Raw genomic sequence first — 57,237 nt, forward strand, 5'->3', positions numbered from 1 at the left:
TCCACGGGGTCGTAGCCGCGCAGACGGCGACCCCGCGCGGACGGCGGCACGGCGACGACCTCCCAGGCGCCCTCGTGGAGCCCGGCCGCCTCCGCCACGCGCGCCACGGCGGCTCCGAGCGCGGGAGCGAGCGGCCGCGCCAGCCGGAGCCGCCCCTCCTGCTTGAACGCGAGGACGACGTCGCGCACGGCGCCCTCGTAGACGAGGCCGGCGGCCAACCCGGTGCCGTCGGGCAGGGCGGTCAGGGTCGGGGCGGGCGCGAGGCGCTCACGGCAGAGCCCGCAGAGCTCGCGGTCGGGTGCACCGCAGCCGGCGCAGTCGACCGGCGAGACGAGGGCGAGGGCACCGCGGAGGGCGCTCAGGACGACGGCCCTGCTGCGAGGGCTCGGGGGCGGGGGTTCCATGCGACGAGACTGCCGCCCCGGGCATCCTGCGACCGGCCCCGACGGCCACCTGGGGAAAGGTGCCCTGTCTCCACAGGACGACGGGGCCTCGTGGTGGCCGCGTCGGTCAGCGCTGCGTCGCGAGGAGGTCGGCCGAGACCCCGGTGTCCTCCCAGCCGTTGCCCCGGGGTTGGAGCAGGGCTCCCGCGGCGGTCATCACGCTGACGCGGTCGACGCCGTTGCCTCCGACGATGGAGACGCCGGTGTTGCTCGGCCGCCCGAGGTCGCTGGTCTCGCCGCCGACCACGTGCTCGGACACGAGCGAGTCGCCCGCCTCGTTCGAGGACAGCGTCGCGACCGTGATCTCGTCGACCCAGGTGAGCCCGACCGGCGTCCCCGTCGGCGGCGTCAGCTCGAGCGGGTCGCCGAGACCCGTCGGGACGTGGTTCCCGTCGCGGATGACCGCCGCGACGAGCAGCCGCGGGGTCCCGTCGGCGTCGAAGAGCAGGGCGATCCGGGCGCCGTCGCGCGAGAGGCGGAAGGCGACCAGCTGCTCGTCGGCGGGCAGCGACGTCGTGAGGCGGTGCGGTGTCCCGTCGAGCGAGTAGGCGGTGAGGGAGCGCGGTGCGGTGGCCTGGGCGGACCAGACGAAGCCGGCGTCGTCGTAGGCGGGGTCGACCAGGTCGCTCCTGGCGTCGACGCGCCGGGCCGCGGCTCCCTCGCGGACCGCGAAGACGCCCTGCGGGGTGCCCACGGCCGCGGCGTTCTGCCGGGTCGAGAGCTCGACCGAGGTCGGCTTCAGCGCCGTGACGGTCTTCGTCAGGCCGGCGATCGGCGTCACGGTGGAGGGCGTGGCGAAACCGAAGGTGCCCTTGGAGATCACGAGGGGCCTCGCGTCGACGGTGGGGTTACGGATGGCCACGCTGCCCGTCGACTCGGGGATCGACAGCGCCGTGCCCTCGACGGAGATGTCCACGCTGCTCACGGTGGCGACCGTCGAGAAGCTCGCGACGAGCTGCGCCCGCATCCGGGACCGCTGCGCCGAGTCGGCCGAGAGGGCGTCGCCCGTCAGGTCGACGTGCGCCGTTCCCGACGACGTCGTCACGGAGTTCAGCGACAGGCCCGTGCCCTCGGGGAAGGCCGAGACCACGGCCCCGCGGAGCCAGGTCGACGGACCCGCGAGGACGGCCTCCGCGATGCGGGTCGTCGTCGAGGTGCGGGCGAGGAACCACCGCTCGTCCGGGACGAGGTAGGTGTAGGTCGGGTCGAAGAAGTAGACGGCGTGGGGCCGGAAGACGAGGTCGAAGTTGGCCGTCGAGAGCACGATGCCCGCGGGCGCGTAGCTGAGCCGCCACTGCCCTCCGACACGGGCGAACTTGAACGTGAGCGAGGTCGACGTCGACGGCTGCGACTCCGTGTAGTGCCCGCTGGAGTCGACGGTCGCCGCGCTCTGGACCGTGTACGTCGACTGCGCGCCCGACACCGGCGCGACGATGCCGGAGCCCTGGCGGACGATCACGCTGGCGCGGGGATCCCACTTGGCGGCGAACGTCGAGGTGAGGTACTCGCGCGCCACGGCGTAGTTGTCCTGCGAGCCCGTCCCGGCGTCGATGAAGTCGCGGATGATCCGCTCCTGATCGCTCCCGGCGACGGGGCCGGCGGGAAGGAACTCGATGTCGCTCTGCACGGTGTTCGAGAGCGGATCGGTCGACTGGACCGCGCCCGTGGAGGGGATGGTCGCGCATCCTGCGAGCGCCGCGACCAGCGCGACGGCCAGCGCCACCGCGAGGGAAGGCGCACGACGGGCCGCGCGGGAGCGGGCGATCACGGGACCCTCCTCGGCTCGTTCAGCCGCATCGACGCGGCGACGTCCGTCACGGGCTCGTCGTCGGGCTCGGGGGGCTCGACGGTCAGCGGCGATCCCATGATCGCACCGTTCCGGACGCGCGGGAGCGTGACGACGAAGCGGGTCCCCCTGGCCACCTCGGACCACACCTCGAGGCGTCCGCCGTGGAGGACGGCGTCCTCGCGCGAGATGGAGAGCCCCAGCCCGGTGCCGCCGATCGTCCGCTTCCGCGACGGGTCGGCCCGCCAGAACCGGTCGAAGACGCGCTCGACGTGCTCGGGCCGCATGCCCGACCCGTGGTCCTCGACGGCGATGGCGACGGCCTCGGCGTTGCTGTCGACCGTCACCTCGATGGGCTCGCCCTCGCCATGCTCGATGGCGTTGCCGAGGAGATTCCGCAGGATGCGACGCACCCGTCGCGGGTCGATCTCGGCTTCGAAGTACCCGCCGCGGGCGTCCACGGTGAGGACGCTGCCCGCGCCCTCCGCCAGCGGGCCGAACTCCTCGACGCTCTCCTCGACGAGACGGACGACGGCCGTGGGTTCGGTCTCGAGCTCGACCGCGCCCGCGTCGAAGCGGGAGATCTCGAGGAGGTCGCCGAGCAGGAGCTCGAAGCGGTCGACCTGGGTGTGGAGGAGCTCCGCGGTGCGGGCGGCCGGGGCGTCGAACGTGGCGCGGTTGTCGTAGAGCATGTCTCCGGCGAGCCGGATCGTCGTCAGGGGTGTGCGGAGCTCGTGCGAGACGTCGCTGACGAAGCGCTGCTGCATGCGCGAGAGGTCGGCCAGCTGCTCGATCTGCCGCTGCATGGCGTCGGCCATGCCGTTGAACGATCGGCCGAGCGTCGCTATGACGTCCTGACCGGCCTCGGGGATCCGCTCCTCGAGGTGCCCCGCGGCGATCTTCTGACTCGTCTCGGCGGCGACCCGGATGGGTCCGACCACCAGGCGCACCACCACGTAGGTGATGACGGCGATGAGCAGGACGAGCGCCATCGAGCCGATCGCGAGGGTCTGCTGCGTGAAGTCGAGGGTTTTCTGCGCGTCGCTCAGGTCGTAGACGAGGTAGAGCTCGTACTGCCCGGCCGTCGGCACCTGGAGGGTGGAGCCGACGGCGAGACCCGGCTCCTGCCCCTGCCCGGTCGCGAGGGAGACGGGTTGATAGTGGAGGCGGTCGGCGCCGTCCGCGACGGCCTTGCGGAGCGCCGGCGAGACGGCCGCGTTGGGGAAGTCGGGGCTGGCGATGTTCTGGATGGTCTGCGCCGTGGTCTGGCCGGGCGTCCGCAGGATGGCGATGCTCGTCCCGCCGGGGCTCGACGTGGAGCTGAGGATCGCGCTCTGCGCCTGGTTCTGGAGCGAGTCGAGCTCCACCTGGTTGTTGTCCTCCGTCGCCGTCGCGGAGTCGAAGATACTCTGGGCGAGGACGGTCGCGCGCTGCGACTCGACCTCGATCTGCTGGCGGCGCTGCTGGTAGATGTTCGTGCCGATCGAGACCGAGATCGATGCGCCGATGACCGTGACGGCGATGCCGCAGAGGAGCACGGTGATCGCGATCGTGCGGAATTCCAGGGAGGTCCGCCAGAGTCCCAGCACCCGCCTCGACAGGGTGCGCCAGCGCGACCCGAACACGGGTGGCGTCTCAGGCTCCGGAGCCGGCGCGGTAGCCGACGCCGCGCACCGTGCTCACGATGCGCGGGTTGTCGGGGTCGTGCTCGACCTTGGCGCGGAGGCGCTGCACGTGCACGTTGACGAGCCGCGTGTCGGCCTTGTAGTGGTAACCCCAGACCTGCTCCAGCAGCATCTCGCGGGTGAAGACCTGCTGGGGTTTCGAGGCCAGGGCGAGCAGGAGCTCGAACTCGAGCGGCGTGAGGTTGATGACGGTCGCCCCCCGCCGCACCTCGTGGGCGGCCACGTCGACGGTGAGGTCGCCGACGGCGAGCACGTCGCTCGGCGCCTCGGCGCTGGGACGCAGCCTGGTCCGGATGCGGGCGACGAGCTCCTTGGGGTTGAACGGCTTCACGACGTAGTCGTCGGCGCCGCTCTCGAGGCCGCGCACGACGTCGGTGGTGTCGCTCTTCGCCGTCAGCATGATGATCGGCACGCCGCTCTCGGCGCGGATGAGACGGCACACCTCGATGCCGTCGAGACCCGGGAGCATGAGGTCGAGCAGCACGAGGTCGGGCTGCGCCTGGGCGAAGGCGGAGAGGGCGGCGGCGCCGTCGCCGCAGAAGGACGGCTCGAACCCGTCGGCGCGCAGCACGATGCCGATCATCTCGGCCAGGGCGGGGTCGTCGTCAACCACCAGGATGCGCGGGGTCATGGTCTCCACAGGGACGGGCCTGCACCGGCATGTGCAGTTCGGACCACACTAGCGAAACCCGCTCGGAACTCCACCGTGACTGGCCTGCCGCCGGTCGTCTGTGGAATCATGAAACCGCCCGTGAGGGTAACCGTGCACGACGAGAGAGAGACCCCGGGGGAACCGTGAGCGACACCGAGCCGTGGGCGAGCCCGTCCCAGGGGCCTTCGCCCGCCGAGCAGCCGTCGCAGGCGCCGCCGCCCTCCGCCGGCGCACCGTACGCCGGCGCACCGTACGCCGGCGCACCGTACGCCGGCGCACCGTACGGCGGCGTTCCGTACGGCGGTGCTCCGGGCTGGACGCCGCCGCCCAAGCCGGGGCTCGTCGCCCTGCGGCCGCTGACCCTCGGCGACATCCTCTCCGGGGCGTTCGGCGTCTTCCGTCGCAATCCGCGCACCACGTTCGGGACGTCCGTCCTGTTCCAGATCCTCTCGCTGCTCCTGCTGCTCGGGGTCGCCGGCGGCGCGACCCTCTTCGCGGTCGATCGCTACGAGAGCGCCCTTCCGTCGCAGCGTGACTCGCTCCTCGCCGGATCCATCCTCGGAGTGATCGCGGCGGCCCTGATTCCTTACCTCGCGACGATCGCGGTCACGGCGATCCTCCAGGGGCTCTTCGTGGTCGAGACGTCGCACCAGGTCGTGGGTGAGCGGATGCGCCTCCGGGGGCTCCTCGGGCAGGCTCGCGGTCGCATCGGGGCCCTCGTCGGCTGGTCGCTGCTCCTCGTCGCCGCCTGGGTCGTGGGCCTCGGCCTCCTCGCGGGCGCCGTCACCCTCCTCGCCATCGCCGGCGGCACGGTCAGCACCGTCGCGGCCGTCCTCCTCGGGGTCTTCGGCGCCCTCGGCGCGGCCGTCGTCGCGGTGTGGCTCGGGACGAAGACGGTGTTCGTCCCGAGCATCCTGATGCTCGAGCGAACCAGCATCCGCGCCGCCGTGGCGCGCTCGTGGCGGCTCACCCGGCAGAGCTTCTGGCGCACGTTCGGGATCATCGCGCTGGTCACCGTCATCATCGCGGTGGCGAACAGCGTGGTCGGCGTCCCCGTGTCGATCGTCGCCCAGATCGGCGGAGGGATCGTGCGTCCGAACGGCGAGCTCAACTCCGACGGGCTCACGAGCTACATCGTCGTCAACGTCGTGGGGCAGTTCGTGTCGCTCGTCATCGCGTCGATCGGGGCGGTCATCCAGTCCGCCACGATCGCCCTGCTCTACATCGACCAGCGGATGCGACGCGAGGCGCTCGACCTCGATCTGGCCCGCTACGCCGAGCTGCGCGCGCAGGGCGTCCGCCCCCTGCCCGACCCCTACCGCACCCCGGACCGCCCGGCGGCGGGAAGCGGTCGGGCGGCCTGGGCGGGACCGACCGCCCCGTGAGCGCACCGCTCACCCCGTCGGCGGACGAGGCCCGGCGGCTCCTCGTGACCGAGCTCGCCAAGCCCGAGTACGCCTCGGCGCAGCCGTCGCTCCTCGACCGCATCGCCGCGGCGATCATGAACTGGATCGGCTCGCTGCGGTTCGGCTCCGTGCAGGGGGCGCCGGCCTTCCTCCTCGTCGCCCTCCTGGTCCTCGTCGCCGTGGCCGTCGTGGTGCTCGTCCTCGTCTACGGCGTCCCCCGACGACGGCGCCGCTCGGCCGTCGAGTCCGCCCTCTTCGGCGACGACGACTCCCGCTCCGCCGACGCGCTCCGCGGCGCAGCCGCGGCCGCCGCGCGCTCGGGCGATTTCGCCCAGGCGACGGTCGAGACGTTCCGCGCCATCGCGCGCGACCTCGCCGAGCGCGGAGCTCTGACGACGGCTCCCGGCACGACCGCTCAGACCTTCGCGACGCGCACGGCCGCGCTGTTCCCGGAGCACTCCGACGCCGTCCTCGCCGCGGGCCGGTCGTTCGACGAGGTCCGCTACCTGGACCGCCCCGGCAGCGAAGCCGACTTCGAGAGGGTCCGCGATCTCGACCGTGCCCTCCAGCGCGCCACGATCGCGGCGGTCCCCGCGTGACGGCGCTCGACACGCGGCCGCGCCGGCCCGTCCGGGAGCCCTCCGGGGTCGCCGCGGTCCTCCTCCGCGGCCGCTTCTGGATCGCCGTCGTCGTGGCGGCGCTCCTCGCCGCCGTCGCCGCTCTCGTCATCACGGGCACCGGAGCCGCGGCGGGCGCCCTCGACCCGGCCAGCACCCAGCCGGGCGGGGCGAGGGCCGTGGTCAGCGTGCTGCGCCAGCAGGGCATCGACGTGGTGACCACCTCGACGCTGTCGGAGACGCGGCGGGCGATCGCCGCGGATCCTGCGAACACGACCGTCGTCGCGTACGACCCCGGGCCCTACCTCGACGCCTCGCAGTGGACGACCCTCGCGCGCGCGTCCGGGCGCCTCGTCGTGGTCGAACCCGAGCAGGCAGCCCTCGACCGCATCGCCCCGGGCGTCTCGCGCTCGGAGGCGCCGCTCGCCGGCGACCTCGCGCCGCGCTGCGACCTGCCGGCCCTCGCCGCGTCGCGCTCGATCCTGGCGACCGGGGTCCGGTACACCGCCTCCGCGGCCGCCGACGCCGTGACCTGCCTCCCCGCGTCGTCGGGCGGCGGCTACGGCCTCGTCCAGGTCGAGCGGTCCGGGGGCACGACGACGGTCGTCGGCGCCTCCGCGGCCCTGACCAACCAGTACGTGGCCGACCGCGACGACGCGGCGTTCGCGCTCCGCCTGCTCGGGGCCACGCCGCGCGTCGTCTGGTACCTCCCGAGCGTGGCCGACCTCCCGGAGACCTCCGGGACCCTCGCGTCTCTGACGCCGGGCTGGGTGACCCCGTCCATTCTGCTGCTCGGCGCAGCCGCCGTCGCCGGCGCCGTCTGGCGGGGCAGGAGGCTCGGACCCCTGGTCGTCGAGAACCTCCCGGTGGTCGTCCGCTCGACCGAGACGATGGAGGGGCGCGCCCGCCTGTACGAGCGCAGCTCGGCGCGTTCGCACGCCCTCGACCAGGTGCGGATCGGCACGATCGCCCGCCTCGCCTCGCTCGTCGGTCTCTCCGGCGGCTCGGGCGTCGACGAGGTCGTCGGCCGCGTCGCCGAGGTGCTCGCGGTCGACCCCGCGGAGGTCCGCGGCGTACTCGTCGACACCGTGCCGGTCGACGACTCCCACCTCGTCGCGCTCAGCGACAGCCTGCGCGATCTCGAGAACGCCACCGCCCGAGCCGTGCGCCTGGGATGAGCCACGCCCGGAATTCAGCCCTCCCCCGCCCCGCCCACAACGGAGAATGCCCTTCATGACATCCGAGCTCCAGCAGTCCTTCGCCCGCGTCCGAGACGAGGTCGGCAAGGCGGTCGTCGGCCAGGACGCCGCCGTCTCCGGCCTGATCGTGACCCTGCTCGCCGGCGGCCACGCCCTCCTGGAGGGCGTCCCGGGGGTGGCCAAGACCCTGCTCGTCCGGGCCCTCAGCCACAGCCTGAGCCTCGACACGACGCGCGTGCAGTTCACCCCGGACCTCATGCCCGGCGACATCACCGGTTCGCTCGTGTACGACTCGAAGGCGGGCGAGTTCGAGTTCCGACGCGGGCCCGTCTTCACGAACATCCTGCTCGCCGACGAGATCAACCGGACGCCGCCGAAGACGCAGTCCGCGCTGCTCGAGGCGATGGAGGAGCGCCAGGTCTCCGTCGACGGCGTCTCCCGGCCGCTGCCCGAGCCGTTCCTCGTCGCCGCGACGATGAACCCGGTCGAGTACGAGGGCACCTACACGCTGCCGGAGGCGCAGCTCGACCGCTTCCTGATGAAGCTCACCCTGGGTCTCCCCGAACGCGACGCCGAGGTCGAGGTGCTCCGGCGGCACGCGTCGGGCTTCTCGCCGCGCGACCTGACCGCCGCCGGGGTCACCCCCGTCCTCGGCGCCGAGGAGATCGCGGCCGCGAGGCGGGCGGTCGGCGACGTCGGGGTCCGACCCGACGTGCTCGCGTACATGGTCGACCTCGCCCGCGCGACCCGCCAGAGCCCCTCCGTCAAGATCGGGGTCAGCCCGCGTGGATCGACCGCGCTCCTCGCGGCCTCGAAGGCCTGGGCCTGGCTCACCGGGCTCGACCACATCACCCCCGACCACGTGCAGGCGATGGCCCTGCCCGTCCTCCGACACCGCCTGCAGCTGCGACCCGAGGCGGAGCTCGAGGGCGTCGGCGCCGACGGCATCCTGACCTCGGTCCTGCAGCAGGTCCGCGTCCCGGTCTGACATGGTCGTCACCGGTTGGTTCGTGCTCCTCACGCTGCTCGGCATCGTGCCGATCGTCGCGACGTCGAGCCCGTGGGCGCTCGTGGGCTGGCTCGGCCTCTGCCTGCTGCTGCTCGTCGTCGACGTGGCCCTGGCGGCGTCTCCGCGGGCCGTCCGCCTGTCGCGCGACCTGCCTCCGGCGATCCGCCTCGGCGAGAGCGCCCCGTCGGGGCTCACGATCTTCAACGAGGGTCGACGGGTGCTCCGCGGCGTCGCACGAGACGCCTGGCAGCCGTCGGCGGGAGCCGGTCCGACGCGTTTCGCGCTCGCGATCGCCCCGGGGAGGCAGCGGGTGGTGACGACGACGCTGACGCCCTTCCGCCGGGGTGAACGCCGCGCCGAAGCCGTCACCGTCCGCTCGATCGGGCCGCTCCGCCTCGCCGGACGCCAGGCGACCCTGCCGCTGCCCGGGGCTGTCAGGGTGCTCCCCCGGTTCTCCTCGCGGAAGCACCTCCCCTCGCGGCTCGCCCGCCTCCGCGAACTCGACGGCCGGACCAGCGTCATGATCCGCGGTCAGGGCACGGAGTTCGACAGCCTCCGCGACTACGTCCGCGGCGACGACGTCCGCTCGATCGACTGGCGGGCGACCGCGCGCCGCCAGGACCTCATGGTGCGCACCTGGCGCCCCGAGCGCGACCGCCGCGTCGTCGTCGTGGTGGACAGCGGTCGCACCTCCGCCGCTCGGATCGACGACGAGCCGCGCCTCGACACGGCGTTCGAGTCGGCGCTCCTCCTCGGCGCGCTCGCGTCCCGGGCGGGCGACCGCGTCGACCTCGCCGTCGTCGACCGCCGCGTCCGCGGCCGCGTGCAGGGCGCGACCGGAGCCGACCTGCTCTCGGCCATGGTCACGACGATGGCGCCCCTCGATCCCGAGCTCGTCGAGACGGACTGGACGAGCGTGCCGGGTCTCGTCCGCTCGATCACGTCCCAGCGCTCGCTGGTCGTCCTCGCCACCTCCATCGACGCACCCGGCGCCGCGCGGGGGCTCCTGGCCGCCCTGCCGCAGCTCACGGCGAAGCACCTCGTCGTCGTGGCGAGCGTCGTCGACCCGGTGCTGAACGAGGCCGCTCGGAACCGGTCGTCGCGCGAGGACATCTACCGGGCCGCCTCCGCCGAGCGCGCACTGCTCGACGTCTCCCGCGTCTCCGCGGCCATCCGACAGCTGGGCGCCGATGTCGTCACCGGCTCGCCGGCCGACCTGCCGCCCGCCCTCGCCGACCGCTACCTGGCGCTGAAGGCGGCCGGACGGCTCTGAGGTCGCGCCGCAGGAGCCACGCCCCGCCTCAGCCGGCGACGAGTCGGCGCGCGCCGGCCTCGAACTCGTCGAGGTCGCCCGTCTGCCCCGCGCGATGGGCGCGACCGCCGACGATCCACTGGTAGGCGAGGAACAGCGCCAGCGCCACCGTGCCGATCCCGATCTTGATCGGCCACGGCCACGGCTGGCGCGTCACGAAGCCCTCGATGACGCCGGAGACGAGGAGCGACAGGATCAGCCCGACCGCGATGGTGATGAGGGCCCGGCCGTCCTCCGCGAGAGCCTGACCGCGTGTCCGCGCGCCCGGGGCGATCCACGACCAGAAGATGAGGAGCCCCGCGGCCATGCTGACGAACAGGCTGTAGAGCTCCAGCTGACCGTGCGGCGCGATGTACAGGAAGAAGTACTTCAGCCGACCCTCGTCGGCGAGGACGCCGGCGCTGAGCCCGACGTTCTGCGCGTTGGTCAGCAGCAGGTAGGCCGGGTAGATGCCCGTGATCCCGAAGGCGACGGCCTGGGCCGCGATGAAGGCGTTGTTGGTCCAGACCTGGCCGGTGAACGACGACGGGGGGTTGTTCGAGTAGTAGTCGACGAAGTCGCGGGTGGCGAACTGGCGGCGGAACTCGGGGGTGCCGAACGTGGCGAGGACGGCCGGGTTGGTCGCCGCCCAGACGCCGAAGAGGACGGCGACGACCGCCGTGACCCCCGCGACGACCAGCGACAGCCACCGGACCCGGTAGAGGGCGGCCGGGAGCTGCAGGAGGAAGAACCCGGGCACCTGGGAGGCGAGGTTGCGGCCGGCCCCGGTGAAACGCAGCCGCGACCGGGAGAGGGTCAACGACAGGCGCTCGCTCGTGGGGGTCGTGCCCGACGACGACTTGAGGCTCGAGAGCTGCGTGGCCCCGGACTGGTAGAGCTCGACCAGGCGGTCGGCCTCGGCTCCCGTGAACCGCCTCCGGCGGGAGAGCGCGTCGAGCTCGTCCCAGTCGCTGGAGTGGGCTCCGGTGTAGGCGTCGAGATCCATTCTGATTAGATACTAGGCATGAGAGGCCGACGAGCGCTCCGAGCAGCCCCACCGGCCTTCGATGTGTTCGAGGCCGACGAGGACGAGCTGGTGACCGGCGAGGCCGTCGGGCTCGACCTCCGGCCGGCCGGCTTCGTGCTCCGGCTCGCCGGGGTCGCGATCGACTACGTCGTCTACGCGATCGTGCTGATCGGGCTCCTCCTCCTGCTGAGCATGGCGGCCGACGCGGCGCTCGTCGACGAATCGACCGGGAGCGCTCTCGCCATCGCGTCCGTCGTCCTGGCCCTCGTCGTCGCCCCGACGGCGATCGAGACCGCCACGAAGGGCAGGTCGATCGGCAAGTACGCGGTCGGCGCCCGGGTGGTGCGGCTCGACGGCGGCGCCATCGGGTTCCGTCACGCCTTCACCCGCGCGCTCGTCGGGATCCTGGAGATCGTCATGACGGCGGGCGGCCTCGCCGTGATCGTCGCTCTGCTCAACCGGCGCTCGAGACGGCTCGGAGACCTCCTCGCGGGCACCTACGCCCTCGGTGAGCGGCCTCCCCGCGCGGGGCGCATCGTCCACCGGGTGCCACCCGAGCTCGAGGCGTGGTCGCGGACGGCCGACGTGGCCCGGCTCCCCGACTCGCTCGCTCGGCGGCTGTCGGCGTTCCTGCAGCAGGCGCCGCGGCTCCTGCCCGAGAGCAGGATCCGCGTGGCCGGCGCGCTCGCCGCCGAAGCGTCCGCGTACGTGTCGCCTCTCCCCGCCGTCGACGCGGAGACCTTCGTGATCGCGGTGTCGGCGGTCCGCCGCGACCGCGAGGCGCGCGCCCTCGCCGCCGAGGCCGGACACCTCGACCGGCTGGCGCCCGCCCTCGAGAAGCTGCCGCAGGGGTTCCCCCGCCGCTGAGGCGGACGAGCCCCTCACCGCCGCGCGAGCCCGTCGGGCGGGCAGCGCGCCGTCAGCGCCGGAGCCGCAGGCTGTTCCCCACGACGACGAGCGACGACAGCGCCATGGCGAGCCCGGACACCACGGGGTTGAGAAGACCCAGCATGGCGATCGGCAGGGCAGCCACGTTGTAGGCGAAGGCCCAGAACAGATTGCTCCTGATGATCCGGAGGGTCCGCCTCGACAGCCGGATCGACTCCGCCACCAGCGTCGGGTCGTCGCGCACGAGGGTGATGTCGCTCGCCTCGATCGCGGCGTCCGTCCCGCCCCCGAGGGCGATGCCGAGGTTCGCCCCGGCCAGGGCCGCGGCGTCGTTCACGCCGTCGCCGACCATCGCGACGATGCGTCCCTCCGCCTGCAACCGGCGGATCTCGGCGAGCTTCCCGTCGGGGAGGACTCCGGCGACCACCCGGTCGATGCCGACGCGTCCGGCGACCGCGCGGGCCGCCCGCTCGTTGTCGCCGGTGAGGAGGATCGGCTCGAGCCCGAGGGCGCGGAGCTCGTCGACGGCCTCGCGGCTCGTCGCCCGGACCTCGTCGCCCACCGCGACGACCCCGAGGGCGCGCCCGTCCCGGGCGACGGCGACGGCCGTCAGACCGTCGGCCTCGGCGTCCGCCACGGCGGCGGCGAGTCGGTCGTCGAGGACGACCGCCCACGCGGAGGCGAGCCAGGCCGGGCGGCCCACCGCGACGACGGACCCGTCGACCGTACCGCTCACGCCGAGCCCGCGGGTCGAGACGAAGTCGCGGGTGTCGGGACGGTCGGACGCCGGAGCGGCCTGCGCGATGGCGCGACCGACCGGGTGCTCGGAGAGCGACTCGAGCGCGGCGGCCGACCGGAGGAGGGCATCCTGCGATTCGCCGTCCGCGACCGTGACGCGAGCCACCGTCATGACGCCGGTCGTCAGGGTGCCCGTCTTGTCGAGGACGACCGTGTCGACCGTGCCCGCCTGCTCGAGCATCTGCGGACCGCGGATCAGCACGCCCCGGCGCGCGCCGCGCCCCGTCCCGACGAGGAGAGCCGTCGGGGTCGCGAGCCCCAGAGCGCACGGGCAGGCGATGATGATCGTCGCGACGGCGGCGGTCACGGCGAGTTCGACGGAGTGCCCCGTGACGAGCCAGCCGACGAACGTCAGGGCGGCCAGCAGGATCACGACGGGCACGAAGATCCCGGACACCCGGTCGGCGAGACGCTGGACCCGTGCCTTGCCGGTCTGCGCCTCCTCGACCAGGTGTGCGATGTGCGCGAGCTGCGTGTCGCGCCCGACTCTGCTCGCGCGGACGGTGAGATGCCCGCCGGCGTTCAGGGTGCCGCCGGCGACGGCATCGCCCTCGGCCACCTCGACGGGGACGGACTCCCCCGTCAGGAGACTCGCGTCGACAGCCGACGAGCCGGCGACGACGACGCCGTCGGTCGCGACCTTCTCGCCCGGGCGGACGACGAAGACGTCGCCGACGGCGAGAGAGGACGCGTCGACCCGCTCCTCGCGACCGTCGACGAGCCTCGTGGCCTCCGTGGCCCCGAGGTCGAGGAGCGCGTGGAGGTCTCGGCCGCTGCGCTCCCGCGCTCGGGCCTCGAGGTACCGGCCGGCCAGGAGGAACGTGGTGACGGCGGCTGCGACCTCGAGGTAGACGTCCTGCGAGGAGGCGTCGGCCCGCCCGACGAGCTGCAGCGTCATGTGCATGCCCGGCGCCCCCGCCCCGCCCCAGAACAGCGCGGAGACCGACCAGCCGAAGGAGGCGATGACGCCGAGACTGATCAGGGTGTCCATGCCGACGGCCAGGTGACGGGCCTGCCGCCAGGCGGTCCGGTGGAAGGGCAGAGCCCCCCAGACGGCGACCGGAGCGGCCAGCGCGAACGCGAGCCACTGCCAGTTCGCGAACTGCAGGGCCGGGATCATCGACATCAGGAAGACCGGGACCGTGAGGACGGCCGAGACGACCAGGCGCTGGCGCAGGGCGCCGGCCGAGCCGTGGTCGTGCTCCTGTCCGGCCGCGTGGTCGTGGTCGTGGCCCGAGGTGTCGGAGGGGGCGTCGGGAGCGGGGCGCGTGGGCCGCGGCTCCTGCCGGATGCTCGCGCCGTATCCCGCGGCGGACACGGCCGCCACGGCGTCATCGTCGGAGACCCCGGCCGGGAGCTCGACGCGGGCGCGCTCGGTGGCCAGGTTGACGGCGGCGGTGGCGCCCGGGATCCGGTTCAGTTTCCGCTCGACCCGCTGCGCGCACGACGCGCAGGTCATGCCCGAGATGTCGAGGTCGAGGGTGCGCGCCGTTCCGTCGATCTCCGTCACGAGCGGTCGGCCACGCCGTACCCGGCCTCGTCGACGGCCTCGCGGACGAGAGCGTCGTCGAGCGGGGCGGCGCTCGTGACGAGGACCGCGCTCGAGGCGCCCGGGCGCAGCTCGACGTCGACACCGGTCACCCCGTCGACGGCGGAGAGCTCGGTCGTGACGGCGCGGACGCAGTGCACGCAGGTCATTCCGTCGACGAGGTAGGTGGTGGTGGTCATGGTGTCGCCTTTCGCGTCGGGGTCGGGGTGCGGGGCAGGAGCCTCGGGGCGAGGCCTCACGAGCGCACCAGTCGCGCGATCGCGGCCGACGCCTCCCGCACCTTCTGATCGGCCACGTCGCCGCCCTCCCGGGCCGCCTGGGCGACGCAGTGGGCGAGGTGGTCCTCGAGGAGCTGGAGCGCGACGGTCTCGAGCGCCCTGGTGGCGGCGGAGACCTGCGTGAGGATGTCGATGCAGTAGGTGTCGTCCTCGACCATCCGCTGGATGCCCCGGACCTGCCCCTCTGCTCGCTTGAGCCTCTTGATGATCACGGCCTTGTCTCGGGCGTACCCGACGCTCGTGTGCTCGTGTTCCATGCCTGCCTCTCATACCCCCTGGGGGTACAACCCTACGCCCGTCCTCGTCCTGGCGATACCCCAAGGGGGTATTCGGAGCCAGGACCGCGAAAAGGCCCGCCCCGGTGACGGGACGGGCCTTCCTCGAGCGGGACTACTGGCGGATGAGCGCGAGCACGGCGTCGCGCACGCGCGCCATGCCGCTCGGCGTCGCCGCCTCGGCGTTGAGGCGCAGCAGCGGCTCCGTGTTCGACGGCCGCACGTTGAACCACCAGAACTCGCCGTCGTCGTACGAGCCCGAGACCGTGAGACCGTCGAGCTCGTCGAAGTCGCCCTTGCCGGTGTAGGCGTCCACGATGCGTGCGTAGGCGGCGGGGACGTCCACGACGGTCGAGTTGATCTCACCGCTGGCGGAGTAGGGCGTGTAGCGGTCGGTGAGCACGGACAGCGGGTCGGGCCCGGCGCCGAACTCGGCGAGCACGTGGAGCGCGGCCAGCATGCCGTTGTCGGCACCCCAGAAGTCGCGGAAGTAGTAGTGCGCGGAGTGCTCGCCGCCGAAGATGGCGCCGGTGGCCTTCATCTCGTCCTTGATCAGCGAGTGGCCGACGCGCGTGCGGACCGGGGTCGCTCCGGCCTGCTCGATCGCCTCGGGGACGGCGCGCGACGTGATGAGGTTGTGGATGACCGAGATCGACTCGTCGGGCGCGGCGGCGCGGACTCGGGCGATCTCGCGGACGGCCACGATGGCGGCCACCGCCGAGGGGGTGACGGCGTCGCCCTTCTCGTCGACGACGAAGCAGCGGTCGGCGTCGCCGTCGAAGGCGAGACCCAGGTCGGCGCCGTGCTCCACGACGGCCTTCTGGAGGTCGACGAGGTTCGCGGGCTCGAGGGGGTTCGCCTCGTGGTTGGGGAAGGTGCCGTCGAGCTCGAAGTAGAGCGGGATGATCTCGATGGGCAGCTCGGGAAGGCCCGCGGCCGTGCCGAGGACGGCCGGCACCGTGAGGCCGCCCATGCCGTTGCCGGCGTCCACGACGATCTTGATGGGGCGGATCGCCGAGAGGTCGACGAGCTGGCGGAGGTACGCCGCGTAGGAGGGCAGCGCGTCGAACGGCGTGACCGTGCCCCGCTCGCCGCCCGCCGTGATGCCGTCGGCGAGGAAGCCCGCTGCACGGTCGCGGATCGACGAGAGGCCCGTGTCGAGGCTGATGCCCTGGGCTCCGGCGCGGGAGAACTTGATGCCGTTGTAGGTGGCCGGGTTGTGGCTCGCCGTGAACATGGCGGCGGGAGCGTTCCGCGATCCGGAGGCGAAGTACGTCTCGTCGGTCGAGCAGAGTCCGAGCAGCGTCACGTTCGCACCGCGCGCCGTCGCGCCGCGCGAGAACGCCTCGGCGAAGCCCGGCGACGAGTCGCGCATGTCGTGGCCGACGACGATCTCGTCGGCGCCGGAGCCGATCTCGTCGGCGAACGCGGCACCGAAGGCCTCGACGACCTCGGGCGTGAGCTGGGAGCCGACCAGGCCGCGGACGTCGTAGGTCTTGACGAAGGCGGTGAGGTCTACGGGCGTTTCAGAAGTCATTCCCCAAAACTACATGCCGGACGACCTGCCACCCCTGCGGAGCGGACAACCGCTCGGCGTGCCGCTCGCAGAGGTCGTAGCCGTGAGGCTCAACGGTCGTGCTGAGCGGCCCGACGACCGCCATCGAGTCGGCGTAGTCGTACGTCAGAGTCGCCACGGCCTCGTTCTGGCACGTGACCTTGCTGCAGGGTCGCCCGTTCATCTGGGCTCCACCCTAACCCCGCGAGGGTCGGGAGACCGCGCGCCGCCCGGGGCGCGCGCGACTACCATGAACGGATGGCCAGACCTCCGCGCGTCCGCTCGTCCGGCCGGGCCGCTTTCCGCGACCGCCACGGCCGCGGGCTGCGCTCGAGCGCGGCAGGTCCCCACCTGCCGTTCCTCCGCACGCGCATCGACCTCTTCGACGACATCGTGGCGTCGACGGCGCACTATCTCAAGGAGCTCTGGCCGGACGAGCTCGACGACGTCGTCTTCCGCGTGGCGGGACTCCCCCAGCGGGCCCCCGAGAGCTCCTTCGAGCGCTTCCGGGTCGACAAGTCCAAGCGGGTCGTGACGTTCTACCGGCTGCCCATCGAGCGCCTCACCCGCACCCCGGAGTCGCGTCAGCAGGGCGACGCCGAGTGGCAGCACCGCGCCCTCGTCGAGGGCTACGTCTTCCGCGCCGTCGGCGACCTTCTCGGCAAGGATCCCTGGGAGCTGGCTCCCGACCGCTACCGCTGACGCCGCTCGCTGTCTCGCGGACGACCTCGGGGTAGACGGTCACCTCGGGGTAGACGGCGACCTAGGGGTAGACGGTGACCGGCGACGACACGGCGGTCGGCGAGAACAGCGGGTAGGCGGCGATCGCCCCCGACTCCTCATAGCTCACCGCGGCGCGGAGCCCGTCCGCGCTCGACAGCGTGTAGACGCCGCGCGCCCGGAGCGGCGACGAGACGCTCGCGTTCGCCGGTACGGCCAGCTTCGTCGTGACGGCCCTGTACCCGGGGCCCGCTGCGAGCCGGTAGGTCGCCTCGATCGCCCGATTCGTGGGGTTCGTGACCGTCAGGAGCCCCGCCGGCCCCGTCGCCGCCGTGAACATCGTCGTCCCGCTCAGTGCGGGGGCGCCGCCCGTCCAGGCGAGATCCGTCGAGGAGTCGGTCGCCACGCTCGAGGTGCGGACCCCCGCGACCACGGGCACGTTCGAGTCGATCGTCGCCGTGTAGTCGGCCGCGGCGAGGTCGTCGAGCGGGAGGTCGGTGACCTGGCCGCCCTCGGCCGACACCGTGAAGGTCGCCCCGGTGCCGGAGGTCGTGCTGAGCTGGATGGACAGCTGCGCGTTGGCCTCGCCCGGGACGAAGACACGGACGACGGGAGCGAGGTCGGCGAAACCGTCCTGGCCCGCGGCCGCGGCGACCCGGTCGGTGTCCCGGACGACGACGCCGGGAACGGTCACGCGCCTCGCGGGGGCGGCGGACGCGCTGACGAGGTCGGCACCTCCGGCCTGCAGCGTGCGGACCACGCTCACCTGGAGGCTCGAGACGATCTGTCCGCCGCGACTGGTCACGTGGACGACCGGCGAGGCCAGGTCGGTCGCGAATCCGGACAGCGGCACGACCTTCTGGCTCCTCGGAGCGACGACGATCCCCTGGAGCCCCGGCCCTTGGACGGCGCCGTTCTCGGCCCAGACGGACAGGTCGACCGTCGAGTTGACGTCGGTCGGGTTGACGAGGCTGATGAGAGTCGTGCGGCCGGTCTGGGTGGAACCGCCGACGAGCCAGGTCGAGTTCGTCGGTTCCTGGCAGGGCGCCGCGGCGAAGCCGCTGAGGTCGCTCTCCTGAACGTCCTGGCTCTGGGACCCCGCGACGAGCGGGATCCTCGTGCCGTCCGCCGGAGCCGTGACGAGCAGCGGCGAGGACGGGCTGCCGTCCGCGCCGGTCAGAGGGGTCCGCACCGCGCGGTCGCCGCTTCCGGCCCCGGTCACGGTCGCGGTCGAGCCGACCGCGGAGAGGCTGGTCGCCGAGGCCCCGGTGTCGCCGGAGAGGCGGAGGAGGGAGCCCTCGCAGACGCGCTGCTGGTCGAGAGCCACGGGAGTCACGACCCGCGCGGCGGGACGGTCCTCCAGGCGAGGGATCGGAAGGGCCGTGGCGGCCGCCACGACGCCGGCCCCGACGGCCAGGGCGACGACGCCGACCGCGAGGCGGACACCGGTTCGGACGATGGTTCGCCTAGTCATCTCGCTCCTCGTCGAAGGTCGTGGCGGGCTGTTCCGCCTCGGGGACGCCCGGTCGGGCGCGGCGGCGCCGGGGCGTCGTGGGGATGGCCAGCAGGAGCGCCGAGCCGAAGACGAGCGCCCAGGTCGCGAGCACGATCGGCCGGAGCGGTCCGTCCGCCGGGGTCGCGACCGTCCGCACGGTCGCGTCGGTGTAGCGCCACAGCAGACCGCTCGACGTCGACCCGACGGGCTGGAGCAGCGCGTTGCCGTCGAGGGACTGCGAGGCCCGCTGGCGGAGGTCGTCGGCCGGGCCGTCGTCGCTCGTGCGGCCGAGCAGGACGAAGCCGATGCCGAGCTCTGCGAGCGTCTTCTTCGGGTCGTAGCCGCTCCGGCTCACGAGGTTGCCGGCGAGGACCGTGAGGTCGCTGGTCGTCGACGACAGCTGCTGCTGCGTCGAGTCGAGCGTCGACTGGTCGTCGAGGCTCTCGCCCTGGCCGCGCTGGAGCGACACCGCGAGCGAGCCGTCGGGCTGCGGCGAGAGCACGAGGGTGCCCACGTCGGGTTGGGCCACGGCCTCCGCCGTGACGTAGGCGCTGAGGATCCTGCCGCTCGAGGCGCCGATGGGGGCGACCCCGACGAGGGTCGCCACGATGAGCGGGACGGAGGCCGCGACGCCCAGGAGGGCGAACAGGAAGCCGAGCGGCGGCGTGAACCGGGGCACCCGGTCGAGCGTGACCGAGGCCGCCACGACGAGCCCGAGGAAGTAGAGGCTGAGGCCGCTCCCGGCCCAGATGGCGGTCGTCGAGTTGCCGACGCCGGTGAGCTGCACGTGGGTCGCGGCGACCGCCGTGACGTAGCCGACAAGGGCGGCGGCGAGAGCCGCGACGGCGCGCCCCCGGGACGGCAGGAAGACCGAGGCGGCCGCGAGGAGGCCGAGCGGGAGCATCGCGACGACGACGAGGACGGCCATCGTCGACCCCGTCAGCCCGAGCGGCGCCACGAGGGCGGTCCAGCCGTTGAGGCCCGTCTCGGGCGAGCCGAGGGCGAGCTGGAGGGGCGAGGCCGGGACGTTCCGGGTGGGGACGCCGGGGTCCGCGAAGATCGCCCACCACGTGCCGCGTGCCGCCTGGGCGAGCGCGATCGGCACGAAGAGCGCGATCGCGGGCAGCGGCACCGCGAGCATCCGGTGGGCGCCGCGGGGCCGGAGTGCGATGGCCGCCAGCCAGCCGAGCACGAGCGCGGGCAGCAGGGACGGGGTGGAGGCCGCGACGACGGCGAAGAGGATCGACGACGTGGCTCCTGCCGACCAGGACCGGTGCGACGCGAGCAGCGCGAGCACGAGGAAGGGGAGGGTGGCGTGCGTGATCGCCGCCCCGAGGTGGCCGGTCTGCAGCGCGGCGAGCCCCGGCGGGGAGACGGCGTAGACGAGCGAGCCGAGCGCCGGGATCCAGGTGCGCTCCGTGAACCGGCGCACGACCAGCCACGATCCGAGCGCCGACAGGGGCAGGGCGAGGAAGAAGAAGACGACCACGGCGAGGGAGGGCGCCCAGAACGTGAAGGTCCCGAGCACCGCCACCACCAGGGCGAAGGGGTCGGAGGGCCCCACGTAGCCGGTCCCGATCTCGTGCCAGCCGTAGCCGACCGAGTGCCACAGGGCGCCGAACGTCGTCGAGAGCGGCAGGAGCCCGCCCCCCGTGACCGCGCTCTTGCCGAGCAGCGGGAAGAACGCCACCACGCCCACGATCGCCGCCAGCAGCGTGACCCACAGACCGCCCGAGCCGACGTAGCTCGCCTTGGGCACCGCGGCGTCCTCGACCTCGGCCAGCTGGGCGTCGCGCTCGTTGACGCGCCGCTCGCGGAGCTGCGCCCAGTCGGCCCGCAGCGGTCGGATCGCACCCCAGCCGAGCTTCTTCGTGCGCCGGAGCGAGGTGCGGGCCGCGGTGATGCCGCTCGACCCGAAGGCGGTCCGGAACGCGGTGCGGATCTCGCCGACGACCGCGCCGGGGTTCTTGGCCAGGAGGTGCCAGACCGACCGTAGGAACGCGAGCGGGACGAGGCTCAGCCAGTGGAACGGGAGCGCAGCCGCCGGGGCGTAGACGAGCCGTCGATGGAGTTGGGCGTCGCGGCGCAGGCGAGAGCGCCGGGCGTGCCCACCCTCGGCGCGACCGAAGTCCTCGGGAGAGCCCTGGGAGAGCACGCGGGCCGAGGGGACACGGACGACGCGGTGCCCCGCCAGGCGGGCCCGGACGGAGAAGTCGAGCGACGCGTCGATGTGCGGCAGACCGGGGTCGAAGCCGCCGAGCAGCTCCCAGACGCGACGCCGGACGAGCATGCCGCCCGCGGCGACTCCGAGGACGTCGGCCTGCACGTCGTGCTGGGCCTGGTCGAGCTCCCCGGTGACGAGGGCGAGCGAGGCGCCGAAGCGCGTCATCGTCTCGCCGAACTCCGCGATGACGCCGCGTTCGTCCCACCGCATGAGCTTGGGGCCGGCGACGGCGACCGAGGGGGCGACCTCCACCGTCGCCATGAGCTCCTGGAGCGCGGTGTCCTCCGGCGCGTTGTCGTCGCCGAGGATCCAGATCCAGTCGTCGTCGGAATCGGCGCCCGGCCCGGCGACCCGGAGGCCGTGGGTGACGGCCGCTCCGAGGGTCGTCCCGCGCGGTGCGCTCGTGAGCTGCGCGGCCCCGCTGAGGGAGAGGCGTCCGGCGTCGGAACCCGGACCGCCGATGTCGACGACGATGAGCGACTCCGGCGGACGCGACTGTCGCGACAGACCCTCGAGGGTTCTGTCGAGTGTGGTCGCCCCACCCGGGGCGACGAGGATCGCTGTGACTCTCGGCTGCATGACGCTCGAAACCCTAGGGGCGGACGCGGCCGGAGACGGCCATCGACCGGGCGCGCCGTTCCGATTCATAGGAATGGAGGGCGAGCGCCCGAGGCGCGGTCAGGCGCGACGGCGGATCTTGCGGCGCTCGCGCTCGGAGAGACCGCCCCAGATGCCGAATCGCTCGTCGTTCTGCAGGGCGTACTCGAGGCACTGGGCCCGGACGTCGCAGGAGGCGCAGATCTTCTTCGCGTCGCGGGTCGAGCCGCCCTTCTCGGGGAAGAACGCCTCGGGATCCGTCTGCGCGCAGAGCGAGTCGGCCTGCCAGGCCAGCTGGTTGTCCTCGTCGGTCTGACGACGGACACCCGGAACCCCGAGGAGCACGGGGTCGACGTGCCAGTCGTCGGGGACACCCGCGCCCAGGTGGCGGAGGACACCGTCGCCCCCGGCTGCCTCGAGCAGAGCTCCGCGGTCTTGGATATCGCCCTGGTCGTTGATGGCCATCGCGCATCTCCCCTCGTGTGCACTCGCTTCCCCGGCGGTCGCGATACACGTAATTACACCGGTGTAACTAGGGGTACGTCAAGTCGGGCATCATAAAACCCTCGACCCCCGACTGAGGGTGATTTGGTGTTCGGGCGTGTCGCGCCGGGGTACAGCGAGGAGGACCGACGGAGGGGTCTCGGAACGTGGTCACGCTGCGGCGCGACGCGCCTCCCAGGCGCTCGAGACCATCTCGAGGAGGGTGTGGCGCATCTTCCAGTCGAGGTCGCGTGCCGCCAGGGCGCCCTCCGCCACGATGCGATCGGGGTCGCCGGGACGGCGGGGAGCGACCACGGGCTCGAACGGGATCCCGGTCGCCTCGGCCATGGCCGTCATGATCTCGCGGACGGAGACGCCGTCGCCGGAGCCGAGGTTGTAGGCACTCTCGAGGGTCTCGCCCGCGTCGAGGCGCTTGGCCGCCGCCGCGTGCGAGACGGCCAGGTCGGCGACGTGCACGTAGTCGCGGACGCAGGTGCCGTCCGGCGTGTCGTAGTCGTCTCCGTTGATCGAGGGGGTCCGGCCCTCGAGCAGGGCCTGGAAGACGAGCGGGAAGAGGTTGTGCGGGCTGGCGTCGTAGAGGTTCTGCTCGCCGGAGCCGACCACGTTGAAGTAGCGCAGGCTCGTGTGCCGGAGCCCGACGGCGACGGCCTGGTCGCGGAGGAGCCACTCCCCGATCAGCTTCGACTCGCCGTAGGGCGACTCGGGAGCCTTGGGCGTCGACTCCGTGACGGTGTCGGTCGGGGGGACGCCGTAGACCGCGGCGCTCGACGAGAACACGATGCGATCGACCGAGCGGTCGGCCATCGCCGCCAGGAGCCGGGAGGTGCCGGTCACGTTCTGCTCGTAGGTGTGCAGGGGCCGCTGCACCGACACGCCGGCGTACTTGTAGCCCGCGACATGGACGACGCCCGTGATGCCGTGCCGATCGATCGTGTCGACCAGCACCTCGCCGTCGAGGATCGACCCCCGGACGAACGGAACCTCGGCCGGGACGAACTCCTCGAGCCCGCTGGAGAGGTCGTCGAGGACGACCGGGTCGAGCCCCTCCGCAGCCAGTGCGCGAACCACGTGTGAACCGATGTACCCGGCGCCGCCGGTGACCAACCAAGCCATGGAGCAAACCTATCGTGGCGATCCCCCCGTGACGGCGCCGCCGGTGCCGCGCGCCGACGAACCCCTTGTGAAGAGTCGGCGAGGCATGGCAGGATCCGGATGGTCACCGAGAAGACGCCACCGCTCCGAGAGGCCGCCCCATGCTCCGTTCCGTCGCCGTCCTCGCCGTGGACGGACTCGCCCCGTTCGAGTTCGGCGTGGCCTGCGAGGTCTTCGGCATCGACCGGAGCGACACGGGCGGCCCCGTCTTCGACTTCCGCGTCGTCACGGCCCGGCCGGGCACGGTGTCGACGAGCCTCGGTTTCACGCTGCAGGTGGCCGACGGGCTCGACCGGGCCGCCGACGTCGACCTCGTGGTAGTGCCGGCCCACGGGAGCGGGCCGGTCGATCCCGTCTACGTCGACTTCCTCCTGCGGGCCCACGCGCGCGGCACGACGATCCTCAGCATCTGCAGCGGCGCGTTCGTGCTCGCGGCGACGGGACTCCTCGACGGTCGGCGCGCGGCCACGCACTGGATGCACGCCGACGAGCTGCGGCGCCTCCACCCCGCCGTGACGGTCGATCCCGAGGTGCTCTACGTCGACGAGGGCTCGATCGTGACGAGCGCGGGGACGGCGGCGGGCATCGACGCCTGCCTCCACCTCGTCCGTCGGGAGCTCGGCGCCGGAGCGGCGAACGCGGTCGCGCGGCGGATGGTCGTGCCGGCCCAGCGCGACGGCGGCCAGGCGCAGTTCATCGCCGTGCCGATCCCGGAGCGCACCCCCGACTCGCTCGCCCGGGTCACGGACTGGATGCTCGCGAACCTCGACCGCGAGGTGACGGTGGACGAGCTCGCGCGGAAGGCGCTCATGTCGCCGCGGACCTTCGCGCGACGGTTCCGGGCGGAGGTGGGCACGACGCCGGGCGCGTGGCTGAACCGCCAGCGGCTCCTGCGCGCCCAGCACCTGCTGGAGGAGACCGACGACACGCTCGAGGCCATCGCCGACGCCACCGGCTTCGGGTCGGCGGCCGTGCTGCGGCATCATTTCGCCCGGGTGCTCCAGACGACGCCGACGGCCTACCGCCGCGCCTTCGGGGAGCGGCAGCGCGCCTGACGGCTAGGCGCTCGTCGCGACGAACGCCTCCCCGTCGCCCGTCACGGCCAGGCGCCACTCGTCGGGCGTGACGTAGACCGACTCGCCGCGGGTGAGGCGGATGTTGCCGTCCTGGCCCTTGAGGTGGAGCTCGCCCTCGGTGACGAGGACGATCGACGGACCGCCGAGCGACACCACGGCGCCGGTCTCGCCCGGGACCACGTGGAGCAGGGCGAACCCGACGCCCTCGGGATCGAAGCGGGAGACCCCGGGGCCGGCCTCGGTCGGGCGCAGGTAGGGCAGGGGCAGCGGGTCGAAGTCGAGCACGCGGAGGAGTTCGGGGACGTCGACGTGCTTCGGCGTCAGACCACCGCGGAGGACGTTGTCGCTCGGCGCCATCAGCTCGATACCGAGGCCGCCGAGGTAGGCGTGGATGTTCCCGGCGGGGAGGAACAGGGCCTCGCCCCGCTCGAGGCTGACGCGGTTGAGCAGGAGGGCGATCACGACGCCCGGATCACCCGGGTAGAGCTCCGCCAGCTCGGCCACCGTCGCGACGGACGGCGAGGCACCGGTCGAGACGCGCTCCGTGGCGGCTCGGCTCACCGCGGCGATGGCGGACTCGGCGCCGTCGCCGCCGTCGAAGAGCCACGCCACGGTCGCCTCGAGGGAGTCCCGGAGGTGCTCGCGCAACGCCTCGAGGCGGCCGGAGCCGGCGTCCAGGGTGTCGACGTCGGCGAGCGCCTCGTCGAGCGGCCGGAACCCGCAGAGGGCGTCGAAGGTCTCGCTCAGCGCGTAGATGATCTCGGGCTTCGGGAACGGATCCTTGTAGTTGCGGTTGCTCGCCTGGAGCGGCACGCCGGCCCGGTTCTCCCGCTCGAAGCCCTCGCGCGCCTGCTCGGGGGTCGGGTGCGCCTGGATCGAGAGCGGGGAGTCGGCCGCCAGCACCTTCATCAGGAACGGCAGGTGGCGTCGGCCCTGCCCGAGGGCACGGTCGGGTTCGGAGGCGATCCAGTCCGCGAGCGTGTCCGCCCCGTCGACGACGGCGGGATTGACGACGACGCTCGGGGACCCCGGATGCGCGCCGAGCCAGAGCTCGGACTCGGGGCGCCCGGACGGCTGGCGGCCGAGGAGCTCGGCGATGGCCGACGGGGAACCCCAGGCGTAGTCGCGGGGGATGTTGGTGATGGCGAGGAACACGTGCCCAAACTAGCAACGACGAGGCCGAGCCGTGCTCCGCGCCTCCCCGGATCCGCTCCGCGCCCCCGCTACTGTGGGATCCTCATGGTCGCCCCGCTCCCCCTCGCCCGACGCGCCTGGGGTCGAGTTCCCCGGGCGGCGCGAGGCATCCTGCTGGCCGTCACGACGGGGCTCCTGTCGACCGTCGTGGCCGCCCTCGCGCTCGGGCTGACACCGACCGCCCTCCGCGAGCGCTGGCAGACCGGCACCGACGACGGCGTCCTGCACTACCTGCTGTTCACGAGCGCGACGCAGCGGTTCTCGTTCGCGGACAACCCGGATCTCGGGTTCCCGCACGGTCTGAACGTCTTCTTCTCCGGACAGGTCGACGTGTCGTCGGCGATCGTCATGAGGCTGCTGTCGTTCGCCGTGCCGAGCGGGTTCACGCTGCTCAACCTCTTCGTGCTGATGACCTTCGCCGGGGTCGGCGCGACCGGCTACGCCTTCTTCCGCGCGCTCCGCGTCCGCCCGTGGCTCGCCGTGATCTTCGGTGCGCTCTACAGCCTCGCCCCCTACCACTTCATCCGGATCGGGTACGGTCACGCCTTCATCTCCAACTACTGGGCCATCCCGCTCGTGGGGATCCTCGCCCTGGTGGCCGCCGGCGACGAGACCGACCCGTTCCGCGCCTGGGCGGAGCGCGGCCCGACCCTCCGGGCACGGCGTCTCCGCCGCTTCGGCCCTCCCGTCCTGCTCGGCCTCGCCGTCGCCACGACCGGCGGCTACTACTTCGTCTTCGGCGTCATCGTGGTGGCCGGCGTCTGGCTCGTCACCGCTCTCCGCACGCTGCTCCGGAAAGACGGCCTGCGAGCCCTCGCGGCGCCGACCTGGGCTCTGGGCCCGCTCGGGGTCTTCGTCCTGATCCAGCTCGTGGTGCTCAACAGCGGCTTCGGCGAGCGCTTCGCCCCGTACTTCGCGTCGCGCGAACCCGTCGAGTCCGAGCTCTACGCGGGCAAGCTCCTCAGCCTCCTTCTCCCCTGGAGCGGGTCCCGCATTCCGCTCCTGGACCGCGCCGGCGTCAAGTACGCCGACCTGAGCCCGATCGTCCCCACGACGGAGTCCCCGGGGACGCCCCTCGTCGCGTCCGTCGGCCTGATCCTGCTCGCGGTGGCCCTCGTCGCCCTGGTGGTGGCCGGGTCGTCGCCGGCACTCCGGTCGACCTGGTTCGGCCGCGTCGTCGACGACGACCGGGTCCGGATGCTCGTGGTCGGCACGGCCTGGACCTTCTGCTTCTTCATCGTGTCGGGCCTCGGCGTCGTGGTGGCCGTCGCCATCGGCCCCGAGATCCGCGCCTGGTCGCGCCTGAGCGTCGTCCTCATCCTCTTCGGGCTTGCCTTCGTCGCGATCCTCGTCGAGCGCACCACGCCCCGACGCGGGCTCCGCCTCGTCGTCGCCGCACTGATCGTGGCCGTGGCCCTCGTCGACCAGGTCGCGGGCGTCCGTCGCGCCGTCGACGTGAACCCCACCGCGGATCCGGTGGTCTCGTCGTTCGTCGCGCGCGCCGACGCGCTCCTGCCGGACGGCTGCGGCGTCGTGCAGCTCCCGCTGAAGAGCTTCCCCGACTCCGGCACCATCGGCCAGCTCAAGGACTACGACGAGGCGCTCCCCTACCTCTACACGGTGCCCGGCCACCTGAGGTGGAGCTACGGCTCGATCCTCGGCACGAAGGGGTGGACGATCTGGCAGCGGAGCACGACGCCCGAGACGTTCGCCGGCGCGGTCCGGTCGACGCGGGCCTGCGCCGTCGAGGTCGACCGCCGCGGCTACACGAGCGACCCCGCCGGCTGGCGAGCCCTCGTCCGGGCGGCGACGGGTTCCGTGGCTCCGGCCATCACCTCGTCGGACGGCCGCTTCCTGCTCTTCCCGGTCCCCGGTCGGGACTGACCGCACCCCGGGCCCTCCTCCGAGCTCGGGAGCGCCGCCGGTCGTCTAGCCTAGGCAGCATGTCCGTCGCCCGCTCCCTCGTCTCGCGCGTGAGCACGACGACGCGGCCGGAGACGGAGTCGACCCTCTTCGCCACCCTCGTCTTCCTGGTGCTCTTCGGCGGCGACCCCCTCCGCGACTCGATCAACTGGGCCGGCTGGGCCGTGGTCTGCGTGGCCTTCGTCGCCGCCTCGATCGTCGTCCTGGTGCGCCACCGGATCGCCTGGAGCCGTCTCCCGGTGCTGCTCGGCCTCTTCCTCCTCGTCGTGACCGCGTCGATCGCCTGGTCGGCCTACCCCGCGGGCACCGCGCTCGGGATCGTCACCCAGCTGATGACGACGGTGGCCCCGCTCGCCATGGTCGCGAGCCTGTCCTGGCCGTCGATCGTCAAGGCGCTCGGCAGGGCCCTGCGGATCGTCGTCGTGCTGTCGCTCCTCTTCGAGCTGGTCGTGTCCGTCTTCGTCCGGCGGCCGTTCTGCCCGGTCTACGTGGACTGCTCCGGCCGCCCTCCCGCCGCCTTCTACTGGAGCCGCGACAACCTCCTCACCGGGGGGCAGATCCAGGGTCTCCCCGGCAACAGCAACCTCCTCGCGATCTTCGCGCTCCTCGCCCTCGTCGTCACGCTGTGCCAGGCGGCCGACCGGGTCATCACGAAGCGCGAGGCGTGGCTCGGCGTCGTCGCGGGCGTGATCGCCCTCGCGCTCACCCGCTCGTCGACCGTCCTCATCTGCCTCGTCACGACCGCGGTCGTCCTCGGCTTCGCCCTGGCCGCCCGACGGATCCCGCTGCGGCACCGGTGGGTCGTGGGCGTCGCCGCCCTCGCCGTGGCGGGCGCCGCCGCGGTCGTCGCGGTCGTCGGGCGCTCGGCGATCCTCGGCCTCCTCGGGAAGAGCAGCGACCTCACCGGCCGATTCACCATCTGGAACGACGTCTACCGTCTGGCCGTCCAGCGCCCTGTCGTCGGCTGGGGTTGGACCGGCTACTGGCAGCCCTTCTACAAGCCCTTCACCGACCTCGCGAAGCGCAACGGCGTGGTCTACCTGCAGGCCCACGACGCCTACCTCGACGTCTGGTTCCAGCTCGGCTTCGTCGGTCTCGCGCTCTTCGTGGCCCTCCTGGTCACGACGGCGGCCCGCTCCTGGTGGTGGGCGACCGACCGCAGGATGCTCGGGCCCGCCTCCCCCGCCCCCTGGACGGCCCTCGACCTCCTGCCCCTGCTCCTCGTCGCGACGATGCTCGTCCACGCGGTCACCGAGTCGCGGCTCATCGTGGAGTGGGGCTGGGCGATCGTCACCCTGGTGTGCCTGGCGACCCGCGCCGACAACTTCCGGTGGTGGACCACGCCCCAGCCGGTCGTCCTCAGCGTCGACCGCGAAGGCGGGCCCAGCGCCTCTCGGCACCCCACCGCGTGACGCGCCGCATGGCCTCGACCACGATGGCCTGGCTCATCTTCGACTCGCCCAGCTCGCGCTCCCGGAACTCGATCGGCATCTCCGCGACGTAGCCGCCGCCATCGAGGACGCGCAGGGTCATGTCGACCTGGAAGCAGTAGCCCTTCGAGTCGATGCCGTCGAGATCCATGGCGCGGACGGTGTCCGCGGCGTAGACCCGGAACCCGGCGGTGACGTCGCGGATCCGGAGCCCGAGGGCGAGGCGCGCGTAGAGATTGCCGCCGCGGCTGAGGATCTTCCGGCTCGTCGGCCAGTTGACGACGGTTCCGCCGGGGATCCAGCGCGAGCCGATCACGAGGCTGGGCGAGTCCGTCCCGGTCGCGACGCGGGCGATCATGCGCGGAAGGGCCTCCGGCGGGTGCGACCCGTCGGCGTCCATCTCGACGAGGATCTCGTAGCCCCGCTCGAGACCCCAGGCGAAGCCCTGCACGTAGGCCGATCCGAGCCCGAGTTTTCCCGTGCGGTGCATCACGTGGACGCGGGCGTCGTCGCGCGCCATCTCGTCGGCCAGGCGGCCGGTGCCGTCCGGGCTGCCGTCGTCGACCACCAGCAGGTGGGCCTCGGGCACGGCTCGGAGGAGACGACCCGCGATGAGCGGGAGGTTCTCGATCTCGTCGTAGGTGGGCACGATGACGAGGGCGCCGGCGCCTGAGTGGCGGTGAGCTGCGTCGGTGGAAGGCACGACTGACACCCTGCCACAATGGGAGGGTGACCATCGACCGGGGAGCCCGCGATCCCCTGCGGCGGTACCTTTCCGCGTGGATCGGCTTCTCCGCCGGCGGGACGTTCAGCCAGGCCCTCTCCGTGGCGATCCTCGTCTACGCGCTCGGGGTGAACGCCGTGCGCGCGTTCGTCGGTCTGCCGGGCGAGCTGGCGATCCTCTCGACGCTGGTCGTGCTGGCCGCTCTCTCGCTGTTCGGCGCCCGGCACCGGATCGAGTGGCGCGGCATCCTGCCCCTCTCGCTGATCACGCTGTTCGCCTTCCTCACCGCCAGCGTCTTCTGGAGCGAGTACACCTGGGTCACCCTCGGCGGCGTGCTCTACGCGTTCGCGTTCGCGGCGCTCGGGATGTACCTGGCTCTCGGCCGCGACCTCGTCCAGGTGGTGCGCGCGACGGGCGACGCGCTGCGCATCCTGCTCACCGCGTCGTTGACGCTCGAGGTCTTCTCGGGGCTGCTCATCGACCAGCCGATCCCGTTCCTCGGCATCCAGGGCAACCTCGCGGTCGGCGGGCCGATCCAGGGCGTCGGCGGGACGCGCAACCTCCTCGGCTTCCTGGCGGCCCTCGCCGTGATCACCTTCGCCGTCGAGTGGTTCACCCGCTCGATCACGCAGGGCGTCGCGATCGCGTCGGCCTCGCTGGCGCTCCTCACTCTCGTCTTCGCCAGCTCCCCGACGTCGTCCCTCGCCGTCCTCGTGCTGGTCGTGGGCGCGATCGCCCTGCGCGGCCTCCGGCGGGCGCCCCGGGAGCGGAAGAACATCATCCAGGCGGTCCTGGTCACCCTCGTCGTGATCGGCGGGGTGCTCGCCTACGCGGGGCGGGCGCGGCTCCTGGAGGCGATCGGGGCGACGAGCGACCTCGAGGTCCGGCTCTCGCTCTGGGGCACCCTCCGCAGCCTCATCCAGCTGCACTCGATCGCCGGCTGGGGCTTCACGGGCATCTGGCAGACCGACGTCTTCCCGTTCTCGCTCTTCACCGTCCCCGGCGGGCGGCCGGCGCTCTCCGGCCTGGGCGCGTTCTTCGACACCTGGTTCCAGATCGGCCTGATCGGACTCGTGCTCCTGCTCGCGGCGGGAACCCTCGCGTTCGTGCGGGCCTGGCTGACGGCGTCCGAGCACCCCATCGTCGCGTACGTCTGGCCCGCCCTCGTGATGCTGCTCATCGGCGTCACCGCGCTGGCCGAGAGCTACGTGCTCTTCCAGAGCAACCTCATGCTCTTCGTCGCGATCGCGACGATCTCGGCGCGCAAGAGATCGTGGCGGGTGCGACTCCCCCACGGCGACGCGCCGCGGAGCGACCTGCCCGACCCGCGCTGAGGCCCCTGGGTCAGGCGCCTTCGCGCTGCGCTTCGCGTCGCGGGGCGACCGGGGCGTGGAAGTACTCCCACAGGTCGGCCGCGTAGGCGTCCCAGGTCCGGACGGTCCGCGCACGCGCCTCGTCGCCCAGGCGGGCGAGCAGGGCGCGGTCGGTCAGGAGCCGGATCAGCGCGTCGGTGATCGAGCGGTCGTCGCGCGGGTCGACGAGGAGGCCTCCGCCGCCGAGGTCGATGATCTCCTTCATACTGCCGTAGCCGCTGGTGATCACCGGCGTCCCGAGGGCGAGGGACTCCGCGACGGGCAACCCGAACCCCTCGTGGAGGGAAGGGAACAGCGTGAAGTCGGCGACGTCGTAGGCCGCGGCCAGGAGCTCGTCGGTCGCGCGGCTGACGAGGGTCACCGGCCGCTTCTCCGCCTGGAGCGCCTCGATCGCCTCGTGGAAGCGGTCGCTGGACCAGCTCGCACCGCCGATGAACGCCAGCGTGAACTCGTGCCCCTGCGCCCACGCCGACCGGGCGGCCTGCACGACGGCGAGGTGGTTCTTGCGCGGTTCGTGGCTGCCCACGACGAGCACGGTCGGCCGCGACGGATCGACTCCGAGGGCCCGGCGCGCCTCGTCGCGGCTCTCCGGCGTCGAGGGCTCCACCTCGGCCGCGAGAGCCACGTGCCGGACGTCGGGCCCCGACAGCCCCGTCGACCCGAGCATGTGGCGCCAACCGGAGAACTCGGCGGCCGCGGCGGAGGAGATGGCACCGATGCGCGTGGAGCGGGAGATCGACTGCAGGTAGAGCGGGTACTGGCCGGAGATGCCGTCGTGGCTCGTCTCGCCCGACGTCATCGGGACGGCGTCGTAGCCGATCACGTCGACCTCGAGGCCGGCGTGGGCGACGATGCTCTCGAGGCGGACGGTGCGCCACGTCTCGGCGACGAGCTCCGAGACGACGAACGGCGACGACAGCGGCAGCAGGATCTCGGTGGCCACCTCCTGGTCGTCGCCCTCGACGGGCCCGGGGAGCCCCAGGAGCGAGTTCGTCTCCCAGTCGCTGAGGCGGCGGAGGGCGGTGGCGTCATCGGTCCAGGCGACGAAGAGGACGTCGTGGTCGCGGTGGAAGCGCCGGACCGTCTCGCGGACGACCCGCTGGATGCCCGTGATCTTCGTCGTGCGCGAGGTGTCGTGCACCTCGATGACGGCGGGACCCTCGACCGTGACGAGGCTCCGCTCGGGGAACTCGAGCGCGGCGTCGGAGTCGACGGCCTCCTCGAGGGTCTCCCGGAGACCGTTGATGACGGCGCGACGCTCGAAGCGCAGGAAGTCGGCCGACGACGGGATCCGGGCGGTGGCCGCCGCGAGGACCTGCCAGAGACGCGCCGACGACGGCGTCGCCTCGAGCTCCCGGACGATCGCGTCGACGACCTCGGCGCGCGGGGCGCTGCGCGGCGAGTCGTCGTCGCCGGGCCTCCAGGCGCGGAGCAGGGTCGACAGGCGGGCGACGACCGCGAGGGTCGCCTCCTCGGTGTCGGTGGTGTTCGTGGTTCTGGCGTCGGTCATGACGGTCGGACCTCCTCGACGCGCTGGCGGATGTCGCGGGCGTACTCGACCCACGTCGTGGGCGTCTGCGCCGCGATCTCGGCCCGGAGGCGCTCGATCTCGGCGTCGTCGCCCAGCAGGCGCTCCATGGCACCGGCGATCTCCTCGATGTCGGTCGGGTCGATCGTCACGCAGCCGCCGTGACGAGCGATCTCGGCCATGCTCCCGAACTGGCTGACGATGGCCGGCGTGCCCGCCGCGAGCGACTCCGTGATCGGGAGGCCGTAGCCCTCGTGGAGCGAGGTGAAGACCGAGAAGCGCGCGTGCGCGTACGCAGTGGCGAGATCGGTGTCGGTGACGGCGTCGAGGACGGCGACGGGGTACCCGGCGATGGCCAGCTCGTTGACCTTGTCGTCGAGGTCGGTGTACCAGGCGGGTCCGTGCCCGCCGACGATCACGAGCGAGAAGTCGACCCCGCGGCGCCAGAGGAGTTCGGCGGCGTAGGCGATCGCGATCTGGTTCTTCCGCGGTTCGTGGGCGCCGACGGACACCACCACGGGCTTGCCGGGGTGCGGGACGGGCAGCGGCTTCGCGGTCACGGGCGGCTCGGTCGGCAGCGGGACGACGTCGACGCGCGGACCTCGGAGCCCCTGCGCGACGAGCGCGCGCGAGAAGCCCTCGAACTCCCGGCCCGCCGAGGCGCTGATCGCGACCACGACGTCGCAGTGCTTGAGGATGCTCAGGTAGTGCACGAACTGGATCGACTCGTCGCGGCTGACGTAGGCGCCGTTGAGCACCGGGATCGCGTCGTAGCCGATCGCGACCGTGCCGTTGCCGGAGTGCTCGACGAGGCAGGCGAGGCGCGACGTGTTGCGCTCCGGGGTGACCTCGGGCAGGAGGACGGTGGTCTCCCACGGGATGACGAGGCGCGCCGCACCGTCGGCGAAGAAGGTGGGGCGCTCGTCGCGCCGGTCGGGGGTCCACTCGACGACGCGGGAGAGCTCCTTGGAAGAGACGCCGCGCATGGTGCTGGCGTCCTGGGTCCAGGCGACGAGCTCGAAGTCGCCCTCGCGCGACCAGCGCCGGAACGTCTCGCGGACGACGCGCTGCACGCCGGAGGTGAACCCGTGCCTGGCCGAGAAGTCGACGTCGACGACGGGGCGGTCGGTGACGACCGAGACCGTGCGGAAGTGCCCGCTGAACTTCGCGAGCATCGGGCCGGCGTGGTCGAGGACCACCTGCATCCTGCCGTCGGGCTCCGTGAGCGTCAGCTCGCGGCTGAACGCCCGGAGCGCGTCGTTGTCGGGCATGGCGGCGGCGACGGCGGTCAGCAGGAGCCACGTCTGGCGCAGCGAGGACGGGTCGACGCTCTCGAGCACGGTCTCGAGCAGGACGCTCACCGGACCGCTCTCGAGAGCGGCCGTGGCCGGGCTCCCCGTCAGGTGGGGCGTCACGGCGAGGAGCCGCTGCCGGAGGGTGCCCTGCCGCGTCAGACCGGCGAGTTCCGCGGAGCGGTCGTCGTCGGGGTCGACGGCGGGCCGACCGGCGTCGGGGTCGCTGCCGCGGTAGTGCGCGGAGACCACCTTCTGGACGTACTTCGCCCGACGGAGCGGAGCGGTGACACGCCAGCTCAGGCTCTCCTGGAGGCGCTCGACCGGCGAGTCGCCGTTCGGTGTCGTCACCGGCGTGTCGGCGTAGAGCCACCACATCAGCCGGAGGTCGTTCTTCTGCTTCGGCATCAGTCGCCCTTCACGAGTCCGTCGGTGGTCAGGGTGCCCATCCAGCTCGTCCGCGTCGCGACGTTGAACGTGTTCGGCGCGCTGAGGAGCGAGCGCTGCCAGACGTCGATGATCGTGGAGTTGAGGTACGGCGGGGGTGTCCCCTGCCAGTTCACGTACGACTCGTCGAACACGAGGACGGGGATCCTGCCGCCGATCCGCTCCTGGATGCTCGCGAGCGACTTCTGGGCGGCGTCGCGCTTGTCGGCGGCCGTCTGCTGGTCGTCGGACACGGACGCGTCGGTGTACACGGAGACGACGTCGACGTTGCAGAACGTCTTGAGCGAGAGGGCGTAGGAGTCGGGCCCGCGTCCGGCGAGGACGACCGTGCCCGAGTCGCCGATCTTCGCGCAGATGCTGCGGAGCTCGGTGGCCTGGTTGGAGTACTCCGTCGTGATGAAGAGCCGCGGCGTCCAGGCCCCGACGGTTCCGGCCAGGAGCAGGGCCGCACCGGCGCCCGCGACGCCCACCGCGACCCGGTGCGGTCGCGACGCGAGCCAGCGGAACACGGCGACGGCGGCGATCAGGAACCCCGGCGCCACGATCGGGAGCACCCGGCGGAAGGCCCACATCTGGTCGGGGGCGATGCTGATCTTGTTCAGGTACAGGAGCGCGACGCCCATGGTCAGGACGAAGAACACGAGGACGCCCGGACGCCGCTTGGTCAGCGCGGTGTAGAACAGCCCGGCGAGACCGATCACGACGAACAGCACGAAGGGTGCGCCGAAGTACCAGACGAACCAGTAGAGGGAGTACTCGTCGTAGCTCCGCGACCCGTCGAGGGGGAGGCCCAGGTTGCCCTGGAGCGATCGGGTGAAGTTCTGGATGCTCGGCTGCGGATTGAAGTGGAACGCCAGGAACTTGGGTCGCACCGCCCAGAAGAGGAACGTGAGCGGCACCAGGACGGCCACGACGATCGCGACCACGCGGGCGGTCCGGTCGGACAGCGGGCGCCCGAGACCGCCGGTGACGGCCGCGGTGGCCGCGCTGCGCGATCGCCGGGCGACGAGCGTGCGCACGCCGATCACCACGAAGCCGAGGAGGATCGTGGCGATGCACAGCGCCCACAGCGCGCGGGACTGCGACCCGAGGGCGATCACGTAGGCCGGGAAGTTGTGGAGCTGGTCGTACGCGCCGGCGATGCCGAGGACGACGAGGGGGACGACGTAGGCGAGGTAGGAGCGACGGAGGTCGAAGTCGCCGCGCGGCCGGGCGAAGCCGATGAGGACGGCGACGAAGGCGGCCACCAGGGCCGCGACCCCGAGCAGGGCGTCGATCCGGGTCATGCACGCGGCTCCGGCGAGGATGCCCGCCATGACGAACTCGCGGCGGCGTCCTGTCTCGAAGGCGCTCCAGAGCCAGGTCACGGCCGCGATGAAGACGGCGAGGCTGAGCACCTCCGTGTACGGAGCGCGGGCGAAGTAGACCATCGGCATGGAGAGCCCGAGGATGAGGGCGGCGAACAGGCCCCAGCGGGCGCCGAGGATCCGGCGGGCGAGCGAGAAGACGCCGACCAGGGCGAAACCGCCGAGCACGGAGTTGACGACGGTGAGACCGTTGATGCCGCCGACCCAGTAGCCGAGGCCGAGCATCGAGGGCAGAGCGTTGCCGCCCTGGAGCTGCACCGTGAGGGTGGTCTGGTACTGGAACGGGCCGAGGTTGGCGGTCGCGTTCGGGATGCCGCGGATCTGCTGGACCGCGTGCGAGACGTCGATCGTCGACGATCCCGTGTGCGCCAGCGACGCGGCGAGGTTCGAGTAGATGCCCGGGTCGCGCGAGGCGATGAGGAACTCCGTCTCGAACGGCAGCTGGACGACGACCCACGCGAGGGCGGCGAGGACGGCCACCGCCGCGGCGAGAGCGTGCCGCCGGCTGGCGACGACGTCGGTCGGGACGAGTCGCCACGTCAGGACGATGAAGACGACGGCGAGCGGGAGGACCGTGTAGGGCTTGTAGAGGCTGAGCTCGGCCATCAGGTAGGCCGCCACGAAGACGCTGACCAGGATCTGGAGGATCCGGTCGGGCAGACGCGTCAGCGTCGCGTAGAGGCGGTTCGGTGCGTCCACCCGGCTGTCGGGCGGGAAGACGCGATCGAATCGCTCCACGAGTGCCGTCATCGGTTCTCTTTCTCTGGGACGTCGGCGCGGTTGATGCCGTACTGGATCTCCTTGAGGCGCTCCAGCGTCTCCTCCTGCAGGATCCGGTTGGTCCGCAGGAGATCCGCGATCACCGCCAGCGCGAACGAGAGGACGCTCGCGATGAGGAGGAAGATGCCGAGGATCAGCGACTGCAGGTGGTTCCCGTGGGCGTCCGTGACGAGGAGGACGGCGTAGCGCACGAACGGGATGAGACCGACGACGCCGAAGAACGCACCCAGCCAGACGAAGAACGCCAGCGGCTTGAACATGAAGTAGCTGCGGATGATGGCCTTCGCCGACTGGGCGACGTGCTCCCCCAGCGACCCGAAGAGCCGCGACTCCCGCGTCTTCGCGTTCGTCGTGACGGGCACGCTGGCGATCCGCATGCGCTTGTTGCCGGCCTGGATGATCGTCTCCATGCAGTAGCTGAACTGCGTGACGACGTTGAGCTTGATGAGGGCGTCGCGGCTGTAGGCGCGGAAGCCGCTCGCGGCGTCGGGGAGCTTGGTCTCGGCGGCGAGGTTGACCACCTGGCTGCCGAGGCGCTGCAGGCGCTTCTTGAACGGCGAGAAGTGCTCGATGAGGTGGGTCTGCCGGTCGCCGATGGCGATGTCGGCCTCACCGTCGAGCAGCGGACGCAGGAGGTCGGGGATGCGCGACTGCGGGTACTGGTTGTCGCCGTCGGTGTTGACGACGATGTCGGCACCGTGGCTCAGGGCGTAGTGCACGCCGTCGCGGAACGATCGGGCGAGGCCCTGGTTGCGCACGTGGTGGACGAAGTGCGTCACCCCGTGCGCCTTGGCGACCTCGACGGTCCGGTCGGTGGATCCGTCGTCGATGACGAGGATGTGGAGTTCGTCGACCCCGGGGATGGATTTCGGGATGCTCTCGAGGACCGACGGGAGCGTCGTCTCCTCGTTGAGGCACGGCACCTGGACGAAGACCTTCACAAGTCCCTTTCGTTGCGTGGTCGGTGGGCCCCGGGTGTGACCGCGGGGCGGTCTCGCGTCAGCCGAAGTTGGCGCGCAGCGCGGCGACGCCGTCGACGGCGCCCCCATCGAAGATGACGGATCCGTGGGAGAGGACGATCGCGCGGTCGCACATCTCCTGGACGGTCGCGAGGTCATGGGTGACCAGGACGATCGTCCGCCCCTCCTGCTGGAACTCCTTGATCTTATCGAGGCACTTCTTCTGAAACGGTTCGTCGCCGACCGCCAGCACCTCGTCGACCAGCAGGACGTCGGGGTCGACGTGGATCGCGATGGCGAACGCGAGCCGGACGTACATGCCCGACGAGTAGAACTTCACCTGCGTGTCGATGAAGTCGCGGATCTCGCTGAAGTCGACGATCGAGTCGAAGTAGCCCTCGATCTGCTTCTGGGAGAGGCCGAGGATCGCCCCGTTGAGGAAGACGTTCTCGCGGCCCGTGAGGTCGGGGTGGAACCCGGCGCCCAGCTCGAGGAGCGCGGCGAGCTGGCCTCGACGCCGGACGACGCCGTTGGTCGGCTGGATGATGCCGCCGATGACCTTGAGGAGCGTCGACTTGCCGGAGCCGTTGGCGCCGATGAGGCCCACCGTCGTGCCGGCCTCGATGTCGAGGTCGATGTCGCGGAGGGCCCAGAAGTCCTCCTTGTGCTTGCGCGAGCGACCGAAGTTGACCAGTCGCTCCTTGAGCGACTTCTCCTTGCGGATGATGAAGCGCTTGGAGACCTTGTCCATCGTGACGACGGGAACCTGTGCCATGTCTAGATCTCCTGCGCGAAGTTGCCCTGGAGGCGAGCGAAGATGCGCTGCGCGACCCAGATGAGGGCGAGACCGATGACGAACAGCACCAGCAGGCGCAGCTCGAGGTGCGCCGGCCAGTCGACGGGCGGGACGGCGACGTCCTTGCCCGTGGAGTCCTTGAGGATGTTGACCTTGCTCCCGGCCTCCCACATGCCGCGCTGGAAGGCGAGGATGGCGTTCGACATCGGGTTGAGCAGGTAGACCTCGGCGACCCAGGCGTGGTTGCGGGCGACCGTCTGCACCTGGGTCCAGGCGTAGACGATGGGCGAGGCCCAGAAGAAGATGAGGAGCGCCACCTCGACCAGGTACTGGATGTCGCGCAGGTAGACGTTGAGGGCGGAGAGCAGGAGCGCCAGCGCGACGCCGTAGGTCACCACGACGATCACGGCGGCCAGCGCGTAGAGCAGGTTCCAGCTGAGCGGGAACTGCCCCGTGACGATGATGGCCCCGAGGAGGACGATCATCTGGATCCCGAAGTTGAACAGCGCCGAGCCGATCGAGGCCAGGGGGAAGAGCTCCCGGGGCACGTAGACCTTCTTGATCAGGCCCGCGTTGGCGAGGATCGACGTCGTCGACGACGCGATGATCTCGTTGTAGAGGCCCCAGATCGTGAGACCCGAGTAGACGAAGACGGCGTATTGCGGCACCGAGCGGGCGGCGCCGAGGAACTGGCCGATCGCCACGTAGTAGATCAGGAGCATCGTCAGCGGTCGGATGAACGACCAGACGAAGCCGAGGCTCGAATCCTTGTAGCGGGCCTTGAGCTCGCGCCGGATGAGCAGGTTGAGGAGGCTCTTGTGCAGGACGACGTCGCGCACACCGCCCCAGAAACCGCCCAGGAGGGTCGCGTCGGGAGCGCCCGCCGCCACGAAGGGAAGCTTCTCCAATCGGCGGATGCGTTCTTCGGCTGCTGTCGTCGTCACTGGACTCCCAATTCTCGCCCGCGTCACCCGTAGCAAGCTGTCGTCCGCAGGGGCGGAGGAGACGGGGTTCCGGATTCGGGCGCGGTTTATTATGCCAGAGCGCGCATCCCTGACGGGCCAAGCCCCCGTGCTACAGTCCCGAGTCGTGTCTGCCAACCGAAGTCTCGTCGTCGGAGCGGGCGGTCTCCTCGGGAGCGCCGTCGCCAAGGAATGCGCCGAGCGCGGTGACAGCGTGACCTCGCTTCGCGTGCCCTGGGCCGACCGGGAGGCGTCCGTCCGGGTCCTCACCGAGGCGCTCGTCTCGTTCGTCCGCGACGCCGGCGAGGAGCCCTGGACCCTCTTCTGGTGCGCCGGCACCGGCGTCGTCGCCACGGGCGAGGAGGAGTTCGCCGCCGAGAAAGCGGTCGTCGAGCAGGTCCTCGTCGGCTCGACGGACGCCCTGCGCGACGAGGGCCTCCACCCCAGCCACGGGACCGTCTTCTTCGCCTCCTCCGCCGGAGCCACCTTCGCCGGCAACACCGAGCCGCCCTTCTCCGAGGGCTCCGACGCCGTCCCGCTGGCGCCCTACGGACGCAGCAAGCTCGCCCTCGAGGAGCTCTTCGCCTCGTGGGCCGCGTCGTCGGGGGCACGGCTGCTCATCGGGCGGATCTCGAACCTCTACGGTCCCGGCCAGAACATCCTGAAGCCCCAGGGCCTCATCTCGCAGTTGATCGCGGCGCGCCTCGACGGCCGGACCTCGAACATCTACGTCCCGATGGGGACCGTCCGCGACTACCTCTACGTCGACGACGCCGCCGCGATGATCCGCGACGCGGTCGACCTCGTCGCCCGGGAGGCTCCCGCGTTCCGAACGCTGAAGATCTTCGCCTCGCAGGAGGGCCTCTCCATCACGGACCTCGTCGAGAGGCTCGAGGGCGTGCTCGACCGGAAGCTCGACATCGTGTCCGGTCACGACCCCGCCGCCGTCTACCAGGCCCTCGACCTGCGCTTCGTCTCGCGGGTCCTGACCGAGGTCGACGACCGCGAGCTCGTGCCGGTGACCGAGGGCATGCGGCGCACCGCCGAGGCGCTCGAGCGCAAGCACGCCGAGGCGCACGGCCCGGCCTGAGAGCCCGTCAGCCCCGGGTGAGCTCCCACATGGCGTCGGCGTAGTCGTCCCAGCTCGGGCGCTCGAGACCGCGGCTCAGCGCGCTGAGCTCCTCGATCAGCGTGTCGTCGCCGAGGAGCGACCCCAGGGCCTCAGCGATGGCCCGCACGTCGTGCGGCGAGACGCAGAGCGCCCCGTTGCCCTCGCCGAGTTCGCGCTGACTGCCGAAGTCGGCGGTGACGACCGGCGTGCCGCTCGCCAGCGACTCCGCGACCGGGAGCCCGAAGCCCTCGTTGATGCTGCAGAAGACGGAGAAGCGGGCAACGCCGTAGAGCGCCCAGACGGTCTCGTCGTCGACGCCCGACAGGAGCGAGATGGGCCGCCCCCGGCGTCGCAGGTCGCGGACGAGCTCCTGGAACTCGCGGTCGTTCCACGAGTTGCCGCCCACCATCACGAGGTGGAAGTCGTCGCCGGCGCGCCAGCGCAGTTCGGCGGCGGTCACCAGGTTGAGGTGGTTCTTCCGCGGCTCGTGGCTCCCCACCGCGAGGACGGTCGGCCGGCCGTCGTCGAGCCCCAGCTCGCTCCGGACGCGGTCGACGGTGGCCTCCGAGACCTCCTCGCTCTGCCAGGGCAGGGCGACCGTCTCGACGCGGGGCCCCTCGAGGCCGGCTCCGGCGAGCATCCTGCGCCACCCGGCGTACTCGCCGGCGGAGGCCGCCGAGATCGCGCCGACCGCCTGGAAGGAGGCGAGCGCCGCGAGGTACTTGGAGAAGGCCCCCGGCATGCCGGGTCCGGTCGTCTCGGAGGTCGTCACCGGGATGCAGTCGAACCCGATGGCGATCGAGCGGCCGCGGCCGAACCGGGCGATGGTGTGGATGTTCTCGGTGCGTCGCCCCGCGACGCTGATCTCCGGCAGCACGTAGGTGGCCTCGAACGGGATGACCGTGGCGCCGCCGACGCGGACGATGCGGGCGCGCGGGGCGTCCTCCAGGACGACGCGGTCGATCTCGTCCTCCGGCGTCCCGCCCAGGCGGGCGCCGCTGCGGTCCCACGACACGAGCGTGACGTCGTGGTCGCGGGCCCACCGGGTGAGGGTCTCGCGGGCGACGCGCTGGATGCCCGTGGTGAAGCGGCTCCTGCCGGTGTCGGTCACGTCGGCGATCAGCCCCGACTGGACGACGACCTCGACCGAGCGCTGCGCGACGCGGTCGACGGTGACCGTCTCGTAGGCCCGCGTCAGCGGACGCTCGAGGCCGAACCGCCGCCACTCGCGGGTGAACTCGACGATGTCGAGGGCCGCGGGGATCCCGCGCCCGAGGCAGGCGAGCAGGAGGTACGACACGCTGTCGTCGGGCGTGTCGCCGAACGCGCGCGCGATCTCCCGGACGAGGCGACGGCCGGAGCTCCGCCTCCACCCGAGTTCGCTGCCGGACAGCGCGGCGGCGGCGGCCCGCAGAGCGCGGTCGTCGCCCTCGTGCGCGAGGGTCGCGAGAGTGACGACGGGCATCAGGCGGCGGCCTTCCGGGTGCGGTGGCGGGGGGCCCTCGGAGGCGTGGGGGCTCTCAGCGACTCCACGGCCTCGCGCCAGAGCTCGTCGGCGTAGTCCTTCCACGTCTTCGGCGTCTGGCCGGCGATCTGGCGGTGGAGTTCCGCGAGAAGGGCGTCGTCGGTCAGGAGGCGGCGCATCCCGTCGACGATCTGCTCGTCGTCGCGCGGGTCGACCTGCACGCAGCCACCGGCCGAGGCGACCTCGTCGAGGCTGCCGAAGTCGCTCGTGAGAGCGGGGGTGCCGAACGCGAGGGACTCGGCGACCGGCAGCCCGAAGCCCTCGTGGAGGGAGGGGAAGACGGTGAAGCGCGCCCGGGCGAACAGCGACCAGAGGTCGTCGTCGCCGAGCTTGCGGTGCGACTCGACCCGGAGGCCCTCCTTGCGGAGCGCCGCGACCTTCTGATCGAAGCGGTAGGTGGCCTTCCGGCTGCCCCCGCCGACGAAGACGATCCGGAAGTCGAGGCCCTCCGCGGCGAGCACCTCCGCCGCGAAGAGCGCGGCGTCCTGGTTCTTGCGCGGCTCGTGGCTCCCGACCGACAGGATGATCGGGGCCTCCTTCGGGTCGCGCTCGACGCTGGCCACGGCGCGGCGGGCGATCTCGGAGACCTCCGTCGCGAGGGAGACGGGCACCACCCGAGGGCCGGCGAGGCCCTGGCTCGGCAGCGTGTCGACGAAGCCCTGGAACTCGTCGGACGCCGACACGGAGATGCCCGCCACGACGTCGAGGTGCTTCACGACGGTGAGGTAGTGGGCGAAGCGCTCCGACTCCATGTCGGGGAGCGTGTCGGCGCTGATGAGCGGGATCGCGTCGTAGCCGATGGCGGCCACGCGGTTGGGCGACGACTCCGCGAGGCAGGCGAGCTCCGCGCAGACGCTGTCGGCAGGCACCTCGGAGATGAGCACGATCGAGTGCCACGGCACGACGAGGTGAGCCGATTCGAGCTCCCCGTTGGTGACGGCCCGGTCGACGACCTTCTCGAACCGGCGATCGCTCCAGTGCAGCACGCGGTCGCGCTGCCGCTCGGTGAGGTCGACGTAGCCGGTGCTGTCGCTCGTCCAGGCGACGAGGCGGTGCGGCCGCTCGGGGTCGCCGTCCCACTCGGGGACGGTGTGGCGGACGACCCGCTGGATGCCCGTGTTGTGCTCCCACCGGGCGCAGAAGTCGACGTCGACGAGGACCTCGCCCTCGGCGATCTCGATCGTGCGGAGCGAGGAGAAGGAGCGCGAGCCCGCGGCGATCGTCCCCTCGAGGGCCCGGATGAGGGCGGTCGCCGGTGTCGCGAGCAGGAGGTGCCGGCGGAGCCGCGCGAGGTCGTCCTGCTCCGGGTAGATGCCGGTGATGCCGACGTGGAGCAGCCACGCCTGCTGGGGATCGTCGCTCGCGTGGACCGTCCTGGCCAGGACGTCGAGGGCCTCGGCGGCGGAGGCCCCGTCGGGGACAGTCACGCCGAGCGCCCGTGCGACGACGTCGAGACGGGCGCGGAGGGCTCGGTGGAGGGCGCCGATGTCGTCGGTCACCGTCAGCGCCCCAGGCGCTTGGCGAGGGCGACGGCCGCGAGACGGGACGCCGGCACGACACCGATCTCCGACACCTTGCGCTGCATCAGGCGGGTCAGGCGGAGGGGCCGGGTGACGCGCCAGGAGACGGTGCTCTGGATCTCGGTGACGGCGTCGGTCACGCTGGAGGTGACGCGCAGCCAGTCGTCGAGGACCGCCTCGCGCAGCTCCCGGAGGTCGGATTCGGCGCTGCTCGCGTCGAGGCGGTCAGGCTCGGTAACGGACACTCGATCATCCTTCGTCTTGGGGCGGAGGCTCCCGGCGAGCGGGGAGATTCTCCCGGCGAACACCGGCTCACCCCGGTTAGGGGGTGTCACGGGGCCGAGACGACACATTACCGTGTCAGGTAGCCGCGTCTTTCGGGAGACGCTGCGGAGCAGGGGATCATGAGTCGCAGATCGACGACCGTCTGGGCGATCGGGGCCGTGGTGGTGGCCGGAGCCGGCATCGCCGTGGCCGCCGTCGCCGTCCAGGGCGCGCCTCACGCGCCGACGGCCGGAGCGAGCTCGTCGGCCTCCGCCGGGCCCGGCGTCACGACCGGCCCGCCCGCCGCGTCGCCCACCGCCAGCGCGGCTCCTGCGGACCCCGCGCCCTCCGCCACTGCACCCGGAGCGGGTGCCCCCGGAGCCACTGCGCCGGCAGCCACCACTCCCCCGGCGACGACGGTCAGGACCGTGTCGCCCGCGATGAGCTACTACTCCTTCGCCGGTCGGACGCTGACGCTCGGCGGCGGCGTCTCCGGCCTCGTCGACAGCGGCGGGACCTGCACGGTGACCCTGACGCGCGGCACGGCGACCGTGACGAAGTCCTTCGCCGCGAGCCCCGGCCCGAGCTCGACCGACTGCGGCGCGATGACGGTGTCGTCGCCGACGCTGACCTCGGGCTCCTGGAGCCTGACCATCGCGTACTCGTCGCCCCGCGCCCGCGGGACGTCCTCCCCCACCGAGGTGACCCTGTGATCCGCACCCCCTGGAGGCGCGTCGCCGCCCTCCTCCTGCCCGTCGCCCTTCTCGCGACGCTCCTCACCGTCGTGTCCGAGGTGGCCTCGTCGGGAAGCCGGAGCGCGAGCGCCGCCACGACCTCGGGGTTCCAGGCCGGCAACATCGTCAGCGACCAGACGTTCTTCAACTCGGGTTCGATGTCGGCGGCGCAGATCCAGTCGTTCCTCGCGTCGAAGGTCGTCACCTGCCAGTCGGGACGCACCTGCCTCAAGGACTTCAGCCAGACGACCTCGTCCAAGGCCGCGGACGCCTACTGCTCCGGATACACGGGTCGCGCCGGGGAGTCGGCGGCGACCATCCTCGCCCGGGTCGGACAGGCGTGCGGCATCAACCCGCAGGTCCTCCTCGTCACGCTGCAGAAGGAGCAGGGGCTCGTCCAGAGCACCGGGCCCAGCGCCTCGGCGTACACCATCGCGATGGGCTACGCCTGCCCCGACACCGCCGCCTGCGACACCCAGTACTACGGCTTCTTCAACCAGATCTACGCGGCCGCCCGCCAGTTCCAGGTCTACGCGAAGAACCCGACCTACTTCCGCTACCGCGCCGGGTTCACGAACGTCATCCAGTACAACCCGTCCGCCTCCTGCGGAAGCGCCAGCGTGTACATCGCCAACCAGGCGACCGCGAGCCTCTACAACTACACGCCGTACACCCCGAACGCGGCCTCGCTCGCGGCCGGCTACGGTTCGGCCCCCTGCGGCGCCTACGGCAACCGCAACTTCTACCTCTACTTCATGGACTACTTCGGCAACCCCTCCGACTGGCTCCAGTCCGCGTCCTTCGAGGGCGGGACCTCCGTGGGCTGGGAGACGACGGGCGGGATGACGACGGCGACCGTCAAGAACACGTCCTCCGCCAAGGACGGCGACTACTACCTCTCCGCGACGGCGCCGACGTCGGGCGGCACGATCCTGCAGACCGCCGCCCGCACCTCCACCGCGAGCGAGCAGGCGACCGGGGTGGTCTGGCTCCGGGCCGGGTCGGGAACGGTGACGGGGCGCATCATCCTCTGGGGACTCGGCGTCAAGAACGAGTCCGTCGCGCAGGCCTACACGGTCGGGACCACCTGGACCGCGGTCACCGTCGCCCTGCCCTTCACGACCGCGCACACGAGCACCCGCCTCCAGGTGAGCTCGCTGTCGCCGGGGGTCCGCCTCGACGTCGACGACGCCTCGCTGACGTTCGGCGCGCAGCCGCCGAAGCAGAATCTCCTGACCAACGGCTCCTTCGAGCAGGGCATCGCCCCCTGGGACGGCGGCAACGGCCAGATGAACAAGGTCGCGTCGACCGACCCCCGCTTCGTGCTCGACGGCAGCCGGTTCGGGGCCGTCAACACGACCGTCGCCGGTCGGAGCGTGGCGCAGTCGATCGCGATCCCCGCGACGGCGAACCAGCAGTACACCTTCACGATCTTCGTCCGCACCTCCGACAGCAGGAAGCCCTACGTGGGCCGCCTGGCCCTCTGGGCGCTCGACGGGACGACCCCGGTCAACAGGACGACGTCGTTCAGCGCCGTCAACTCCGGCTGGACGAAGGTCTCGACCACCGTCGACACCGGGACGACGAGGGCGACGCGCCTCAAGGCCGAGGTCTACCTCGGCACCCTGACGACGTCCCTCTGGCTCGACAAGGCCAGCGTGTCGCCGAACCTTCTCGACCAGGGCTCGTTCGAGACGGGTACGACGCCCTGGAGCCGCAGCAGCTCCGTCGTCAACTGGGCCCGCTACACCGGGACGGGGCTCCCCGACGGCTCGTGGTTCCTGCAGGCCAACTCGTCCACCGCGGGGACCTCGCTGGCGCAGGATGCCCCGCTGAAGCCGCTCCGGGGTTCGACGTACACCGCCTCGGTCTGGGTCCGCGGCTCCTCGACCGCGCCCGTGAAGGGTCGACTCGCCCTCTGGTCGTTCGGAGCCGCCGCGAGCGCCGCGAGCGTGCCGTTCACCACGACCTCGTCGTGGACGCGCGTCGAGGTGCAGATCCCGATCGGGACCGCCGACGTGACCGGCCTCCGCGTCGAGGTCTACCTCGACACCGTCGGCTCGACCGTGAGCATCGACTCCGCGCAGCTCTACTGACCCCGCCCCGGCTCCTTCCCGACCCCGGCCGTCCCCGCGACCCGCGGGGGCGCCCGTCCCGGCCGAACGCCGGTCCCGTTATAGTGGCGTGTCGGAAACGCCTGCGAACCAAAGGAATCTGAATTGACGAAGCGCGCCCTCATCACCGGAGTTACGGGACAAGACGGCATGTACCTCAGCCGCCTCCTCCTCTCGAAGGGGTACGAGGTCTACGGCCTGGTCCGCGGTCAGAACAACCCGAAGCGCGAGATCATCGAGCAGTGGGCGCCCGAGGTCAAGATCCTGACCGGCGACCTCCTCGACCAGTCCAGCCTCCTCCGCGCGCTCAACGCGTCGCAGCCCGACGAGGTCTACAACCTCGGCGCCATCTCCTTCGTGGCCTACTCGTGGGAGAACGCGCAGCTGACCAGCCAGGTGACCGGCCTCGGCGTGCTCAACATCCTCGAGGCGATCCGTCTCTACGCCGGCGACGACATCCAGAAGGTGCGCTTCTACCAGGCGTCGTCGTCCGAGATGTTCGGCCGCGTCCAGGAGGTGCCGCAGAAGGAGACCACGCTGCTGTGGCCCCGCTCCCCCTATGGCGTCGCCAAGGTCTTCGGCCACTACATGACGATCAACTACCGCGAGTCGTACGGCATGCACGCCTCCTCCGGTGTGCTCTTCAACCACGAGTCGCCCCTCCGCGGACCGGAGTTCGTCACCCGCAAGATCTCGATCGCGGTCGCCCGCATCGCCCTCGGCCTGCAGGAGCAGCTGACCCTCGGCAACATCGACGCCAAGCGCGACTGGGGCTTCGCCGGCGACTACGTCGAGGCCATGTGGCGCATGCTCCAGCAGGAGACGGCGGACGACTACGTCATCTCGACCGGTGAGACCCACGAGGTCCGCGAGTACCTCGACATCGCTTTCAACCACGTCGGCATCTCGGACTGGGAGAAGCACGTCTTCCAGGACCCCCAGTTCTTCCGCCCCGCCGAGGTCGACCTGCTCATCGGCGACTCGGCGAAGGCGACCGACACGCTCGGCTGGAAGCCCACGCTGTCGTTCGAGGGCCTCGTGAAGAAGATGGTCGACTCCGACCTGGAGATCGAGAAGGCCAAGGCCGGCAAGTAGAGCCCGCGGAGCTCTCGACATGCCAGTAGCCCTCATCACCGGCGTCTCGGGGCAGACGGGCAGCTATCTCGCCGAGAACCTCCTGGCCCGCGGCTGGGAGGTCCACGGCGTCCAGCGGGAGGACGGCCGCGACCCGGCCGTCCCCGCGGGCGTCGTCCTCCACCAGGCGGATCTGGCCGACTTCCCCACCACGGCGGGTGTCGTGGCGGAGGTGCGACCCGACACGACCTGGAACCTCGCCGCGCTCAGTTCCGTGGCCGCGTCGTGGACCCGGCCGATCGAGACCGCCCAGTTGAACGGTGCGGCCGTCGCGAACCTGCTCGACGCCGTCCGGGCGCTCCCCGACCTGCCCGGCGGGCGCGGGTTCGTCCAGGCGTCCAGCGCCGAGATCTTCGGCGCGGCCGAGATCAGCCCCCAGACGGAGGCGACCCCCCTCCGCCCCGTGAACCCCTACGGCGCCTCCAAGGCCTACGGCCACGTCCTCGCCGGCGCCTACCGCGCCGCGGGGCTGCGCGCCTCGAGCGTCATCCTCTACAACCACGAGTCGCCGAGGCGACCCGAGGCCTTCGTGACCCGGAAGATCACCGCCGGCGTGGTGCGGATCCTGCGGTCGCAGCAGTCGGAGCTGGTGCTCGGCAACCTCGACGTGAAGCGCGACTGGGGCTGGGCACCCGACTACGCCGAGGCGCTCGCTCTCGCGGGCGAGGCCGAGACCGCCGACGACTACCTGGTCGCCACCGGCGAATCGCACACCATCCGCGACTTCGTGGAGGCGGCGTTTACCGCAGCCGGCATCGACGACTGGGAGCACCTCGTGCGCGTCGATCCCGCGTTCGTGCGTCCCACCGACGCCCACGAGATGCGCGGGGACGCCGGGAAGATCCACCGTGCCCTGGGCTGGTCGCCGACGAAGCGGTTCGCCGACGTCGTCGCGGCCATGGTGGAGCACGACCTGGCGCTCTAGCGGGCGACGACCGACCCGTCCGCCTTGAGCGTGCCGAAGTAGAGGCTGTACTGTGCCGAGACGACCGCGTCCGGCAGGTGGTCGATGTGGCGGTTCCAGCGCGGCACCGTGAAGGTGAGGTCGGCTCCTGCAGCTCGCCGCGGCTGCGGCATCGCGCCCTGCGAGTAGGCCACCACCGGGATGTCGCCGGTCCGCGCGTGGAGCGCCGCCAGGTTGCCGTCCTTGATGTCGAAGCTCCAGATGCTGAGGACGTCCGTGTCGCAGGCCGTCTTGATGGCCAGGCCGTAGTTGATGGGCGCCCCGTCGCGGAGGAGGAGGACCTCCCGCGAGTCGCCGACGGCCGCGCAGATGGCCTCGGTGGCCGTCAGCTGGTTGCCGCCGTCCTTGACCAGCAGCAGCCCGTTCCACGTCACGATCGGACCGAACGCGACGAGGGCGGCGAGCGCGATGGCCACTCCCCTCGTGACGGGCGACGCGAAGCGGCGCCAGAGGAGGGCCACCGGGACCAGGGCCGCGATCAGGAAGCCGGGCGTGATGACCGGCAGGATCCGACGGAACGCCCAGATCTGGTCGGGCGTGATGGCGACCCGGGTGAAGTACACGGCGGCGACGGTGAGGGGCGCGACGGCGGCGAGGAGCAGCGGAAGGTTCCGGCGCCGGACGCCGACAACGACCATGAGGACGAACCCGACGATGGCGAGGGCGACCATCGGCCAGCCGAAGTACCAGCCGAGCCACGACAGCGTCTGCTCCTCGTAGGAGCGGTGCCCGTCGACCGGCAGCCCCTCCTCCTTCTGGAGCGCGGCGATGGTCGCGAGGCCACCGGGCCCCGCGAACCGCCCGATGTACCAGAGCGGACGGGACAGCCAGAACAGCAGGATGAGGCCCACGACACCTCCGAGCACGGGCGCCGCCCGCCGCCAGAACGTCGAGAGCCGCCTCGCGTCGAGGAACCGGCCGACGAGCCAGAACAGGGCGAACAGGACCACGGTCGCGAAGGCCGCGTACCAGAGCTGGATCGGCTGCTCACCCAGCGCCCGGACGTAGCTCGCCTTGTTGCGGAAGAGTCCGTAGACGCCGAGGAAGGTCGATGCCGCGGCGAAGACGACGAAGGTCGCCCCGCCCACGAACATCGGTCGCCGCTTCTCGCGCGGCAGGAATCCGAGTCCCGCCACGGCGAGGACGACGACCGCGCCCATCGCCACGAGGACGCCGTCGACGCGCGCGCTCGAGGCGACACCGGCGAAGATCCCGGCCAGGGCGAAATCGCGCCAGGAACCGCTCCGGACACCCGAGATCGCCCAGGTGAGGGCGGCGAGCCCGACGATCACCATGATGATCTCCGAGTACGGGCCGCGGGCGAGGTACATGTACGCGAGCGAGAATCCGAGCGCGAGCTGGGGCGCGAGGGCCCAGAGCGGCCCGAGGAGTCGTCGCGCGGCCCCGTAGAGCGCGACGAGGCCCACCGAGCCGAGGACCAGGTTGGCCAGCAGGGCCGCTCGGAGACCGCCCAGCCAGGTGGCGGCGCCGATCACCCCGGGCAGGAGGTCGCCGCCCTGGATGGTGATGACGTTGGTCGGACCGCCCTGGATGCGGCCGAGCGTGGCCGTCAGCTTGGGGATGCCCTCGGCGAGCGCGCTCGCCCGCACGATCGAGATGGGCGACGACGCGTGGTCGGCGAACCAGAGTCCGTGCACGAAGTAGAGGCCCGGGTCGCGGCTCGGGTCGAACCACTGCGCCACGAAGGGGGCGTTGCCGGCGAACCAGACGATCGCGATCACGAGCGACGCGACGGCACCCCACTGGGAGGCGCGCGTCGAGGCGAGGGCGGAGACCGGGACGACGAACCAGAGCAGGACGACGGCGACGACGAACGCCGGGACGACCAGCCACGCGTGGAAGATGCCGAACGTCGTCGTGACGCTGACGACCAGGAACCCGGCCAGCGCGACGAGCGGCAGGCGGTCGGGCAGGGACAGCAGGATCCGGGCGCCGAGCGAGCCGCGCCCGCGGGCGGACTCGACGTCGGGTTCGGCGAAGCCGTCGATCGGGTCGAGCGTCGTTCGGGCACGGCGAGGTCGGGGCATCGTCGAGAGGGCCTCTCGGGTTCGTCCGATACGGCGTGCACCCCTGCGGTGCGACCGGACGCGGTCAATCCTAGACAACGGCGCGCGCGCTCCGGACGAGGGCGGCGGTGCGCGGGGCCTGTACCCTTGTCCGAGCATCCGGAACCGGATGACTCCTGACGAAATCGGTACTGTGACGCTCCTGGCTCTCGTCGACGCGACGTCGATCCCCGCGAACGCCGGGGGTGTCGGGCGCTACCTGCTGAACCTCGTCCCGGCCCTGGCGAAGCACGAGGGCGTCCGCCTCGTCGTCGCCAGCCAGGCTCGAGACGCCGATCTCTGGGCGGAGCGGGCGCCGGGTGCGCGCATCGAAGTGGTCCCGTCATGGGCTCGGAGCGTCCCCGGGCGCCTCCTCTGGGAGCAGGTCGGCCTCCCCCGCCTCGCCAGGCGGCTGGGCGTCGACGTCCTCCTCGCTCCGCACTACACGATGCCCGTCGCCTCCCCCGTGCCCGTCGTCGTCACCCTCCACGACGCCACGTTCTTCTCGCACCCGCAGCTCCACAGCCGGCTCAAGGGGCTGTTCTTCCGCTCGTGGACGACGTATTCGGTCAAGCACGCCGCGGTCTGCGTGACGCCGAGCGCGGCGACCCTCGACGAGGTGCGCCGGGCCACGCGGCGACCGCTCCCGGGCGCCGTCGTCGCGTACCACGGCATCGACACCGCGCGCTTCCGACCGGTCGGCGACGCGTCGCAGAGGCGCGCGACGGCCGGCTTCACCGGGGCGGGGCCGTACGTGGCCTTCGTGGGGACGATCGAGCCGCGGAAGAACGTCTCCACGCTCGTGAAGGCGTTCCTCGCGGCGACGGACGACGAGCGCCTCGCCGGCTGGCGGCTCCTGATCGCCGGGGGCGCCGGCTGGGACGACGAGGCGGTGTCGATGCTCACCTCGCGCGTCCACGCGCCCCGCGTCCAGTGGACCGGTTTCCTCGACGACGGTGATCTGCCCGGTCTCCTCTCGGGCGCCGAGCTGGTCGCCTACCCGAGCGACGGCGAGGGCTTCGGCCTCCCCGTGCTCGAGGCGATGGCCTGCGGCACGGCCGTGCTGACCACCGACCGCCTGGCCCTCCCCGAGGTCGGCGGCGAGGTCGCGTTCTACGCCGAGCCGACCGAGTCCGGGCTGCGGGAGGCGCTCCGCACGATCCTCCTCGACGGCCGACTCCGGACCGGCCGCGGCCTCGACGGCCCCGCCCGCGCCGAGAGCTTCACCTGGGAGCGCTCCGCCGACGAGCACGTCGAGGCGTTCGAGCACGCGATCGGAGGCGCCCGATGACGAACGTCGCCGTGGTCACCATCACCTTCTCGCCGGGAGACACCCTCGAGTCGTTCATCGCGTCGCTGCAGACGGAGGGCTTCCCGCCGTCGCGCATCGTCGTCGTCGACAACGGCTCGACCGACGGCGCCCCGGAGCTCGCGGCCGCGACCCACCCCCACGTCGAGCTGGTCCGGTCCGGCGGCAACGTGGGGTACGGACGCGCCGCGAACATCGGCGTCAAGACCTTCGACGCCTCGGTCGAGTGGATCCTCGTCTGCAACCCCGACACGCGGGTGACCGCAGGAGCCGTCACGACACTCCTGGAGGCGGCCGCGGCGCACCCGGAGGCGGGAGTCCTCGGCCCGCGCATCCTGGAGACCGACGGCACGGTGTACCCGTCCGCCCGCGCCCTCCCCGCGATCCGGACGGGCATCGGGCACGCCGTCTTCTCCGGCCTCTGGCCGACGAACCCGTGGACGAGGCGCTATCAGCAGCGCGACGTCTCGAGTTCCAGCTCCGTGGCGACCGTCGGATGGCTCTCCGGAGCCTTCCTCCTCGTCCGCCGGGACGCCTTCGAGGCCGTCGGCGGGTTCGACGAGGACTACTTCATGTACTTCGAGGACGTCGACCTCGGCCGCCGGATCGCGCTGGCCGGCTGGAGCAACCTGTTCGTGCCCGAGGCCGTCGTCGTGCACGTCGGCGGGGCGAGCACCGAGAAGGTCGCCGACGTGATGGTCCGCGCGCACCACCGCAGCGCGTACACGTACATCGCGAAGACGCACCCGGGGGCCCTCTGGGCGCCGGTCCGGGCCGTCGTCCGCGTCGGCCTGGGCGTCCGTGCCGGATCGATCATCCGCAAGGCGCACCGCGCGGCGCGCTGACGCCTCAGCGTCGCCGACGCGCGGTCAGCGACCGCGCAGCGTCGCACCGAGGATCTCGCGGTACTTTCCCGAGACGACCTCGACCGAGTAGCCCCTGGCCGTCTCGCGGGCCGCGGCTCCGAGTCGGGTGCGAAGCGCGGGATCCCCCTCGACCCGGGCGATCGCCGCGGCGAGCTCCTCGGCGTCGCCCGGGGTGACGAGCAGACCGTTGACGTCGTCCTCGACGACGTCCACGATGCCGGGGGCTCGCGACGCGATGACGACGCATCCGGCCGTCATGGCCTCGAGGAGCGCCACGGGCAGGCCGTCGCGGTCGCCGTTCGACGCCGGGACGGACGGGTAGAGGGCCACCTCGGCCCGGGCGTACTCGGCGGCCAGATCGTCGCGGCCGCGCTGGCCCACGAACTCGACGCTCGCATCGGCCTTCGCCGTGAGGCTCGCGCGGAGCGGGCCGTCGCCGACGACGGTCAGGTGCCGCGACGGATCTTCCGGCAGGAGCCGGACCGCGTCGAGGAGGACCGCGGCCCCCTTCTTCTCGACCAGCCGCCCGACGAAGAGGAGGCTGCCGGGGCGGCGGCTCTCGGTCTCCACGGCGCGCTCGACCGGGCCGACGTCGGCGCCCATCGGGATGACACGGACCTGGGCCTCGGTCGCACCGAGCTTCGCGAGCTCCGCCGCCATGTCGTGGCTCATGCAGGTGACGTAGCGGGCCGAGCGGATCACCCGGCGCTTCAGCCTCGTCGGCACCGCGCCCTGGAGCGCGTACAGGTCGCCCCCGAGCGTCGTGACGACGCGCGGCAGCCGGCCGAGCGTGGCGAGGCCCACGAGCCCCTGCGGGATGATCCAGTGGAGGTGAGCCAACGACGGCCGGTAGCGCGCGTTCGCGCGACGCACGGCGATGGCCATCGCGAGGAAGAAGAAGGGCACCTGGAGCCAGCGGGAGCGCTTCGCCCGCAGGTTCTCGACGATCGCCCCGTCGGCGAGGTCCTGCCAGCGGCGGGGGAAGTAGGAGTAGCGGTGGATGGTCACGCCGTCGACGACCTCGTGCTTCGGCGCCCGGCCCACCATCGGGGCCACGACCACCACGTCGAAGTCGGCCGACACGGCCGTGGCCAGGTCGAGGACGAATCCCGGGGTGCCGTCACCCACCTTGGCGGGGAGGGTCGACGTCGCGACGAGCAGAACGGGCTTCGAGGTGGGATTCGACATGATGGGGCTCCCGGTCGTCTCACGAACGAGGACGGGAGGCGTCTCCTAGAGTGTCCGAGGGCGATTTTCTGTCGCCGCAAGTCTAAAGGAGCACCGTGACCACGAGTCCCACCGACGCGACGGACGTCGACGCGCCCCGATCCCGGCGCGCGACCGTGATCCTCTACGCCAAATGGTTCTTCGGCGCCGTGGCCCTCGCCCTCCTCGTGGTCGGGGTCGTCCGGCAGTGGTCGAAGATCGTCGAGGGCCTCGCCCAGATCGACCTCGTGACCGGGATCCTCGCCGTCGCCTTCACCCTCGTGGCGCTCGTGTGCAACATGCTCTCGTGGAAGGCCGTCATGTCGGCCGTCGGATCGCCCGTGCCGCTCCCGGCCGCGGTCTCGATCTTCTTCGTCGGCCAGCTCGGGAAGTACATCCCCGGAGGCGTCTGGTCGATCGCCGCGCAGGCGGAGCTCGGTCGGGCCTACGGCATCGCCCGCGGCCCGAGCGCCCTCGCCGCGATCACCTCCATGCTCATCGGCATGGTCACGGCGGCCGTCGTCGCCGTCACCGGGCTGCTCCTGTCGTCGAGCGAGGGGCTCGCCACCTACTGGTGGCTCTTCGTCATCGCCGTCGTCGGGCTGGTCGTCCTGGCGCCGCCGATCCTGGGCCGCCTCGTGAACCTCGCCCTGCGCCTCCTGCGTCGCCCCGCCCACGTCGACCACCTGACCTGGACGGGCACGATCGGCGGCTTCGTCTGGTCGGTCGTCATGTGGGTCTCGTACGGCGTCCAGGCGACGCTCCTCCTGCGGGCCTTCGGCGCCTCGGGCCCGGGGCTGTTCGCCCTCGCGATGGGCGCCTACGCCGCGGCGTGGCTGATCGGCTTCCTGATCGTCATCGCCCCGGCGGGCCTCGGCGCCCGCGAGGGCGTGCTCCTGCTGCTCCTCGGCACGGCGACCGCGCCGGCCGCGGCCCTCAGCCTCGCCGTCGTGAGCCGCGCGATCATGACGCTCGGCGATGTCGTGCTCGCCGGAATCGGCGCCCTCGTCGCCTCGCGCCGTCGACGAGCGCTCGCCCGCGAGGAGGCGACGTCTCAGTCCTCGGGGCCGTCGACCAGGCTCAGCAGGTAGGTGCCGTAGCCGCTCTTCGTGAGCGGCCCGGCGAGGGTGCGGAGCCGGTCGTCGTCGATCCACCCGGCGCGCCAGGCGATCTCCTCGATGCAGCCGATCTTGTGGCCCTGGCGCTGCTCGATGACGCGGACGTACTCCGACGCCTGCATCATCGACTCGTGCGTGCCCGTGTCGAGCCACGCGGTGCCGCGCTCGAGGACCTGGACCTGCAGGAGCCCCTCGCGGAGGTAGCGCTCGTTGACCGACGTGATCTCGAGCTCGCCCCGCGGACTCGGCTCGATGCCCTTCGCGATCTCGACGACGCGGTTGTCGTAGAAGTAGAGCCCCGGGACGGCGTAGTTGCTCTTCGGCCGGACCGGCTTCTCCTCGATCGACAGCGCCTTGAAGTCGTCGTCGAACTCGACGACGCCGTAGGACCGGGGATTCGACACGTGGTACGCGAAGATCATCCCGCCGACGGGGTCGGTGTTCGCGCGGAGGTTCGAGCCGAGGCCGACCCCGTGGAAGATGTTGTCGCCGAGCACGAGGGCGACCTTCTCGTCGCCGATGAACTCCTCGCCGATGAGGAACGCCTGCGCGAGGCCGTCCGGCGACTCCTGCACCGCGTAGGTCAGCTCGATCCCCAGATCGCTGCCGTCGCCCAGGAGGCGGTGGAACTGGGCGGCGTCGTCGGGGGTGGTGATGATGAGGATCTCGCGGATGCCCGCCGACATCAGCGTCGACAGGGGGTAGTAGACCATCGGCTTGTCGTAGATGGGCATCAGCTGCTTGGAGATGCCCTTGGTGATCGGGTAGAGCCGGGTGCCGGAGCCTCCGGCGAGGATGATTCCGCGCATCGGCGGCCTCCTAGGCGTCGTGCGGCGCGGCGCGCAGCGGGGTCGGTTCGGCCCGCGCCGTGCGCAGCGAGTCGTAGTAGGCGAGGCACTCGGCGAACGAGGGCAGGAGCCCCTGCTCGGCGGCCTCGGCGAGGGTCGGCGCCGCAACGTCTTTCGGCGACAGGAGCCGCTCGTCGAGCTCGAACGGGAAGGTGAGGCCGATCTCGGGGTCGGTGACGCTCAGCCCCTTCTCGCGCTGGGGGTTGAACACCTCCGAGACGAGGTAGTTGACCGTCGCGCCCTCCGTGAGGGCGACGATGGCGTGCCCGAGGCCCTCGGAGAGGTAGATCGCGCGCCGGTCGACGTCGTCGATGACGACGGAGTCCCACCGGCCGAAGGTCGGCGAGCCGGTGCGGATGTCGATCACGAAGTCGATGAAGGCCCCCTTCGGGACCGAGACGTACTTCGCCTGGCTCGGCGGGACGAGGGCGTAGTGGATGCCCCGCACGACCCCGCGGGTCGACACCGAGGTGTTCATCTGCTTGAGGTCGAGAGCGTGCCCGACCGTCGCCTGGACTGTCTCGAAGCGGTACTGCTCGAAGAAGACGCCCCGCTCGTCCGCGTGCTGCTTCGGCGTGAACTCCCACGCCCCCGGGATCGACAACTCACGTATCTGCACGCACGCAGTATATCGGGTGGCCTCGCACGGACCCGCTCGGCCCGCACGGCCCCGCTCACGGGGGTGCCGCGACCCGCGCCCGCTAGCATCGAGGGAACGCCCGCGAACGCAGAAAGATCATCCCATGCGCATCCTCGTCACCGGCGGCGCCGGTTTCATCGGCTCCAACTTCGTCCGACGCACGCTCGAAGACGCCTACCCGGGTCTCGAGGGGGCCGAGGTCACGGTGCTCGACGCCCTGACCTACTCGGGCAATCTCGAGAACCTCCGCGCCGTCGCCGACTCCCCCCGCTACCGCTTCGTCGAGGGCGACATCCGCGACGCCGACCTCCTCGATCAGCTCTTCCCGGGGCTCGACGCCGTCGTGCACTTCGCCGCCGAGTCGCACGTCGACCGCTCCGTCCGCGACGCGTCGATCTTCGTCGAGACGAACGTCCTCGGCACGCAGCGGCTCCTCGACGCCGCTCTGCGCCACTCCCTGCCCCGCTTCGTCCACGTGTCGACCGACGAGGTCTACGGCTCGATCGACGAGGGCTCGTGGGCCGAGGACCGCCCGCTGGAGCCGAACTCCCCCTACTCGGCCTCGAAGGCCGGCAGCGACCTCCTCGTGCGCAGCTACCACCGCACGCACGGGTTGAACGTGTCGATCACGCGCTGCTCCAACAACTACGGCCGCTACCACTTCCCCGAGAAGATGATCCCGCTGTTCGTCACGAACCTCATCGACGACCGGCACGTCCCGCTCTACGGTGAGGGCCTCAACGTGCGCGACTGGCTGCACGTCGACGACCACACGCGCGGGATCGCGCTCGTCGTCACCTCGGGGCGCGCGGGCGAG

Annotated in this window: 48 protein-coding genes and 1 pseudogene (2 of these 49 only partly in view); 20 read left to right on the plus strand and 29 right to left on the minus strand. The window is 72.0% G+C overall.

The annotated features are described in order from the left end of the window. The 4 genes from AS850_RS09820 to mtrA all read right to left on the minus strand — a co-directional run. Window positions 1-404, minus strand: partial view of a ComF family protein gene (locus tag AS850_RS09820; RefSeq protein WP_119868950.1) — the 5' portion only. The gene continues 298 nt to the left of window position 1, outside the view; only the first 404 of its 702 coding nucleotides appear in the window; the start codon lies at window positions 402-404; the stop codon falls past the left edge of the window. A gap of 106 nt (window positions 405-510) precedes the next feature. Continuing rightward, window positions 511-2,211 carry a GerMN domain-containing protein gene (locus tag AS850_RS09825; protein ID WP_164088424.1) on the minus strand — a complete coding sequence of 567 codons (1,701 nt, stop codon included), beginning with the start codon at window positions 2,209-2,211 and terminating at the stop codon, window positions 511-513. After that, window positions 2,208-3,854 carry an MtrAB system histidine kinase MtrB gene (mtrB, locus tag AS850_RS09830; protein ID WP_119868952.1) on the minus strand — a complete coding sequence of 549 codons (1,647 nt, stop codon included), beginning with the start codon at window positions 3,852-3,854 and terminating at the stop codon, window positions 2,208-2,210. Before mtrB ends, AS850_RS09825 begins: the two co-directional genes overlap by 4 nt. 10 nt (window positions 3,855-3,864) lie before the next feature. Continuing rightward, window positions 3,865-4,545 (minus strand): MtrAB system response regulator MtrA, encoded by a 681-nt coding sequence (gene mtrA, locus AS850_RS09835; RefSeq protein WP_119870249.1) that lies wholly within the window; start codon window positions 4,543-4,545, stop codon window positions 3,865-3,867. 164 nt (window positions 4,546-4,709) lie between these two features. On the opposite strand from mtrA, the gene AS850_RS09845 reads away from it, so the two are divergent. The 5 genes from AS850_RS09845 to AS850_RS09865 are packed head-to-tail and all read left to right on the plus strand — an operon-like array spanning window position 4,710 to window position 10,070. After that, window positions 4,710-5,951, plus strand: a complete 1,242-nt coding sequence (locus AS850_RS09845; protein ID WP_164088425.1) for a glycerophosphoryl diester phosphodiesterase membrane domain-containing protein — start codon at window positions 4,710-4,712, stop codon at window positions 5,949-5,951. After that, on the plus strand, window positions 5,948-6,571 hold the full coding sequence (locus AS850_RS09850; protein WP_236940673.1) for a DUF4129 domain-containing protein: 624 nt from the start codon (window positions 5,948-5,950) through the stop codon (window positions 6,569-6,571). Before AS850_RS09845 ends, AS850_RS09850 begins: the two co-directional genes overlap by 4 nt. Continuing rightward, window positions 6,568-7,767 carry a DUF4350 domain-containing protein gene (locus tag AS850_RS09855; RefSeq protein ID WP_119868955.1) on the plus strand — a complete coding sequence of 400 codons (1,200 nt, stop codon included), beginning with the start codon at window positions 6,568-6,570 and terminating at the stop codon, window positions 7,765-7,767. The genes AS850_RS09850 and AS850_RS09855 overlap by 4 nt, the downstream gene beginning before the upstream one ends. Window positions 7,768-7,822: 55 nt before the next feature. Further along, window positions 7,823-8,776 (plus strand): AAA family ATPase, encoded by a 954-nt coding sequence (locus AS850_RS09860; protein ID WP_119870251.1) that lies wholly within the window; start codon window positions 7,823-7,825, stop codon window positions 8,774-8,776. Between the two features lies 1 nt (window position 8,777). Continuing rightward, window positions 8,778-10,070, plus strand: coding sequence for a DUF58 domain-containing protein (locus tag AS850_RS09865; RefSeq protein WP_119868956.1), 1,293 nt, complete (start codon window positions 8,778-8,780; stop codon window positions 10,068-10,070). Window positions 10,071-10,098: 28 nt separating this feature from the next. Here the strand turns inward: AS850_RS09865 and AS850_RS09870 are convergent, their stop codons facing one another. Further along, a complete protein-coding gene (locus tag AS850_RS09870) occupies window positions 10,099-11,094 on the minus strand; it encodes a stage II sporulation protein M (RefSeq protein WP_119868957.1) in 996 nt (331 codons plus the stop codon). A gap of 18 nt (window positions 11,095-11,112) precedes the next feature. Here AS850_RS09870 and AS850_RS09875 point away from each other — a divergent pair, with 18 nt between their 5' ends. Next, window positions 11,113-11,982 carry an RDD family protein gene (locus AS850_RS09875; RefSeq protein WP_119868958.1) on the plus strand — a complete coding sequence of 290 codons (870 nt, stop codon included), beginning with the start codon at window positions 11,113-11,115 and terminating at the stop codon, window positions 11,980-11,982. A 52-nt stretch (window positions 11,983-12,034) separates the two neighbouring features. Here AS850_RS09875 and AS850_RS09880 read toward each other — a convergent pair whose 3' ends face one another. The 5 genes from AS850_RS09880 to AS850_RS09900 all read right to left on the minus strand — a co-directional run bounded on the left by AS850_RS09880 (window position 12,035) and on the right by AS850_RS09900 (window position 16,642). Further along, on the minus strand, window positions 12,035-14,260 hold the full coding sequence (locus tag AS850_RS09880; RefSeq protein ID WP_119870252.1) for a heavy metal translocating P-type ATPase: 2,226 nt from the start codon (window positions 14,258-14,260) through the stop codon (window positions 12,035-12,037). 47 nt (window positions 14,261-14,307) lie between these two features. Then, window positions 14,308-14,529 carry a heavy-metal-associated domain-containing protein gene (locus tag AS850_RS09885; RefSeq protein ID WP_119868959.1) on the minus strand — a complete coding sequence of 74 codons (222 nt, stop codon included), beginning with the start codon at window positions 14,527-14,529 and terminating at the stop codon, window positions 14,308-14,310. Window positions 14,530-14,585: 56 nt separating this feature from the next. After that, window positions 14,586-14,885: a metal-sensitive transcriptional regulator gene (locus tag AS850_RS09890; protein ID WP_119868960.1), complete on the minus strand. Its 300-nt coding sequence runs from the start codon at window positions 14,883-14,885 to the stop codon at window positions 14,586-14,588. 133 nt (window positions 14,886-15,018) lie between these two features. Next, window positions 15,019-16,440, minus strand: coding sequence for a phosphomannomutase/phosphoglucomutase (locus AS850_RS09895; protein WP_119868961.1), 1,422 nt, complete (start codon window positions 16,438-16,440; stop codon window positions 15,019-15,021). After that, on the minus strand, window positions 16,430-16,642 hold the full coding sequence (locus AS850_RS09900) for a DUF3499 family protein (protein WP_119868962.1): 213 nt from the start codon (window positions 16,640-16,642) through the stop codon (window positions 16,430-16,432). The genes AS850_RS09895 and AS850_RS09900 overlap by 11 nt, the downstream gene beginning before the upstream one ends. A gap of 74 nt (window positions 16,643-16,716) precedes the next feature. Between AS850_RS09900 and AS850_RS09905 the strand changes: the two genes are divergently transcribed. Further along, window positions 16,717-17,160: a metallopeptidase family protein gene (locus AS850_RS09905; protein WP_119868963.1), complete on the plus strand. Its 444-nt coding sequence runs from the start codon at window positions 16,717-16,719 to the stop codon at window positions 17,158-17,160. Window positions 17,161-17,221: 61 nt separating this feature from the next. On the opposite strand, the gene AS850_RS09910 is transcribed toward AS850_RS09905, so the two are convergent. The 4 genes from AS850_RS09910 to galE all read right to left on the minus strand — a co-directional run bounded on the left by AS850_RS09910 (window position 17,222) and on the right by galE (window position 23,111). After that, window positions 17,222-18,652, minus strand: a complete 1,431-nt coding sequence (locus tag AS850_RS09910) for a DUF5719 family protein (protein WP_119868964.1) — start codon at window positions 18,650-18,652, stop codon at window positions 17,222-17,224. Continuing rightward, window positions 18,645-21,476: a glycosyltransferase gene (locus AS850_RS09915; RefSeq protein ID WP_164088426.1), complete on the minus strand. Its 2,832-nt coding sequence runs from the start codon at window positions 21,474-21,476 to the stop codon at window positions 18,645-18,647. The genes AS850_RS09910 and AS850_RS09915 overlap by 8 nt, the downstream gene beginning before the upstream one ends. Window positions 21,477-21,575: 99 nt before the next feature. Beyond that, entirely contained in the window at window positions 21,576-21,959 is a 384-nt protein-coding gene (locus AS850_RS16985) for a WhiB family transcriptional regulator (RefSeq protein WP_119868966.1), read from the minus strand. Window positions 21,960-22,148: 189 nt separating this feature from the next. Next, window positions 22,149-23,111 carry a UDP-glucose 4-epimerase GalE gene (gene galE / locus AS850_RS09925; RefSeq protein ID WP_119868967.1) on the minus strand — a complete coding sequence of 321 codons (963 nt, stop codon included), beginning with the start codon at window positions 23,109-23,111 and terminating at the stop codon, window positions 22,149-22,151. A gap of 140 nt (window positions 23,112-23,251) precedes the next feature. On the opposite strand from galE, the gene AS850_RS09930 reads away from it, so the two are divergent. After that, window positions 23,252-24,205, plus strand: coding sequence for a GlxA family transcriptional regulator (locus tag AS850_RS09930; protein WP_119868968.1), 954 nt, complete (start codon window positions 23,252-23,254; stop codon window positions 24,203-24,205). 3 nt (window positions 24,206-24,208) lie between these two features. Here the strand turns inward: AS850_RS09930 and manA are convergent, their stop codons facing one another. Beyond that, window positions 24,209-25,381, minus strand: coding sequence for a mannose-6-phosphate isomerase, class I (gene manA / locus AS850_RS09935; protein WP_119868969.1), 1,173 nt, complete (start codon window positions 25,379-25,381; stop codon window positions 24,209-24,211). Window positions 25,382-25,465: 84 nt separating this feature from the next. Here manA and AS850_RS09940 point away from each other — a divergent pair, with 84 nt between their 5' ends. Next, on the plus strand, window positions 25,466-27,304 hold the full coding sequence (locus tag AS850_RS09940) for a hypothetical protein (protein WP_119868970.1): 1,839 nt from the start codon (window positions 25,466-25,468) through the stop codon (window positions 27,302-27,304). 59 nt (window positions 27,305-27,363) lie between these two features. Beyond that, window positions 27,364-28,755, plus strand: a complete 1,392-nt coding sequence (locus tag AS850_RS09945) for an O-antigen ligase family protein (protein WP_119868971.1) — start codon at window positions 27,364-27,366, stop codon at window positions 28,753-28,755. Here AS850_RS09945 and AS850_RS09950 read toward each other — a convergent pair. Continuing rightward, the gene (locus AS850_RS09950; RefSeq protein ID WP_216819726.1) at window positions 28,703-29,476 is read right to left on the minus strand and encodes a polyprenol monophosphomannose synthase; all 774 of its coding nucleotides are present in this window, start codon (window positions 29,474-29,476) and stop codon (window positions 28,703-28,705) included. The genes AS850_RS09945 and AS850_RS09950 overlap by 53 nt on opposite strands. A 26-nt stretch (window positions 29,477-29,502) precedes the next feature. On the opposite strand from AS850_RS09950, the gene AS850_RS09955 reads away from it, so the two are divergent. Beyond that, window positions 29,503-30,831 carry an exopolysaccharide production protein gene (locus AS850_RS09955; protein ID WP_119868973.1) on the plus strand — a complete coding sequence of 443 codons (1,329 nt, stop codon included), beginning with the start codon at window positions 29,503-29,505 and terminating at the stop codon, window positions 30,829-30,831. A gap of 10 nt (window positions 30,832-30,841) precedes the next feature. Here the strand turns inward: AS850_RS09955 and AS850_RS09960 are convergent, their stop codons facing one another. The 6 genes and pseudogenes from AS850_RS09960 to AS850_RS09985 all read right to left on the minus strand — a co-directional run bounded on the left by AS850_RS09960 (window position 30,842) and on the right by AS850_RS09985 (window position 38,983). After that, window positions 30,842-32,380 (minus strand): glycosyltransferase family 4 protein, encoded by a 1,539-nt coding sequence (locus AS850_RS09960; RefSeq protein ID WP_119868974.1) that lies wholly within the window; start codon window positions 32,378-32,380, stop codon window positions 30,842-30,844. Further along, window positions 32,377-34,098 carry a glycosyltransferase gene (locus tag AS850_RS09965; RefSeq protein ID WP_119868975.1) on the minus strand — a complete coding sequence of 574 codons (1,722 nt, stop codon included), beginning with the start codon at window positions 34,096-34,098 and terminating at the stop codon, window positions 32,377-32,379. Before AS850_RS09965 ends, AS850_RS09960 begins: the two co-directional genes overlap by 4 nt. After that, window positions 34,098-36,254 (minus strand): ArnT family glycosyltransferase, encoded by a 2,157-nt coding sequence (locus tag AS850_RS09970; RefSeq protein WP_119868976.1) that lies wholly within the window; start codon window positions 36,252-36,254, stop codon window positions 34,098-34,100. The genes AS850_RS09965 and AS850_RS09970 overlap by 1 nt, the downstream gene beginning before the upstream one ends. Then, window positions 36,251-37,225, minus strand: coding sequence for a glycosyltransferase family 2 protein (locus AS850_RS09975; RefSeq protein WP_119868977.1), 975 nt, complete (start codon window positions 37,223-37,225; stop codon window positions 36,251-36,253). Before AS850_RS09975 ends, AS850_RS09970 begins: the two co-directional genes overlap by 4 nt. Window positions 37,226-37,298: 73 nt before the next feature. Next, a pseudogene (locus tag AS850_RS09980) lies at window positions 37,299-38,018 on the minus strand (ABC transporter ATP-binding protein); the annotation flags it as partial. A 2-nt stretch (window positions 38,019-38,020) separates the two neighbouring features. Further along, window positions 38,021-38,983, minus strand: a complete 963-nt coding sequence (locus AS850_RS09985) for an ABC transporter permease (RefSeq protein WP_216819727.1) — start codon at window positions 38,981-38,983, stop codon at window positions 38,021-38,023. Window positions 38,984-39,128: 145 nt separating this feature from the next. On the opposite strand from AS850_RS09985, the gene AS850_RS09990 reads away from it, so the two are divergent. Beyond that, window positions 39,129-40,091 (plus strand): NAD-dependent epimerase/dehydratase family protein, encoded by a 963-nt coding sequence (locus AS850_RS09990; RefSeq protein ID WP_164088427.1) that lies wholly within the window; start codon window positions 39,129-39,131, stop codon window positions 40,089-40,091. Window positions 40,092-40,098: 7 nt separating this feature from the next. Here the strand turns inward: AS850_RS09990 and AS850_RS09995 are convergent, their stop codons facing one another. From AS850_RS09995 to AS850_RS10005, 3 genes are read right to left on the minus strand one after another with little or no spacing between them, the layout of a single operon-like run. Then, window positions 40,099-41,577, minus strand: coding sequence for a glycosyltransferase family 4 protein (locus AS850_RS09995; RefSeq protein ID WP_119868981.1), 1,479 nt, complete (start codon window positions 41,575-41,577; stop codon window positions 40,099-40,101). Continuing rightward, on the minus strand, window positions 41,577-43,136 hold the full coding sequence (locus AS850_RS10000) for a glycosyltransferase (RefSeq protein ID WP_119868982.1): 1,560 nt from the start codon (window positions 43,134-43,136) through the stop codon (window positions 41,577-41,579). The genes AS850_RS09995 and AS850_RS10000 overlap by 1 nt, the downstream gene beginning before the upstream one ends. A gap of 2 nt (window positions 43,137-43,138) precedes the next feature. Next, the gene (locus tag AS850_RS10005; RefSeq protein WP_119868983.1) at window positions 43,139-43,402 is read right to left on the minus strand and encodes a hypothetical protein; all 264 of its coding nucleotides are present in this window, start codon (window positions 43,400-43,402) and stop codon (window positions 43,139-43,141) included. Between the two features lie 159 nt (window positions 43,403-43,561). Here AS850_RS10005 and AS850_RS16300 point away from each other — a divergent pair, with 159 nt between their 5' ends. From AS850_RS16300 to AS850_RS10025, 4 genes are all read left to right on the plus strand, one after another. Next, window positions 43,562-44,134 (plus strand): hypothetical protein, encoded by a 573-nt coding sequence (locus AS850_RS16300; protein WP_123955486.1) that lies wholly within the window; start codon window positions 43,562-43,564, stop codon window positions 44,132-44,134. Next, window positions 44,131-46,251 carry a carbohydrate binding domain-containing protein gene (locus AS850_RS10015; RefSeq protein WP_119868985.1) on the plus strand — a complete coding sequence of 707 codons (2,121 nt, stop codon included), beginning with the start codon at window positions 44,131-44,133 and terminating at the stop codon, window positions 46,249-46,251. The genes AS850_RS16300 and AS850_RS10015 overlap by 4 nt, the downstream gene beginning before the upstream one ends. 168 nt (window positions 46,252-46,419) lie before the next feature. Then, complete coding sequence (locus AS850_RS10020; RefSeq protein ID WP_236940917.1) at window positions 46,420-47,364, plus strand: GDP-mannose 4,6-dehydratase; 945 nt, start codon at window positions 46,420-46,422, stop codon at window positions 47,362-47,364. A 19-nt stretch (window positions 47,365-47,383) separates the two neighbouring features. Next, complete coding sequence (locus tag AS850_RS10025) at window positions 47,384-48,328, plus strand: GDP-mannose 4,6-dehydratase (RefSeq protein WP_119868987.1); 945 nt, start codon at window positions 47,384-47,386, stop codon at window positions 48,326-48,328. On the opposite strand, the gene AS850_RS10030 is transcribed toward AS850_RS10025, so the two are convergent. Then, window positions 48,325-50,415, minus strand: a complete 2,091-nt coding sequence (locus AS850_RS10030; RefSeq protein WP_119868988.1) for a glycosyltransferase family 39 protein — start codon at window positions 50,413-50,415, stop codon at window positions 48,325-48,327. The two genes, AS850_RS10025 and AS850_RS10030, sit on opposite strands and share 4 nt — an antisense overlap. A gap of 148 nt (window positions 50,416-50,563) precedes the next feature. On the opposite strand from AS850_RS10030, the gene AS850_RS10035 reads away from it, so the two are divergent. After that, a complete protein-coding gene (locus AS850_RS10035; RefSeq protein WP_119868989.1) occupies window positions 50,564-51,724 on the plus strand; it encodes a glycosyltransferase family 4 protein in 1,161 nt (386 codons plus the stop codon). Continuing rightward, window positions 51,721-52,587 (plus strand): glycosyltransferase family 2 protein, encoded by an 867-nt coding sequence (locus tag AS850_RS10040; RefSeq protein ID WP_119868990.1) that lies wholly within the window; start codon window positions 51,721-51,723, stop codon window positions 52,585-52,587. The genes AS850_RS10035 and AS850_RS10040 overlap by 4 nt, the downstream gene beginning before the upstream one ends. A 24-nt stretch (window positions 52,588-52,611) precedes the next feature. On the opposite strand, the gene AS850_RS10045 is transcribed toward AS850_RS10040, so the two are convergent. Beyond that, window positions 52,612-53,796, minus strand: a complete 1,185-nt coding sequence (locus AS850_RS10045; protein ID WP_119868991.1) for a glycosyltransferase family 4 protein — start codon at window positions 53,794-53,796, stop codon at window positions 52,612-52,614. Window positions 53,797-53,891: 95 nt separating this feature from the next. On the opposite strand from AS850_RS10045, the gene AS850_RS10050 reads away from it, so the two are divergent. Further along, the gene (locus AS850_RS10050) at window positions 53,892-54,905 is read left to right on the plus strand and encodes a lysylphosphatidylglycerol synthase transmembrane domain-containing protein (protein WP_119868992.1); all 1,014 of its coding nucleotides are present in this window, start codon (window positions 53,892-53,894) and stop codon (window positions 54,903-54,905) included. On the opposite strand, the gene rfbA is transcribed toward AS850_RS10050, so the two are convergent. Beyond that, window positions 54,869-55,741 carry a glucose-1-phosphate thymidylyltransferase RfbA gene (gene rfbA, locus AS850_RS10055; RefSeq protein WP_119868993.1) on the minus strand — a complete coding sequence of 291 codons (873 nt, stop codon included), beginning with the start codon at window positions 55,739-55,741 and terminating at the stop codon, window positions 54,869-54,871. The genes AS850_RS10050 and rfbA overlap by 37 nt on opposite strands. A 10-nt stretch (window positions 55,742-55,751) precedes the next feature. Next, window positions 55,752-56,399 carry a dTDP-4-dehydrorhamnose 3,5-epimerase family protein gene (locus AS850_RS10060; RefSeq protein ID WP_119868994.1) on the minus strand — a complete coding sequence of 216 codons (648 nt, stop codon included), beginning with the start codon at window positions 56,397-56,399 and terminating at the stop codon, window positions 55,752-55,754. A 124-nt stretch (window positions 56,400-56,523) separates the two neighbouring features. Here AS850_RS10060 and rfbB point away from each other — a divergent pair, with 124 nt between their 5' ends. After that, a protein-coding gene (rfbB, locus tag AS850_RS10065; protein WP_119868995.1) for a dTDP-glucose 4,6-dehydratase crosses the window boundary here: on the plus strand, window positions 56,524-57,237 show its 5' portion. It continues 273 nt past the right edge of the window; only the first 714 of its 987 coding nucleotides appear in the window; the start codon lies at window positions 56,524-56,526; the stop codon falls past the right edge of the window.

Source organism: Frondihabitans sp. 762G35 (assembly GCF_002074055.1).
GTDB lineage: Bacteria > Actinomycetota > Actinomycetes > Actinomycetales > Microbacteriaceae > Frondihabitans.

Bases quoted from the DNA above. Each gene is read 5' to 3' on its own strand.
- mtrA (WP_119870249.1), bottom strand. From the start codon at position 4,545: ATGACCCCGCGCATCCTGGTGGTTGACGACGACCCCGCCCTGGCCGAG.
- AS850_RS09860 (WP_119870251.1), top strand. From the start codon at position 7,823: ATGACATCCGAGCTCCAGCAGTCCTTCGCCCGCGTCCGAGACGAGGTC.
- AS850_RS09865 (WP_119868956.1), top strand. From the start codon at position 8,778: ATGGTCGTCACCGGTTGGTTCGTGCTCCTCACGCTGCTCGGCATCGTG.
- AS850_RS09870 (WP_119868957.1), bottom strand. From the start codon at position 11,094: ATGGATCTCGACGCCTACACCGGAGCCCACTCCAGCGACTGGGACGAG.
- AS850_RS09875 (WP_119868958.1), top strand. From the start codon at position 11,113: ATGAGAGGCCGACGAGCGCTCCGAGCAGCCCCACCGGCCTTCGATGTG.
- AS850_RS09880 (WP_119870252.1), bottom strand. From the start codon at position 14,260: ATGACCTGCGCGTCGTGCGCGCAGCGGGTCGAGCGGAAACTGAACCGG.
- AS850_RS09885 (WP_119868959.1), bottom strand. From the start codon at position 14,529: ATGACCACCACCACCTACCTCGTCGACGGAATGACCTGCGTGCACTGC.
- AS850_RS09890 (WP_119868960.1), bottom strand. From the start codon at position 14,885: ATGGAACACGAGCACACGAGCGTCGGGTACGCCCGAGACAAGGCCGTG.
- AS850_RS09895 (WP_119868961.1), bottom strand. From the start codon at position 16,440: ATGACTTCTGAAACGCCCGTAGACCTCACCGCCTTCGTCAAGACCTAC.
- AS850_RS09900 (WP_119868962.1), bottom strand. From the start codon at position 16,642: ATGAACGGGCGACCCTGCAGCAAGGTCACGTGCCAGAACGAGGCCGTG.
- AS850_RS09905 (WP_119868963.1), top strand. From the start codon at position 16,717: ATGGCCAGACCTCCGCGCGTCCGCTCGTCCGGCCGGGCCGCTTTCCGC.
- AS850_RS09910 (WP_119868964.1), bottom strand. From the start codon at position 18,652: ATGACTAGGCGAACCATCGTCCGAACCGGTGTCCGCCTCGCGGTCGGC.
- AS850_RS09915 (WP_164088426.1), bottom strand. From the start codon at position 21,476: ATGCAGCCGAGAGTCACAGCGATCCTCGTCGCCCCGGGTGGGGCGACC.
- AS850_RS16985 (WP_119868966.1), bottom strand. From the start codon at position 21,959: ATGGCCATCAACGACCAGGGCGATATCCAAGACCGCGGAGCTCTGCTC.
- galE (WP_119868967.1), bottom strand. From the start codon at position 23,111: ATGGCTTGGTTGGTCACCGGCGGCGCCGGGTACATCGGTTCACACGTG.
- AS850_RS09930 (WP_119868968.1), top strand. From the start codon at position 23,252: ATGCTCCGTTCCGTCGCCGTCCTCGCCGTGGACGGACTCGCCCCGTTC.
- AS850_RS09940 (WP_119868970.1), top strand. From the start codon at position 25,466: ATGGTCGCCCCGCTCCCCCTCGCCCGACGCGCCTGGGGTCGAGTTCCC.
- AS850_RS09945 (WP_119868971.1), top strand. From the start codon at position 27,364: ATGTCCGTCGCCCGCTCCCTCGTCTCGCGCGTGAGCACGACGACGCGG.
- AS850_RS09960 (WP_119868974.1), bottom strand. From the start codon at position 32,380: ATGACCGACGCCAGAACCACGAACACCACCGACACCGAGGAGGCGACC.
- AS850_RS09965 (WP_119868975.1), bottom strand. From the start codon at position 34,098: ATGCCGAAGCAGAAGAACGACCTCCGGCTGATGTGGTGGCTCTACGCC.
- AS850_RS09970 (WP_119868976.1), bottom strand. From the start codon at position 36,254: ATGACGGCACTCGTGGAGCGATTCGATCGCGTCTTCCCGCCCGACAGC.
- AS850_RS09995 (WP_119868981.1), bottom strand. From the start codon at position 41,577: ATGCCCGTCGTCACTCTCGCGACCCTCGCGCACGAGGGCGACGACCGC.
- AS850_RS16300 (WP_123955486.1), top strand. From the start codon at position 43,562: ATGAGTCGCAGATCGACGACCGTCTGGGCGATCGGGGCCGTGGTGGTG.
- AS850_RS10020 (WP_236940917.1), top strand. From the start codon at position 46,420: ATGTACCTCAGCCGCCTCCTCCTCTCGAAGGGGTACGAGGTCTACGGC.
- AS850_RS10025 (WP_119868987.1), top strand. From the start codon at position 47,384: ATGCCAGTAGCCCTCATCACCGGCGTCTCGGGGCAGACGGGCAGCTAT.
- AS850_RS10030 (WP_119868988.1), bottom strand. From the start codon at position 50,415: ATGCCCCGACCTCGCCGTGCCCGAACGACGCTCGACCCGATCGACGGC.
- AS850_RS10035 (WP_119868989.1), top strand. From the start codon at position 50,564: ATGACTCCTGACGAAATCGGTACTGTGACGCTCCTGGCTCTCGTCGAC.
- AS850_RS10040 (WP_119868990.1), top strand. From the start codon at position 51,721: ATGACGAACGTCGCCGTGGTCACCATCACCTTCTCGCCGGGAGACACC.
- AS850_RS10045 (WP_119868991.1), bottom strand. From the start codon at position 53,796: ATGTCGAATCCCACCTCGAAGCCCGTTCTGCTCGTCGCGACGTCGACC.
- rfbA (WP_119868993.1), bottom strand. From the start codon at position 55,741: ATGCGCGGAATCATCCTCGCCGGAGGCTCCGGCACCCGGCTCTACCCG.